This window comes from Paenibacillus sp. DMB20, assembly GCF_000987955.1.
Lineage (GTDB): Bacteria > Bacillota > Bacilli > Paenibacillales > Paenibacillaceae > Paenibacillus_AQ.
Genome location: NZ_LAZU01000029.1, coordinates 115,343 through 165,762 on the forward strand (window position 1 = coordinate 115,343; position 50,420 = coordinate 165,762).

Annotated in this window: 40 protein-coding genes, 5 pseudogenes and 1 riboswitch (1 of these 46 cut by a window edge); of the genes and pseudogenes, 32 read left to right on the top strand and 13 right to left on the bottom strand. The window is 48.8% G+C overall.

The features are described 5' to 3' along the window. The 5 genes and pseudogenes from XI25_RS14760 to XI25_RS14775 form a co-directional block, all read left to right on the top strand. Positions 1 to 429: the 3' portion of a Crp/Fnr family transcriptional regulator gene (locus tag XI25_RS14760; RefSeq protein WP_046679261.1), read on the top strand. 282 nt of this gene lie to the left of the window's left edge; only the last 429 of its 711 coding nucleotides appear in the window; its start codon lies beyond the left edge, outside the window; its stop codon occupies positions 427 to 429. A 197-nt stretch (positions 430 to 626) separates the two neighbouring features. Further along, positions 627 to 1,145, top strand: a complete 519-nt coding sequence (locus XI25_RS14765; RefSeq protein ID WP_046679262.1) for a VOC family protein — start codon at positions 627 to 629, stop codon at positions 1,143 to 1,145. A 333-nt stretch (positions 1,146 to 1,478) separates the two neighbouring features. Beyond that, positions 1,479 to 1,577, top strand: a riboswitch (cyclic di-GMP riboswitch). A gap of 258 nt (positions 1,578 to 1,835) precedes the next feature. Continuing rightward, positions 1,836 to 5,387: an S-layer homology domain-containing protein gene (locus tag XI25_RS14770; protein WP_160308921.1), complete on the top strand. Its 3,552-nt coding sequence runs from the start codon at positions 1,836 to 1,838 to the stop codon at positions 5,385 to 5,387. 369 nt (positions 5,388 to 5,756) lie between these two features. Beyond that, positions 5,757 to 6,002 (top strand): annotated as a pseudogene (locus tag XI25_RS34685) (MFS transporter); the annotation flags it as partial. A gap of 90 nt (positions 6,003 to 6,092) precedes the next feature. Next, a pseudogene (locus XI25_RS14775) lies at positions 6,093 to 7,012 on the top strand (SMI1/KNR4 family protein). 84 nt (positions 7,013 to 7,096) lie between these two features. Here XI25_RS14775 and XI25_RS14780 read toward each other — a convergent pair. Continuing rightward, positions 7,097 to 8,286 (bottom strand): annotated as a pseudogene (locus tag XI25_RS14780) (coenzyme F420-0:L-glutamate ligase). Between the two features lie 101 nt (positions 8,287 to 8,387). Here XI25_RS14780 and XI25_RS14785 point away from each other — a divergent pair. Beyond that, positions 8,388 to 9,275, top strand: a complete 888-nt coding sequence (locus XI25_RS14785) for a LysR family transcriptional regulator (RefSeq protein ID WP_442950394.1) — start codon at positions 8,388 to 8,390, stop codon at positions 9,273 to 9,275. 26 nt (positions 9,276 to 9,301) lie between these two features. Here the strand turns inward: XI25_RS14785 and XI25_RS14790 are convergent, their stop codons facing one another. Then, entirely contained in the window at positions 9,302 to 10,363 is a 1,062-nt protein-coding gene (locus XI25_RS14790) for an endonuclease/exonuclease/phosphatase family protein (protein ID WP_046679265.1), read from the bottom strand. Positions 10,364 to 10,711: 348 nt separating this feature from the next. Then, positions 10,712 to 11,674, bottom strand: coding sequence for a DMT family transporter (locus XI25_RS14795; protein ID WP_046679266.1), 963 nt, complete (start codon positions 11,672 to 11,674; stop codon positions 10,712 to 10,714). 158 nt (positions 11,675 to 11,832) lie between these two features. On the opposite strand from XI25_RS14795, the gene XI25_RS14800 reads away from it, so the two are divergent. The 3 genes from XI25_RS14800 to XI25_RS14810 all read left to right on the top strand — a co-directional run bounded on the left by XI25_RS14800 (position 11,833) and on the right by XI25_RS14810 (position 15,065). After that, complete coding sequence (locus XI25_RS14800) at positions 11,833 to 12,699, top strand: LysR family transcriptional regulator (RefSeq protein WP_046679267.1); 867 nt, start codon at positions 11,833 to 11,835, stop codon at positions 12,697 to 12,699. Between the two features lie 180 nt (positions 12,700 to 12,879). Beyond that, positions 12,880 to 14,166 carry a hypothetical protein gene (locus XI25_RS14805; RefSeq protein WP_235439894.1) on the top strand — a complete coding sequence of 429 codons (1,287 nt, stop codon included), beginning with the start codon at positions 12,880 to 12,882 and terminating at the stop codon, positions 14,164 to 14,166. 158 nt (positions 14,167 to 14,324) lie between these two features. Continuing rightward, positions 14,325 to 15,065 (top strand): Bax inhibitor-1/YccA family protein, encoded by a 741-nt coding sequence (locus XI25_RS14810; RefSeq protein ID WP_046679268.1) that lies wholly within the window; start codon positions 14,325 to 14,327, stop codon positions 15,063 to 15,065. Positions 15,066 to 15,516: 451 nt separating this feature from the next. Here XI25_RS14810 and XI25_RS14815 read toward each other — a convergent pair whose 3' ends face one another. Both XI25_RS14815 and XI25_RS14820 read right to left on the bottom strand, forming a co-directional pair. Next, the gene (locus tag XI25_RS14815; RefSeq protein ID WP_046679269.1) at positions 15,517 to 16,950 is read right to left on the bottom strand and encodes a DUF4179 domain-containing protein; all 1,434 of its coding nucleotides are present in this window, start codon (positions 16,948 to 16,950) and stop codon (positions 15,517 to 15,519) included. Between the two features lie 19 nt (positions 16,951 to 16,969). Continuing rightward, entirely contained in the window at positions 16,970 to 17,476 is a 507-nt protein-coding gene (locus XI25_RS14820) for an RNA polymerase sigma factor (RefSeq protein ID WP_082112373.1), read from the bottom strand. Between the two features lie 245 nt (positions 17,477 to 17,721). Here XI25_RS14820 and XI25_RS14825 point away from each other — a divergent pair, with 245 nt between their 5' ends. After that, positions 17,722 to 18,756 (top strand): M23 family metallopeptidase, encoded by a 1,035-nt coding sequence (locus XI25_RS14825; RefSeq protein ID WP_235439889.1) that lies wholly within the window; start codon positions 17,722 to 17,724, stop codon positions 18,754 to 18,756. Between the two features lie 396 nt (positions 18,757 to 19,152). Here the strand turns inward: XI25_RS14825 and XI25_RS14830 are convergent, their stop codons facing one another. The 3 genes from XI25_RS14830 to XI25_RS14840 form a co-directional block, all read right to left on the bottom strand. Continuing rightward, positions 19,153 to 19,872: a glycosyltransferase family 2 protein gene (locus tag XI25_RS14830; protein WP_046679270.1), complete on the bottom strand. Its 720-nt coding sequence runs from the start codon at positions 19,870 to 19,872 to the stop codon at positions 19,153 to 19,155. Further along, positions 19,869 to 20,606, bottom strand: a complete 738-nt coding sequence (locus XI25_RS14835) for a glycosyltransferase (RefSeq protein WP_046679271.1) — start codon at positions 20,604 to 20,606, stop codon at positions 19,869 to 19,871. Before XI25_RS14835 ends, XI25_RS14830 begins: the two co-directional genes overlap by 4 nt. Positions 20,607 to 20,684: 78 nt before the next feature. Next, complete coding sequence (locus XI25_RS14840; protein WP_235439890.1) at positions 20,685 to 21,590, bottom strand: LysR family transcriptional regulator; 906 nt, start codon at positions 21,588 to 21,590, stop codon at positions 20,685 to 20,687. Positions 21,591 to 21,739: 149 nt separating this feature from the next. On the opposite strand from XI25_RS14840, the gene XI25_RS14845 reads away from it, so the two are divergent. Genes XI25_RS14845 through XI25_RS14865 form a run of 5 tightly spaced genes read left to right on the top strand, consistent with a single transcriptional unit; the run spans position 21,740 to position 27,700 of the window. After that, entirely contained in the window at positions 21,740 to 22,732 is a 993-nt protein-coding gene (locus tag XI25_RS14845) for an ABC transporter ATP-binding protein (protein WP_046679273.1), read from the top strand. Next, entirely contained in the window at positions 22,722 to 23,798 is a 1,077-nt protein-coding gene (locus XI25_RS14850; RefSeq protein ID WP_082112374.1) for an ABC transporter substrate-binding protein, read from the top strand. Before XI25_RS14845 ends, XI25_RS14850 begins: the two co-directional genes overlap by 11 nt. 17 nt (positions 23,799 to 23,815) lie before the next feature. Beyond that, on the top strand, positions 23,816 to 25,480 hold the full coding sequence (locus XI25_RS14855; RefSeq protein WP_046679274.1) for an ABC transporter permease: 1,665 nt from the start codon (positions 23,816 to 23,818) through the stop codon (positions 25,478 to 25,480). 4 nt (positions 25,481 to 25,484) lie between these two features. Then, a complete protein-coding gene (locus XI25_RS14860; protein WP_046679275.1) occupies positions 25,485 to 26,789 on the top strand; it encodes an MBL fold metallo-hydrolase in 1,305 nt (434 codons plus the stop codon). Positions 26,790 to 26,824: 35 nt separating this feature from the next. Then, positions 26,825 to 27,700 (top strand): hypothetical protein, encoded by an 876-nt coding sequence (locus XI25_RS14865; protein WP_152669139.1) that lies wholly within the window; start codon positions 26,825 to 26,827, stop codon positions 27,698 to 27,700. A 91-nt stretch (positions 27,701 to 27,791) separates the two neighbouring features. Here XI25_RS14865 and XI25_RS14870 read toward each other — a convergent pair whose 3' ends face one another. Both XI25_RS14870 and XI25_RS14875 read right to left on the bottom strand, forming a co-directional pair. Continuing rightward, a complete protein-coding gene (locus XI25_RS14870) occupies positions 27,792 to 28,424 on the bottom strand; it encodes a sterol desaturase family protein (protein WP_046679276.1) in 633 nt (210 codons plus the stop codon). 23 nt (positions 28,425 to 28,447) lie between these two features. Then, positions 28,448 to 29,131 carry a GntR family transcriptional regulator gene (locus XI25_RS14875; protein ID WP_046679277.1) on the bottom strand — a complete coding sequence of 228 codons (684 nt, stop codon included), beginning with the start codon at positions 29,129 to 29,131 and terminating at the stop codon, positions 28,448 to 28,450. 616 nt (positions 29,132 to 29,747) lie between these two features. Here XI25_RS14875 and XI25_RS14880 point away from each other — a divergent pair. From XI25_RS14880 to XI25_RS14900, 5 genes and pseudogenes are all read left to right on the top strand, one after another. Beyond that, complete coding sequence (locus tag XI25_RS14880; RefSeq protein ID WP_046679278.1) at positions 29,748 to 31,220, top strand: pyridoxal phosphate-dependent decarboxylase family protein; 1,473 nt, start codon at positions 29,748 to 29,750, stop codon at positions 31,218 to 31,220. Positions 31,221 to 31,222: 2 nt separating this feature from the next. Then, positions 31,223 to 31,969 carry a VanZ family protein gene (locus tag XI25_RS14885; protein WP_052759613.1) on the top strand — a complete coding sequence of 249 codons (747 nt, stop codon included), beginning with the start codon at positions 31,223 to 31,225 and terminating at the stop codon, positions 31,967 to 31,969. 140 nt (positions 31,970 to 32,109) lie between these two features. Continuing rightward, on the top strand, positions 32,110 to 32,547 hold the full coding sequence (locus XI25_RS14890) for an Rrf2 family transcriptional regulator (RefSeq protein ID WP_046679279.1): 438 nt from the start codon (positions 32,110 to 32,112) through the stop codon (positions 32,545 to 32,547). A gap of 108 nt (positions 32,548 to 32,655) precedes the next feature. Then, positions 32,656 to 33,305: pseudogene (locus XI25_RS14895) on the top strand (DsbA family oxidoreductase). 173 nt (positions 33,306 to 33,478) lie between these two features. Next, positions 33,479 to 33,820: a zinc ribbon domain-containing protein YjdM gene (locus tag XI25_RS14900; RefSeq protein ID WP_046679280.1), complete on the top strand. Its 342-nt coding sequence runs from the start codon at positions 33,479 to 33,481 to the stop codon at positions 33,818 to 33,820. A 110-nt stretch (positions 33,821 to 33,930) separates the two neighbouring features. On the opposite strand, the gene XI25_RS14905 is transcribed toward XI25_RS14900, so the two are convergent. Further along, positions 33,931 to 34,596 (bottom strand): GNAT family N-acetyltransferase, encoded by a 666-nt coding sequence (locus XI25_RS14905; protein ID WP_046679281.1) that lies wholly within the window; start codon positions 34,594 to 34,596, stop codon positions 33,931 to 33,933. After that, entirely contained in the window at positions 34,593 to 35,159 is a 567-nt protein-coding gene (locus tag XI25_RS14910) for a hypothetical protein (protein ID WP_046679282.1), read from the bottom strand. The genes XI25_RS14905 and XI25_RS14910 overlap by 4 nt, the downstream gene beginning before the upstream one ends. Positions 35,160 to 35,344: 185 nt before the next feature. On the opposite strand from XI25_RS14910, the gene XI25_RS14915 reads away from it, so the two are divergent. From XI25_RS14915 to XI25_RS14945, 7 genes and pseudogenes are all read left to right on the top strand, one after another. Continuing rightward, on the top strand, positions 35,345 to 35,947 hold the full coding sequence (locus tag XI25_RS14915) for a TetR/AcrR family transcriptional regulator (protein WP_046679283.1): 603 nt from the start codon (positions 35,345 to 35,347) through the stop codon (positions 35,945 to 35,947). 138 nt (positions 35,948 to 36,085) lie between these two features. After that, positions 36,086 to 37,507, top strand: coding sequence for an alpha/beta hydrolase family protein (locus XI25_RS14920; RefSeq protein ID WP_235439891.1), 1,422 nt, complete (start codon positions 36,086 to 36,088; stop codon positions 37,505 to 37,507). Positions 37,508 to 37,570: 63 nt separating this feature from the next. After that, positions 37,571 to 37,954 carry a MerR family transcriptional regulator gene (locus tag XI25_RS14925; protein ID WP_046679284.1) on the top strand — a complete coding sequence of 128 codons (384 nt, stop codon included), beginning with the start codon at positions 37,571 to 37,573 and terminating at the stop codon, positions 37,952 to 37,954. 56 nt (positions 37,955 to 38,010) lie between these two features. Then, positions 38,011 to 38,244 (top strand): annotated as a pseudogene (locus XI25_RS14930) (diguanylate cyclase); the annotation flags it as partial. 376 nt (positions 38,245 to 38,620) lie between these two features. Continuing rightward, the gene (locus XI25_RS14935) at positions 38,621 to 39,970 is read left to right on the top strand and encodes a glycosyltransferase family 2 protein (RefSeq protein ID WP_046679286.1); all 1,350 of its coding nucleotides are present in this window, start codon (positions 38,621 to 38,623) and stop codon (positions 39,968 to 39,970) included. Positions 39,971 to 39,989: 19 nt separating this feature from the next. Continuing rightward, positions 39,990 to 41,090 carry an acyltransferase gene (locus XI25_RS14940; RefSeq protein ID WP_046679287.1) on the top strand — a complete coding sequence of 367 codons (1,101 nt, stop codon included), beginning with the start codon at positions 39,990 to 39,992 and terminating at the stop codon, positions 41,088 to 41,090. Between the two features lie 4 nt (positions 41,091 to 41,094). Further along, the gene (locus tag XI25_RS14945) at positions 41,095 to 42,231 is read left to right on the top strand and encodes a glycoside hydrolase family 18 protein (RefSeq protein ID WP_046679288.1); all 1,137 of its coding nucleotides are present in this window, start codon (positions 41,095 to 41,097) and stop codon (positions 42,229 to 42,231) included. Positions 42,232 to 42,338: 107 nt separating this feature from the next. Here XI25_RS14945 and XI25_RS14950 read toward each other — a convergent pair whose 3' ends face one another. Further along, positions 42,339 to 42,692, bottom strand: coding sequence for a hypothetical protein (locus tag XI25_RS14950; protein ID WP_046679289.1), 354 nt, complete (start codon positions 42,690 to 42,692; stop codon positions 42,339 to 42,341). Positions 42,693 to 43,019: 327 nt separating this feature from the next. Between XI25_RS14950 and XI25_RS14955 the strand changes: the two genes are divergently transcribed. From XI25_RS14955 to XI25_RS33380, 5 genes are all read left to right on the top strand, one after another. After that, on the top strand, positions 43,020 to 44,267 hold the full coding sequence (locus XI25_RS14955; protein WP_327204788.1) for an MFS transporter: 1,248 nt from the start codon (positions 43,020 to 43,022) through the stop codon (positions 44,265 to 44,267). A 170-nt stretch (positions 44,268 to 44,437) separates the two neighbouring features. Further along, positions 44,438 to 47,191, top strand: a complete 2,754-nt coding sequence (locus XI25_RS14960) for a DEAD/DEAH box helicase family protein (protein ID WP_046679290.1) — start codon at positions 44,438 to 44,440, stop codon at positions 47,189 to 47,191. Positions 47,192 to 47,284: 93 nt separating this feature from the next. Continuing rightward, on the top strand, positions 47,285 to 47,578 hold the full coding sequence (locus tag XI25_RS14965; RefSeq protein WP_046679291.1) for an alpha/beta-type small acid-soluble spore protein: 294 nt from the start codon (positions 47,285 to 47,287) through the stop codon (positions 47,576 to 47,578). Between the two features lie 385 nt (positions 47,579 to 47,963). Next, positions 47,964 to 49,754, top strand: a complete 1,791-nt coding sequence (locus tag XI25_RS14970; RefSeq protein ID WP_046679292.1) for a hypothetical protein — start codon at positions 47,964 to 47,966, stop codon at positions 49,752 to 49,754. 138 nt (positions 49,755 to 49,892) lie between these two features. Continuing rightward, positions 49,893 to 50,063: a hypothetical protein gene (locus tag XI25_RS33380; protein ID WP_160308922.1), complete on the top strand. Its 171-nt coding sequence runs from the start codon at positions 49,893 to 49,895 to the stop codon at positions 50,061 to 50,063. Positions 50,064 to 50,420: the final 357 nt, after the last annotated feature.

The window sequence follows — 50,420 nt, forward strand, 5'->3', positions numbered from 1 at the left end:
GTTACACTGGAGGATTCGATCATTTGCAAAATCGATTACGATCGATTGATGCAAATCATTCGTGAAAAACCGGACTTAGGCGTCAGGTATATCGAAATTCTTTCGGCTCGCTTGAGGGAAGTTGAGGAGTTGTTAGAGCATATGGCGTTCAGCAGCTTGAGACGGCGGTTATTGTTCCTTTTACAAAAGCTCTCCGACAAATTCGGCGTCGAATCCGACAAAACAGATGGGGCGAGAGGGGAAACCGGGTGGCGCAAGCTGGACGTAGAGCTCACGCATCAGGAATTAGCCACCATGACGGGAAGCATACGCGAGACCGTTACGGAAATGATGAACCGGTTTTCGGCTGAGGGAATACTGGAGAAAACAGGACATCGAAAACCGATATGGATACATAAGGAACGGTTGAATGCTGCTTTAAGGGAATAGTGGTGGATTTACCGCTACGAACAATGGGCGAAGGGATTATCTTCGTGAATTGTTCGGTACGTTTGAATAAACCGTATTTGCGAAGAAGCCGTTCGTTTGATCATGGCAATCCGGAAGAAACCACGATTCTCCTTTCATGATATGGTTACCTTTAAGCAGACACTGAATGAAAAATGAAGCTGGAGGAGGTAATGATGATGAGAACCAAAATTCAAAAAATCACGCCAAACCTGTGGTTCAATTCGCAAGCGGAAGAGGCGGCTAAGTTTTACACCTCGATATTTAAAAATTCCAAAATCGGAAGAACGATTTACTATGGAAAGGGAAGCCACGATGTCCACAGGGCACTGGAGGGGACCGCCATGACCGTGGAATTTCAACTGGACGGACAGGAATTCGTCGCTTTGAATGGCGGTCCGCAATTCAATTTTACCGAGGCAATTTCTTTTATTGTCCATTGTGACGATCAAGAGGAATTGGACTACTACTGGGAAAAGCTTTCCGAGGGTGGAGATGAAAGGGCCCAGGTGTGCGGATGGTTGAAAGACAAGTTCGGCGTATCGTGGCAAATTGTTCCCAGCACGTTGACGGATATGATAAGCGATCCCGATCCGAATAAATCGGAAAGAGTAATGAAAGCACTGCTCCAAACGAAGACGAAAATTGACTTGAAAGCGTTGCAGGAAGCATACGAGGGAAAAGCGTTAACTTCATAAGTAGAATACAGATCGACCAGAAGAACCACTCCGGCATTGAACTGTACCCTAGAGAGACCTTTTTAAAGTCTACTCTACAGGGGGACAGTTTAAGTAGGAGTGGTTTTTTTAAAATTTTATATTTGGTCAAACTACTCTACTACCAAATAGACTTATTCAGAAATTATTCAAATTTGCAGCATAAAATGTCATTGATGACGATTTGATTTCCAAAATCAAACAAATGCAGGCAGCTTTCAACAAAGTTGGGGCTGATCCGACCCTCTAAACGGGCGAGCGTTTCAGTGTCATCTCCAGTAGGTTATTCTTGCATCATTTATTACATACAAGCTCGTACGATAAAAGCAAACCCGTTGAAAGGCGGGGACGCAAAGCTAATAGGGGCTAAAGGATTTGCCAAAATGCAAATACTCATGCCAGCCAGCTGCCGAATACGACGGAAACCTCCGTCAATTAGCGAAGCCCGCTTATGAACGGAGGTTTTTTCGGTCCAACCGTAAGGAGGGGTGCATAAAGCGGAGTTTACCAAAATAAGGGGGCGAGGCGACATATGGCCAAGGAACCGTAAACGCAACGGAAAATCTCTGTTGGTTCCGGCCAAAGGCAGACCATAAAGGCCAGTTTTTATATTTTGCAATCGTATTTAGAATGGAGGAATGACTGGACATGCATACGCATGGCGGTAAGTTTTTGTGGAAAAAACAATCGATCCTGATGCTTGTTCTTATTTTAGCAGTGGAAGGCTTTCTCACTGTGTTTATGCCGCAGGCGGCGAAGGCATCTGCCTCTGCAGCCATAACGGCATCGGAAGGCGTGACGACTTTTGTCGTTGACGGAGGAGAAGCGGTCATTGATGCGGGTTTATCGCTTGATCAAGACGTACTGGCTCCCTATGTTGCTAACTTGAATGGGGCGACGATTGTTATTGAAGGTCTTAAATCCGGCGATAAGCTGAACTTCAACAATCAATCCGGAATTACAGGGAAATACGAGCCCAGCAATGGTGTTTTAAAATTAACCGGCTCGGCATCCGTTGAACAGTACCAAGCAGCGTTAAAAAGCGTCACGTTTTTGACGACATCCAGCGAGCCTTCTGACCGGGTGATCCGGTTCACGCTTGGCAGCGCGTTGGCTTTCGGAGAAAATGGTCATTTTTATGAATACATCACGACTAGCTCCAATATTACATGGAGTGCTGCCAAGGAAGCTGCAGCAAAGAAAACATACTTCGGACGCCAAGGCTATCTTGTAAACATTACAAGCGGGGCAGAAAACGCCTTTGTGAAGGAAAAAGCACTCGGTCTTGGTTGGATCGGCGCGATCGATATTGAGCGTTTGAAAGGAGAGCCTAAAAAAACAGGCGACTGGCGCTGGGTAACGGGACCGGAAGGACTGGAAGACGGTGGCAAAGGCTTGAAATTCTACCACGGTTACGCAAACAGCGCCGGGAAAGCCGTTGAAGGCACCTATAATAACTGGAAATCTGCAGAACCGAATAATTACTCTGGCGTAGAGTACGTAGCACATATTTTCCAAGATGGTACATGGAATGATTATGCCCCCGACAATTCAGTTAAAGGTTACATCGTTGAATACGGCGGCATGCCGGACGATGCAACTTTTGCGTTAAGCGCGACGAAGAACGTTTCCATCGTGAACAAAACCGATTTGAAAAATGCGGTGGAGGCAGCTAACCAATTGCAGGAGGCAGACTATTCTCCAATCAGCTGGAAAGAATTCGTTGCTGCGAAAACGAAAGCTGAGGAAGTGCTGAAAAATCCGAATGCCACCCAGAAAGAAGTCGATGAGGCTCTGAAACAACTGGAAGAGGCACGCAAGGGATTAACGGCAGACAAGACAGAGCTTCAAAACACGGTAAACGAGATTAAAAACAAAAATCTGGATCCTTCGGAATACACGCCGGAAAGCTGGGGAGCACTCGACGAGGCTCTGAAGGCAGCCGACGGGGTGCTGAATAATCCGAATGCCACGCAAAAAGAGATTGACCAAGCGAATGAGGCGTTGAAAAAAGCCTATGGGAATCTTGTCAAAAAAGAACCCATTCTTGATCAATTACGTGTTACCAAATCGGGAAGTAACGAGGAGATCGAACTATCTCCAACGTTTGACGGTAGAAAATATCTGAATTACACGGCTTCCGTAGGGGACGACGTTTACAGTGTTGCCGTTGCGCCTGAGCTGCTGAGTCCCGAAGGAACTGTCAAACTGAGATTTAACAAGAATGAAGTCCCAGATAAAACCGATTGGAATAACCTGCAGCTTCAACCAGGTCCTAATACCATTGAGGTGGAAGTAACTGTAGGAGGCAAAACCAATACCTACACCATTACGATTACAAAAACCGACAAAACGGCTCTGCAATCGAAAGTAGATGAGGTCGGAAAACTTAATCCAACCCATTATACGCCTGAAAGCTGGAACAAGCTCCAAGAGGCCTTGGATGCAGCCAAACAGGTGCTGAGTAATCCGAAAGCCACCCAAGAGGAAGTGAATAAAGCCCTTGAAGCATTGGAGAAAGCACGGAATGGATTGGTTTCAATCGATCCTGCAGGAAATAACAAGCTGATCTCCTTAACGCCTTCAAGCGGAGCATTGAGCCCGAGCTTCGACTCGAACGTAACATCGTATACGATGAACGTACCTAATAGCGTATATGACATCAAATTTGCCCCTGTGGCACTGAATCCGAAAGCCAAGATCGAAATCAGCGTCAACGGAGGAGCGTATGCTGAAGTAGCAAGCGGAACGTCCAGCTCCGCCCTGCCGCTGGGTGTCGGCAAGAATACGGTCAAGGTTAAAGTAACGGACCAAGACGGCAAAGTTAGAGAATACGTCGTTACGATCACACGAGAAGCCGCCGGAAACAATAATGGCGGAGGGACAACGTCGCCAGGTACCGGTTCTGGTTCTGGAACAGGCTCAGGAACCGGAACGGGTACGGGTTCGGTTCCAGGTTCCACGTCTTCGAATATTACAACGACGGTGAATGGCAAGGACTCTTCGTTCGCGACCGGTACTACCAAAACGGACGGAGACGGAAAGCATACGACGGTTCAAATCGACAAGGACAAGCTGTCCGGCATCCTGTCCCAAGGCGATGGACAGAAGCTTGCCATTAAAGTTCCAGTCGATGGGGAGACCAAGGTGCAAGGCTTGACGGCGGCGGATCTCAAGAAGCTGGCGCAAACCGGCTCGACGCTGGAAATCGAAGATCTGCTCGCGATCTATCCGGTTCCTGGCAAGCAGCTGGATTTGGGCGCGATTGCAAAACAAATGAACGATGCGAAGCTTGAAGATATTGCGGTGAGCATCAATATCAAACGTTCTCCGCAGGCGCTTGCGGATAGTGCCCGTAAACAGGCCGCGGCAAAAGGCTATGAGCTGCTCGTTCATCCGGTTGATCTGGACCTGACCTTCTCGCACGGCGGGAAGACGGTTCGTTCCGGTCTGCTGAATGATTACGCGGTGAAGTATATTGCATTACCGAAAGACGTTGATCCTAATAAGATTACGACGGGCGTAGTCGTGAACCCGGACGGCAGCGTGTTCCACGTTCCGACCGTCGTCACGAAGATCAACGACCGGTATTTTGCCAAAATCAACGATCTTCGCAGCCACGGAACTTACTCGGTCATCTGGAATCCGCAGGATTTCGACGACGTGAAGAATCACTGGGGCAAAGCGGACGTGAACAATATTGCGGCAAGGCTTGACCTGGAAGGAACAGGGAATAACACATTCTCGCCGAACCGTAATGTTACGCGTTCCGAATTCTCGGAGATTGTCGTACTGGGCATGGGCTTGATGCGTCAGGACGGACCGCAAAACCTGTTCCCTGACGTGCCGGCTTCCGCCTGGTATCGCAATGCCGTTGCGCTGGCGGATGAATATGATATCGTCCGAGGGTACACGGACGGCAACTTCTATGGCAACAAGCAGATCACAAAAGAACAAGGAATCGCGATGATCGCTCGCGCGTATAACCTGGTTGAGCCTAAAGCCGCGCTTAGTCAAGATCAGATTGCATCTTTGCTCTCGGAGTATAAAGATGCGGCCAACGTATCGGCTTGGGCGAAAGCGGATTTCGCACAGATGATCAAGGCAGGAGTTCTTCAAGGGAACGGCCCAGAGCTGCTAAGTCCGAAAGCAAGCATGACGCGTGCCGAAGTGACGGCTTTGATGGCCAGATTGCTGAAAACAACCAATCTGATCGACAAGTAAACAAGCAACTCGAACAACCATTGCCTTAATGTTGGCAATGGTTGTTTTTTCCTTAAAATATATGTTAAGTATCATTAAGCACCAGTTGATTCATTGACCTTATACAAAACCTTATGATATGCTAGCGAGCAATAAGTAACCGAAAAGGTGACCTAAAGCCAATGATCTACTAATCTATCCCCAAAAAGAAAAAATCGTTATTTAACGAATTTTCTGGATAGGATTAGTGTGGGCTTTTTGATAAAGATAAGATCGCTGCTTCTTTCATGGGAGCAGTGTGTCTTTTTTGTTGTTCGTATGTCTGCCTCCTATCCAGGAACTCATGGATAAGGAGGTTTTTTGCGTTTTTAAGCAATAAAGAAACACCTCCTAGTAACTTCCGGTATTTTCTTCGCTACGGCTATGCTTCGTCCATCACTGAATACACAGTTATCCAAGATGGCAGGGAATGAACAAGGATATGTAGCGGGCATGAATAATGCCTATATGAGTGTAGGAAATATCCTGGGTCCGACTTTAGCGGGATTCTTATTTGATGCTAATATGTTCGCTCCATTCATAGCAGGCGGTTGTATTCTGTTTGTTGCCTTTTTAATGACGCTAAAATTAAAATAAAATGCGAATTGCGGATCGGCTGCATGCTGGAGAAGGTTGTGCCGGGAATGGTATAATTTGAAAAAGGCGTTAGAGTGGGAGGCGGAAATGATGAGAGACGAGCTTTTGGCACGGCTGGAAACGTGGCATGAAGAGGATGAATTCGAAGAATCGTAGATTCAATTATGGAGATTCCCGCGGAGGACCGAGATCATGTACTGATCAGTCACTTGGGCAGAGCCTTTAATAACCTGGAACGTTACGAAGAGGCGATTGAACAGTTCTCGATCATTGCGGAAGAGGGAAAAGATGATCCGCTTTGGAATTATCGCATGGGACTGGCTCATTACTATCTGGATAAATACGACGAAGCCCGGATATATTTTGAAACCGCGGATCAATTGGACCCGGGAGACGAGGAAACGCTGGAGTTCCTGGAGTGGATTCGGAGCAAAACCGCTGAGAAACGTCCTGTTGAAGTGCCAGCCGAAGGGCCTGTTGTCGAGTTTGATACCGATTTTGATTTTACGAACTTCTGGGATGACAGCGAGCATGCAGCGGAAACTTACATATCCGATCCTCCTACCGATGACCTGATTGCTTCCGTGGAAGAAGAACTGGTATTTAAATTGCCGTCCTTCTATATCCAAACGATGAAGCGGCATAACGGGGGAATTCCTCATAACAGATGTTTTCCCATGAAGGAAGCCGCCTCGGACGGCAAAGACCATATCAAGATTTCAGGCATTCTGGGAATCGGGCGAACGAAGCCCAAATCACTGTGCGGGGAGACAGGCAGCCGGAATATGATCGAGAGCGGGGGTTATCCTGAAATCGGCGTCGTGATTTGCGATTGCCCTTCCGAAGACGAAGTGGTGATGCTGGATTACCGTTCATCCGGAAACGACGGCGAACCTGAGGTGGTTCATGTCGACAAAAACAGCAACTACAAGATTACACGGTTAGCTCCAAGCTTCGAGGCCTTTATTCGCGGACTGGTGAACGAGGAAAGATACGACGCCATGCCGTAACATAGGCTTGTCCTGCAGGTCATCAAAAGAGGGGACGTCCCAAAAGGTCCATTGACTTGGGACGTCCCCTTTGCGTTGATAAGTTTAGTTCGTATAATTATCAAAATATCCTTGGATAAAGATAATCGGCGTGCCTTTATCTCCGCTGCCGGACGTTAAATCGGACAGGGAACCGATAAGATCGGTCAATTTTCTGGGCGTAGTCCCTTGCGCTTCCATCGATCCCACCAGATCCCCGTCTTTATTGCTGATATATTGGGATATCGCTTGTTTAAGCTCTTCGCCTCTTAAATCGGCAAAGTTATTATCGGCAAGATACTTCAGCTTTACTTCATTGGGGGTGCCATCAAGTCCAGATGTGTAAGCCGGTGATACTACCGGATCCGCGAGTTCCCAGATTTTGCCCACGGGGTCTTTGAATGCTCCATCCCCATAGATCATCACTTCAATATGTTTGCCCGTTTTTTCTTTAAGCATATGCTGGATGTTATCGACTATAGGTTGGCAATTGCGCGGGAACAGTTTAACGCTATCTTCCGTTGATTTATTGGAACCTAACAGACCGTAGGTTTCATTGCATCCGCTGCCGTCAATCGATTCGGACAAAATGTCATCCAGCTGTAAACTTTCTCGCCGCCGTTTGCTTTCAATATTTTCTTGGTTCTGAATCTCGTATGAATATCGCAAGTCAGAACATTTTTGGTGTACTCGAGAACGGTCTTGGGATTATTCGAGAAAATGACTTCGCATTCTACGCCGTATTCCTCGATTAACGATTTGTAATAATCGATATAATCAATGCCGGTAAAGGTATGTTTCTTGTATCCAAAATGTTCGCGGAATTGTCCTTCGGTTAGTGCATCGGTCCAAGGATTAACGCCTTTTTCATCAAGCATGTCCAAATCCACCAAGTGATTTCCGACTTCATCGGATGGATAGCTGAGCATTAACACGATTTTTTTGGCCCCTTTGGCAATGCCGCGCAGACAAACCGCAAAACGGTTACGGCTTAAGATCGGGAAAATGACGCCGATCGTCTCTTCTCCAAATTTGGAACGAATATCTTTAGCAATATGATCGATCGTAGCATAGTTGCCTTGAGCGCGAGCAACGATGGACTCGGTTACGGTAACGATATCTCGGTCATTGATGCGAAAGCCTTCGACTTCCGCAGCTTTTAGCACGCTATCCACTACGATTTCTTCTATATTGTCCCCTCGGTTTACGATGGGGCAACGGAGACCCCGAACGACGGTTCCAACCACTCTTTCCAAACGAATCGCTCCTTATAACATTTATACTTGTACTATACATCAATCTGATGATATAAACGAAATTAATATATCGAATAATGGATATAAGAGGTGCTTATACGTTGAACAGGTTGGATTTATATCAAACGTTTTGTATGGTAGCAAAAAATAAAAGCATTTCCAAGGCGGCAAAAGACCTCTACATGACACAACCGGCCGTTAGTCAAGCGATCATGCAATTGGAAAAAGAATTGGACACCCGGCTTTTCACTAGAACGCCTAAAGGAGTATCTCTAACCAACGAAGGCAGTCTTTTATTTGAATATGCCAATTCGGCGATGAATTTAATTCGCGTTGGCGAAGAAAGGATTTCGGAGCTTAAGAATTTAACGACAGGCGAGCTGAGGATAGGCGTTGGCGACACGATTTCCAGGTATTTTTTGCCCCCGTATCTGGAGGCTTTTCATAACCGTTATCCCAACATTAAGTTCAAGATTGTGAATGGCACGACGCTTGAGATTTGCGCCCTGATCAAATCAGGAGAGGTTGATATCGGAATATGTAATTTTCCGCTTGAAGATGCTGCATTAGAACTAAGGCCATGTGCTGATATTCAAGATATTTTCGTTTGCGGAGAGAAGTTCAAGAATATTTTATCCGGACCTGTCAGCCTTGATCAGGTGGCAAAACAGCCATTAATCTTTCTTGAGTCAAAGTCCAATTCCAGAAAATATGTAGAGGATTACATGTTGTCTAAAGGAATAAAGATATCGCCGGATTTTGAATTGGGATCACACCATTTATTACTGGAGTTTGCCAAAATAAATTTAGGAGTAGCTTGCGTGACGAAGGAGTTCTCCCAAGAGTACTTAAACAAAGGATTACTGCATGAAGTACAGCTCATTCGGGAAATACCCAAGAGAAGCATAGGCGTATGTTTTTTAAAAAGCGTATCTTTATCTCCGGCATCGGCAAAATTTGTGGAGATCATAGAAAATAAACGATCATGAGCGTTTTACAAAAATCCAATGCCGGCTTACTTCAGAATAAATTTCCCTGTAACAGGGTTATGATCACTGTTCTTGAAGTTCAGATCGTGTCCGGTAACATCAACGATTTCTACATTCGGAGATACGAGAAACCCGTCGATCACAGCGAGAAAATTGACCCCTTCTTGATACGCTGCGTCCAGCGTTCGGACTGAAGGAATGTTCGGGTCTACAGCCCACCGGAAATCTTCCGGGCCGAAGGTATCGGGGAATGGTTGCAGCCACTGCGGCCATTCTTGCTTAGAGGGAAACTTATTGTGATCGGTTCCAGGCAGGGAATGATTCCAATCTCCGCCTAGAATAAGGTAGTTGCCTTTCTCCGCTTCTTGATCGATGTAGTCCTCAAGAAAGTCAAGTTGTTGTTTGCGGATGGTACCGCCCTTATCGAACGCTGACAAATGCAGGTTGACCACCACGAGTTCTTTGCCGTTATCTACCGGAAACCTGCTCTCTATAAATGCACGATCCAGCTCAAATTGCTGGACAGGCCAACTTTCTTTGCCAGGCAGGTCGAAGCGGGTATGAGATGAGCTATGGAACGTGGACAATGTGAGTAAACCGCTTTGCACCGCACCCATCGGATGAGCCAACGGCACGGGCACCCAAGGAACCTTGTAATTATAAGCAAACGTGTCGCTATATCCTTGCAGGCGGTGGCTTATTTTTTGGACTTGATTAATATGGTTGCTGCGTGTGGAGTGAACATCTACTTCCTGAAGGATATACAGATCGGAGTGGGTGTCGCTCAGAAAGTCGGCCATGGCGTTCAGGTTGGCCTCCGTTTGTCCCTTGCTTCTTGACCGGGACATCGTTCCACCGTCCATGAAGAAATCCTGTCCCTGGTCGAGGCCGGCGTAACCGATATTAAACGTGGTGACGGTGAACGGCTCGCCATGCTTCATCATAAGACTGTTATTATTGCTTGCAAGAAGTTCTACTTTAGCTGGGGGTTTATAATCAGTTGTTGTAATATAGATTAGAAAAATGGCAAGCGCAGCAATTGCGGTCAGCATAATCGAGGCAAGCCATTTTAACGTTTTTTTGATCATGGGGTTGTTGTTTTACCTCCCGGTTTAGGAATAGTTTTTTGTGCTTTTCCATATAAGCGTTAAGTTTCCCTATTATAGTATAGTTAGTTGGTGCAATCAGCAAGACAAAATATATTGCGGCGAGAATCGTTTAAGGCAACGGCCCGGAGCTGCTGAGCCGGAAAAACAAACATGACACGCGCCGAAGTCGCGGCCTTTGCTGGCCAGGAACCCCCTTGATATGGAGTATGTTGAAAAAGTCGCGTATATACGGAAAAAGGTACGGTTACTCACAAAAAATGAGGAGACCGTACCTTTTTTTGTATATGAAATAGGTGAGTCCAATGATTCAACAACCGCAAACGCTAGCTATTGCTCTTGGACAGAAGCATAGGCTCTGCCGTGGTTAACGCGAGTGGCTTTCCTCTGGTAAGCATTGTTGCGTATGAGGGCAAAGATAATGAGCAGCGTTCCGTAAAATTCATAATTGCTGATTTGGTAGCCTTGAAGAGCCATGATAACGAATGTGGTAATGGGAACAAAATTAATAAATAAGATGCCGTTAAGCGGCGATAACCATTTAATTCCCTGATTCCAGCAGAGCAAGGCCGCTAGCCCCGGCAATAAAATCATGAAGGACATTTCATATTTTATCGAGAGGATCGTGTGCCATGCAGGAACGGGAAGCAAATGAAAGACGGAGGCAAGCGTGACGATGACGAAGGATACGGCGCTTCCCAGCAGGCAGGTAAGCGTTGAATAGCGGAGGACCGACCAATCCTTGAATCGGCTTCCGCCCATCGAATACACCACCCATCCCACAACTCCCGCGAAAATCAAAAATAAAGGAACAAGATGTTGTCCAGCCATTCTGAAAAAGGCGAATTTGCCGTTAGTGATAACTAGTAAAGCACCGATAAACGCGATAGCTACGCTCGTAAGCGTATATTTATTCGGAGCTTTTTTTGTCGTGATCCACAAAACCATAATGGAGATCATCGGCATAAGCACTTCCATAATGGAGGCGGCAACGGTACCCGGTTCTCCCATGAGCTGTTGTCCGAGGAAGATGCACATATTATAGATCGTAAATGCCATCGTTCCGAAAAACAATAAAGTCTTGCCCCTTCCCTCCAAGCGGAATGACGCTCTCCCCTCTTTCACCCACAGCAACGCGCTGAGGATGACGGCAACCACGAAATAACGGATAAACGAAAAATAGAATGGATCGATTTGCTGTAATGCGATATGCGCAACGGGAAACATAGCTCCCCAGGACATACTTGCGATCAGGCACAGCATGGACCCGATGACGATTTGTTTTTTTAGCATGTAGTATCTCTCCCTCAAGATGCTGCCATCATTGTTGTCTGTATATAACATCATAGGAGGGGGAGAATCTATAGTAAAATGATTGAAAATCAAGTTTTCTATCATTTATAATGATGCCTGGCAAGAGAGAGGTAGATGTATCGAGAGGAGATGTTGGATTGGAGTTTAATGATTTGAAAATTTTTCAGACCGTCGCTAAATATGGAAGCGTCAGTAAAGCCGCTCTGGAACTCAATTACGTTCAATCCAATGTTACGGCCAGAATCAAGCTGCTTGAGAAAGAGCTTCGGACGCCATTGTTCTATCGGCATAAACGAGGGATGACCTTAAACCCGGAAGGAAAGCGGTTGTTGGAACAATCGAGGGAGATCTTGTCGGGAATAGAGAAAATGAAACGCACATTCCTGGATACATCCAACCCCTCCGGCGTCCTGGAAATTGGCATTGTGGAGACCGTGATGGCTCTTCCGGATATTTTAGCTTCTTATTATAGTAAATACCCCAATGTTGAATTATCCTTAAAAGCCGGAGTTACCGATCTTTTGGTCCAGCAGGTAATTGATATGAAGCTGGATGGAGCCTTTGTTACTGGGCCTATCAAGCATCCATTGATCGAACAGGTTGAGGTTATTCAAGAAAAGCTGGTACTTGTAACCAAAGGTAAAACCTTTTCCATAGAGGAAATGACAAAAAAGCCGTTATTGCTATACAAAAAAGGCTGCGGGTATCGCGAACGATTGGAAAGCTGGATGAAGGCGGAGGGGATTGTCCCTAAACAGATCATGGAGTTTGGAACGTTCGGGACGATTATAGGCAGCGTAGCTGCAGGAATAGGAATCACGATTATCCCGGAATCCTCCATTGCCGATATGGTTGCCAATGGCACGGTTTTTTGCCACGGCCTACCTGAACCTTATCATGAAATCACGACTATTTTTATTCGGCGAAAAGATTCATATGTAACGAGTACATTACAATGCTTTATGGATGAAATTGTTGCTCGAACCAGACTGGAACCTGAATGATCGTGTATGTAATTCATACCGCTTCAGTACCCAGAGAATATTTGCACGAACAAGAAAATGCACATGATTAGAAAACCCAAATGGATTTCATTCAATAGTCCTATTGCCGCAAACCATCTGAGTTGTTAATCTTGACGTAATCATTTTCCATTTTACGGGAGGAGTGGTTTACGCTTGTTCGTGCTTAGGAAAAATAAACTAGCCTTTACGGTCATAAGCTTTGTTATGCTGGCAGCAGCGCTGCTGTTCTTCACATCGTCCGTTGAGGGCGCAAGCAGCAAGAACGAGGGGAACTCCTCTTCGCTCAGAGGGTTTTATGCCAAATGGGAGCTGGATGTTTCGGGGCTGAAAGGCTGTTCATCCTTGTGCTGGGATTATTATTATTTTGTCAATGACAAACAGGTGGCAACGAAGTTCCCCGACGGCGGAATCGACGCGCTCAATTGCAGCAAAGATAAATGTTTGACTTATAAGATCAAAGGCAACCGGCTGGTGCTAAGTAACGGCAAATCGTATCCGTTCAAGGTGAAATCCGCTACGGAGCTGGAAATTGACGGGGATAAGTATACAAAATATAAGCCGTCCAGCGGATTGAAGCTGGAAGGCAAGTACGAGTCCAGCAGCTATACGTCCACCCCGCTCGGGGGAGGCTTGGCATCGTCCATGACGTATGTTTTCCGCAAGGACGGCACTTTTTTTGACAGCAAATTTACGGGCTATACCACCGACGGTTCAGATAGCGGCGATAATTCCGGCGTTTCGACGGTCACTCAATCGGAGAAGCAAACATCGGGAACCTACACCATCGTCAATTACACGCTACGGCTTAAGTATAAGGATGGAACCATAAAGAAGGTTTTGTTTTTCCTGCCCGAACAGCCAAGCCTGAAAATGCTGCGCATCGGTGCCCGCGATTACCTGCTTCAAAAGGCGGATGGAACGAATGACGGCTCCGGTTCAAAGCCGGCCGAACCCTATCAGGATAAACTAACAACCGATAAAATAGCGAAAAAGCAAGTGCTCGCCACCTCGCGGATCGAAAAGAGCCGACAGATGGAGAATATTCAGATTACATTGAAGGGCTACCAATGGGCGAAGCTGACGATCGATCCGAAGTACAAGGATTTGTTCGTAGGTTTTGGCGATAAAGGCATCGTAGCGTTGACGGCCAAATACCGGATCGATAACGAGTCGGAACAGTCGGTAAACGTGAACAGCCTGAAGGTGACGCTTGAACTGCCTGATTCCGATCTCGGTATATTGGAAGCAAGCCCGCTGGCGCCTAAGGTGAAGGATGAGCTAAAGCCGGGTGAAGGCGTGGAGCGGATGTCGGTCATTCTGCTGTCTATGGATTACTTTGACGGCAATAAAGATTTCGAGCTTGCATTTGGTCCGCTTAACAATCTGGAAGGCAAGGATGTGTTCCAGGGCAATTGGCTCGGATTTAATATTTGGAAAGATCTATAATAACTTGCTTCTTGCTGGGTTACAAGCCGGCAAGAAGCTTTTTTTTCGATGGCTTGAGCGCTTATTTTGATTAATCATACTGAAATGACATTTTTGTATATCCTAAAATATCCCAACATATGCTAGAATGAAAATAAAAAGTTGGGGAGGCAATGAATTTGATAGGTCGCAGCGGAAATCCGACGCTCAACGAAAAAACGTTTGAGCGGAGCGGACATTACAACGGCCAGGAGACCATGACCATCGGCGGAACGGTGAACAAATCGTTCATGCTGCTGGCGCTGCTTATAGGGGCGGCGGTTGTATCTTGGGCTATGTTTTTCAATGGGTACGATATATTCCCATACATGATCGGCGGCGCGATCGGCGGCTTGGTTCTGGTGCTGATCATCAGCTTTAAGCCAACGACGGCACCGTATTTGGCACCGATCTACGCGATTGCGGAAGGTTTATTCGTAGGGGCTTTATCGGCTAATTACGAATCATTATATTATGGCATTACCCTGCAGGCGGCTTTGCTGACGATGTGCGTGTTCTTGGCTATGCTGCTCGCGTACAAGACGGGCCTGATCAAAGCAAGCGAAGGCTTCAAGAAAGGCATCTTCGCAGCTACGCTGGGAATCGCGCTTGTATATGTGCTTAGTTTCGTGCTCGGTTTGTTCGGTGTGACGGTGCCGTATTTGCACGACAGCACTCCGATCGGAATCGGGATTTCGATTGTTATCGTGATTATTGCCGCCTTGAACTTCGTGCTGGACTTTAACTTCATCGAAGAAGGGGCCGCACAGGGCGCTCCGAAATATATGGAGTGGTACGGCTCTTTCGGTTTGCTGGTTACCCTCGTATGGCTGTACATCGAGATTATCCGTCTGCTGGCCAAGCTGGCGAACCGGGACTAAGTTAAATTCGTACACTTATAAAAAAGCTGTCGAGTTTGAAGTGGCCCCCAAAAGTTAGACAAGGTTATTTCATCAGGCAGCTTTCTCAAAATGAGTTCGGTATTGTAGTATTGTACCGAACTCATTTTTGTTTTTACCAAGAAGAAGCTGGGACGCTTCAGTCCGCGGAGATAGCTGTACGAGTCCATCACCGGATATTTACGCCTCGGTTCCGAGACGACTTGTGCTTTGTCCTGTTTGAGAAGGTGGTTTTCGATTGCTCATGTTTCTGCCTTGTACTAACATTTAAAAGCCCCATCCAATAATCACTTCATGAAGTGATTGGGATGGGGCTTTTCTGTTATGCCAAGTGGATGAAAAGCCCTTGTCACCCTCCTGGCTGAACCCTTTGTTTATCCGCGCGTCCTAACCTCTACAGTTATTTGTCTATCTACATCTAACCGGACGACACCTATTGTTTCGCAATTAACTCGACGCTCTGCGTATCCATCACCGGAATCCAGTATTGTTCCAACTTGATGGTAAGGGGCTGCGGATAATCTAGCGCCTCTTTGCCGAAATTATAAGTTTTTTCGTCTCTGAAAGTATCCTTTGATCTAGTTAATCCGCCATGACTCAAGTTTTCCGACGGTAACCTTTTATGTGTTTCTCCGTTGGCATCCGTGAAGCTGTCATCCAGCGACATGTCGAAGCTTTCCACGGCCTGAACTTTTTCAAGCTTGCGTTCCAGAAGAATCTCTCCTTCCCCCGCTTTTTCACCAGGCTCAGGCGTAATGATACGCAGAAGATCATCCGGCGCTTCAATAATCTCTTTTTTCTTCAAATCAACCACAATCTTTAATTGATCCTTGTTCACGGCGGAAATGCCAAATGCCTTTAAAGAAGCTGTATCCGGCCGCTTAAGCCGGCTGTGCCTGTAAACCAGCGTTGTTTTGGATTTATCCTTTAAAATCTCGGTCGGATAATAGATTTTTTCGCTTTGATCCCCGCTTTTACCGACTAGAACCGGATTGATCAAATTAAAAATCTGCTTCTCATTGGCCGGATCGTATTCCAGATCCACATAGGTTTGGAGCGGTGTATAAAGCAATTGGCGCACCTTGATGTTTTGTCCTGCTATGGTTAATGTTTGGTCCGGGTAATAAGCGCGCTCCTTGTCTTTCAGCATATTGGTGTCGAGATCAAAATTAACGTCAACCTCCTCTAGATACTTGTTGGCCGCTCTTCCCCATATTTTAATGCTGAGCTTCGCGTCCTTTTTGTATTGGGCGGTCGGTGTTAGATTCGTCGAGTACACAAAGTAGCCCGTGTCCCCCGGCGGAATTTCATTGCCGTTATCGAGATCGAGTGCAGCTATCGACTGTGCCCTTTGAGACGGCGGCTTTACACCTCCGAGTTCAAGCGAGCTCACAACAGGATCGGCACCTTTGTTCGTATGGTTTTGCACGCTATACAAGATATATGCGTTACGTCCATCCGCAACAGCGCCCACCACATCGATGCGATAACCGTTTTTCTCTACGCCCAGATTGACGGGTTTCACAAGACCTTGCTCCAGTGCTGCCGCAAACCCCTGGTCTCTAGCAGCGGCTTGGCGGAACAATTCAATATCGGCAACGCTCTTGGGACTGGCCGTTTGTACCAATGTTTCATTCCCGGCCATTTTCGGAAATCCCGTAAAAGAAAATATAATGAACACCGCGGCTGCTGCAGCCGCTATCGCTGCTGCCCCATATGAATAGATACGCCTCATTTCGCGTTTCCTCCCTTTTGTAATTCCTGCCCTTACAGCATTTGCAAGCTTCATATCCCGAATCTCTTCGGCCTGTTTTTTGACAGCATCGGAATCCGTCATCAGAACGCGTTCTTCTTTGTCCAACATCATTCGCGCGCCTCCTTTAACTCTACATAAAATTACGAAGCTGCTTCAGGCCTTCCCGCAGCCATGTTTTAATCGTTCCTTCCGGTCTTTTCAGTACCTTGGCGATTTCCGCCGTCGTCATGTCCTGGTAATATTTCAGCATGACAACATGCCTATATTTCTTTTTCATCCGCTCCATCGCCCGTTCAAGGTCGATCCGATCACTGCTTTTCATCTCCTGTACCGCTTCTTCTTTTATCTTTTCCGAAGGGTGCACGCGTTTTTTGCGCCGGAGCTCGTCCATGCAGCAGTTGATGGTAATCCGGATCAGCCAAGACGTAAAAGCCTGCTCGTTTTTCAGCTTTTTGCGTTTCATCCAGGCTCTGCAGGATGCTTCCTGTACAGCCTCCAATGCGTCCGTCTCGTTTCGCAGATAACTGAAGGCAATTGAATATAATCTGCGCTGTTCAGCCGACAAGTACCTGAAAAATGTTTCTTCGTCCATCTGATATGTATCGGCAAGATGAATATCCTTCATCGTCTGATCCATCACCCCGCCCCCTTTCTTGATGCCATCACACTTAGATCCATGTGTTTCAATAGCTATTTTCATAATGTAAGACGTGGCTCACCGTAAAATAGATTGAAATTTTTTTATAGGAATTTATTTTCTCGAATAGTTCAAGCGCAAAATTAAGCTTCTGATAAGGTGAAGATTAGAGGCTGTTAAGGTCCGTTGCTTAGACTAAAAACAGAACATATAAAAGAGAATCATGCAGGAGGGGATGGAAACGAATGGAATTCAATACGATGATGAAAACGGGCATTTTGTGCGCACTCGTCTTCGGAGTGGTAACCGGGTTCAATGGTGTTAAAGAAAACAACACCAATGAAAATGCACTTTTACAGAAAGTAAGTGGTACTGGGAAGCACCCCGCCACTACTTCCAGCACACCTAGCCAGCCAGAGAAACGAATTACAGCCGAACGGTTCGGTCAAGTCTTCCTTGAAGGGAAATTCGGGCAGATCTACAAACAAATGAGCGAAAGCTTCCGAAATAAAGTATCGGAGGATGAATTGAAAGCAATAGGCACCAAGTTCAATCAAGGCGTGAAGTCTTATGCGAAGCAGTCCGAAATACCTTCAGGCAAAGGGATAACACGTTATATATGGGTGGACGATCAGAATAAAGTAGGGATCATTAATTTAATGGATAAAAAGGGGACCATCACTGGCCTCCAGATCATCCCGCTGCAACCGCATCCGGAAACAGATGAAAAACTAACGAAAACCGCGTTTCAGTATCCTTTTCGAGGAGAATGGTACGTAGGCTGGGGTGGGACGAATGAATTGGTTAATTACCACTATGCCTTCGAGAGCCAGCGCTACGCTTATGATTTGCTTATCGAAAAAAATGGCCGAACCTATAAAGGTGCCCCTGAGAAAAACGAGAGTTATTATGCGTTCGGCCAAGAAGTTCTTGCGCCCGCCGCGGGTAAAGTAGTCCGCGTCGTTAACGATATTCCCGACAACGAGCCTGTCGGACAAATGAATGCCAAACAACCGGAAGGCAATTATGTTGTGATCGATCACGGCAATAAGGAATACGGGGTACTTCTTCATTTCCGCAAAGGGTCGATCCGAGTCAAGGTTGGCGATCAAGTAAAGCAGGGTGATGTGCTTGGCGAATGCGGCAACTCCGGGAATTCAAGCGAAGCTCACATTCATTTTCAAGTATCGGATGGTCCCGAATTAGACAAGGCTAAATCGCTGCGCATTCGGTTCGCTGACGGCCGCAATCCGGTTCAAAGCGAACGCATCAAGCCTTAAATAGTGCCAAGGCAATTGCACCAAGTCACAACCATCTAGGTTTTAGGGAAATGGAGAATCAGCGCGGCCGTAAAGAGGAATCGGAAGAAAGCCGGAGGTATTATTGCCTGAACACTTAGCCAAGCAGCGTAGTAAATGCAGCCAATAAACCCATTGGAATGACAAGACCGAATTCACCGCTCAGAAACAGAATTTGACATATAGCAATCAGAAGGTTGAATAAGCCCAAATATACCGACAAAAACCATAGATACTAATGACGTAAATCTCCCGGATATGCTGGAAGCATTTCATGTTGTCTCAGGAGGCAGCACAAAGGGCCTCAGTCATGACGACTCAGGCCCTTTTTTTCTATCCGTTTTTGTTGCTTAGCAAGCCAAATCCAAATCAAACCTCTTACCCCCGGCTCACAAATCTTTTGATATTATCGGCTCTCACTACTTTAACTCCCCTTGCCAGCAGATTATGATCGCTTACGATCCAGGTATGATCCTTCGAATTTTTTCTCCGGATGGCGGCAAAGTAACGCGGATTGCCCGCATAAATCTTAAAGCCTTTGGCCAGGCTGTCGGAGCAAAATTTTACGCATTCGCCCCGAGTTTGATTGGGGAAGCGGACCTTGCTGAATACGCGCTTTTTTACGAGCAGGGTTGCTCCTTGGACCATGGAAACATATTGATCGGCCTTTTGGTAATAACGGTGCACGAGCTTTTTTTTACCGCTCAGGTACATATAGTGGGCTCGTTTGCCTACGATATCGGCCTTTGTCTTTGACATGAGCCGCATGCTGTCGGCTAAATAGCCGGGAGCATAATAATCGTCGTCATCGAACTTTGCGATATAGTTGTATTTGGATAACCGAACCCCATGATTAAGGCAGCGGCCAAGCGATACATGATCCGGTAAGCTGAATATTCTTACGTTTTTATATCGCTTGGCCGCCTGTATATACTCCCTCTTCTTCAGACTGTTATTGTTTAAGATGACGATCAACTCTTTATTCGCATAATTTTGTCTGCCGTAATTGTGAAAAAGGGTCTCCATACAGTACCGCCGCTTGGTGCATGTAATGATGGATACGGCATTTTGGCCACGGGAGATATCCGGTGTTTTCATGATTGAACACCCTTTGGCTTTCCTTGTACGAATTTCTTGTAATCCTTTACGTTCGGGATGATTTTATGGTGCGCCAGCAGTTCTTGATCGCTGATGATCCAGGTATGGCCGGATGAATTTTTTCTGCGTACGGCGGCAAAATGGTATTTACCCCCGGAATAAACTTTGTACCCCTTCCGCTTGCTCCGTATGCAAAACAGATCATCCTCCCCAACGTTCTTATCTGGAAATTTAACTTTGTTGAACACGCTCCGTTTAAAGATGAGCGTGGCGCCGGGAAGTTTGGTAACGGGCCGATTTTCATCTTGCGGAAACCGGAGGATGAGCGTTTTTGACCCGCGTAAATACATGTAATGGGCACGCTTGCCCAAGACGTCGGCATGGGTTCTCTGAAAAACCTGCAAGCTGTCTTTCAAATAATGGGGAGCGTAATAGTCATCATCGTCAAACTTGGCGATGTAGCTGTATTTTGTTTTCTTGATGGCATAATTCAAGCAAGCGCCGAGAGAGTAATGTGCCGGGATCCGAAAAACTTGCACGTTGCGAAGCTTTTTGGCTAAGCGTTGATAGGGTGCCAGAGGTATTTTATTGTCATTGACGATAATGATGAGTTCCTTTTTTGCATGGTTTTGCCTTCTGTAATTGCCAATCAGATGATTTAAATAACCTTTCCGATTCGTGCAGGTGATAATGGAAACTCCCTGCTGTTTAGCGTTTCCTGGGCCGGCTTCCATTACTTCACTCCCTTTACCCGTAAATTCTATCTTTCTCGCTCTATAATATGAAAATGACAGGTAAGAGGAACGGCATATCTACCGATCCAATGAAATACAAGAGTTTCCTTGGAGAGTATCCAGAAATGCTTTCATCTGTGAGGACAGCCAACGGTCCCGGTGATAGCAGGCATACACGGATCGTCGGGGGAACGAGCCGGGCAATGGAAGCAAGGCGAGCAATCCCCGTTCCACTTCATCCGCGACCGACATGCGGGAAATGAAAGAGATGCCTTCGCCCAGCATGACGGCCCGCTTAATGGCCTCGAGCGAATCCAGCTCCATTCCGATCCGGAGCCGAAGGCCGTAATTTGCCGCCCATTGTTCCGTCATCTGGCGAGTCGTGGATTCGGTGCCGTGATATATAAAACGTTCCGAGGCAATCGCTTGCGGGTCGATGGCGGGCTGACCCGCCAGAGGGTGGTTAGCCGGCAGGGCGATCCCGAGTTCATCGTCGCACACGGCGATTTGGTGGAGCATAGGGTCCTCAAAGGGCTGCGAGGAGATGAAGCCGATATCGATACTGTGGTCGAGCAGCATACTTCGAATCGCAGGCGCCGGTTTGATGAACATGCGGAACGTGATGCCGGGATACGTCTCGGAGAAGCGGTTCATCAGGTCGGGCAGGATGTACGTGCCGGGCACGTAGCTGGCACCGATCGTCAACGTTCCCTTTCTCATGGTCCGGTATTCCTCTACGACACGGTGCGCTTCCTGGGTGAGCGCTTGAATTTTCGACGCATAGTGAAGCAGCGCGGTCCCCGCATCGGTCAACAGCACCTTCCCCGTCCGCATTTCAAAAAGCTGTACCCCAAACTCTTTCTCCAGGCTTTTCATATGAAACGTGACCGTAGGCTGACTGACGCCCATGGCATCCGCAACCGCCGTCACCTTCTTGTACTTGGCGATCAGCACGATGACTTCCAGTTTCACTAAATTCATCATCCACTCCTCCTCATCCTCATTATAGATAAAATCTATGACATCTAATAGATGATAATAAAATATATTACACAAGCCTTACAATAGCCTAATCGTACGTTGATATATATGGACTATTCTAGGAACAGGTAGATCGATAGAAAGGGAAAGCCATGAATATAACACTTAAGCAACTGTCCAAATCGTTCGCCGGAACCACGGCGCTGCACCCGCTTGATCTGCATATCCGTTCGGGAGAGTTTACGACGCTTCTCGGCCCGTCGGGCTGCGGCAAGACGACATTGCTGCGGCTGATCGCAGGCTTGGAAACGCCGGATCAAGGAGAAATTCTGCTGGGTGAAGAGTGCGTCTACTCTTCAAAGCGGCGGACCTTCAAGCCCGTTCATAAGCGGGGGCTCGGCATGGTGTTTCAGGATTTTGCTTTATGGCCTCATATGACGGTATTTGAGAATGTGGCTTTCGGGCTTCGGGCCATGAAAGCAACGGGGGAGCTGCGGGAGCGCGTGCTGGAGGCGATTCGTGCGGTACGGCTTCAAGGCCTGGAAGACCGTTATCCGGGTCAGCTGTCCGGCGGACAGCAGCAGCGCGTCGCCTTTGCCCGGGCCATCGCGATCCGCCCCCGCGTCATTCTGTTCGACGAGCCGCTCAGCGCGCTTGATGCCATGCTGCGGGACGAAATGCGCGAAGAACTGACCAGCCTCGTCCGCTCCATCGGGCTGACAGCCGTCTACGTCACGCATGATCAGACGGAAGCAATGGCCATGTCGGATCAGATTGTCGTGATGCAGCAGGGTCGCGTGATGCAAAAAGGGGCGCCTGAGGATATCTATCATCGTCCGGCGGTTCCTTATGTCGCCCGATTCGTGGGCAAGTCGAATTGGCTTCAGTCCGATCGCGCCATGGTTCGTCCCGAACATGTCCAATGGGCTGGGGCTCCGGACAGTCTGACTTGGAATGCGGTCATCCGCGGCGTCAGTTATGTCGGGGAGCGGTATGAACTGCAACTGGAGCTTGAAGATGGCTCGGTGTGGACGGCTTATCATTCGGCACGGATAAGGATTGGGGAGCGCGTGGCCGTCTACGGTTCCCCGAAGTTTGTGCATTCTTTCCACAATGACAAGGAGGAAGAAAACGATGAAATTTAAGAACATGAACGTTCGCTTAGCGGGTTTTGCCGCGGCCTGGATGCTGGTAATGGGGCTGTTGACCGCTTGCGGAGGCGGAACCCAAGGCGGTGCCCAAGCTGAAGGAAATCCGGCGGAGCCGGTTAAGGAGCAGGCGGAATCGAAAGAAGCGAAGGCGAGCGGCAAGGTTGTCGTTTATACGGCGGGTCCCGCAGGGCTTGCGGATAACATCCTCGCGGGTTTCGAAGCGAAAACCGGCCTCAAGGTGGAGCAGTTCCAGGGAACGACCGGCAAGGTGCTGGCCCGGTTGGAAGCGGAGAAAGGCAATCCGGTTGCCGATGTCGTCGTGCTGGCTTCCTGGCCGTCCGGCATGTCGATGAAGAACGACGGTTGGACGCAAAGCTATCCTGACGCCGAGAATGCCGATAAGCTCCAGGAGTCCTGGGTCGACAAGGACCGTCACATGTTCGGTTACAGCGCATCCGCGCTCGGCATTACCTATAACACCGATTTAGTGAAAACGCCGCCGAAGGATTGGGCGGATTTCAGCAAACCGGAGTGGAAGGGTACGGTGAATATCCCCGACCCGTCATTATCCGGATCCGCGCTTGATTTCATTTCCGGTTACCTGAACGAGCAGGGCGAGGGAGGCTGGACGCTGTTTGAAGCGCTGAAGGCCAACGACATCGCTATGGCGGGGGCAAACCAAGAGGCGCTTGATCCCGTGGTGACCGGAGCCAAGAGCGCGGTCATGGCCGGCGTGGATTATATGGCCTATAGCGCGAAAGCGAAGGGCGAGCCGGTGGACATCGTGTACCCGGAGAGCGGTACCGTGATCAATCCGCGTCCGGCGATGATTTTGAAGGATTCGCCGAATGTGGTGAATGCCCGGCTCTTTATAGACTACTTGCTGTCTGACGAAGCACAAGGTCTTGTAGCGGACGCGTATCTGCTCCCGGGCCGTACCGACATCCCGGCGAAGGATCGGGCTCAAGTAGCGGACATTAAGCTGCTGAAGTACGACTGGAGCTGGATGATGGAGCAGGGAGAAGACATTACCAACAAGTTTTTAGGCATCTTTAAATAACGGACGTGATCACTCGAATGCAACGATTCGCAAACCGCTTGTACCATCAGAAGGGAGTGGCCTTGGCAGTTGTTCTTCTCTTGGCGACCATCGTCCTCCCTCTTCTCCTGGTTTTGCTCAACAGTTTTTTTCCTGACGATCATTTCGACATATGGGCGCCGCTGAACGTGATCTTTGACACCGACTTGCGCGGTGTGTTGTTTAATTCGCTTTGGCTGGGTTTTTGGGTGGTGGCGGGTGCCACGGCACTTGCCTTTCCCATGGCCTTCCTGTCGGCAAAGACAAGTTTCGGACAGAAAAAATGGCTCGACATTATCCTCATCATCCCGTTCATGACGCCGCCGTATATCGGTTCGATGGGCTGGATTTTGTTCATGGAAAAGCGCGGGTTTCTGGAGCAGATGGTTCCGGGCGCGCAGGCGGTGACGCCTTATTTCTTCAGCTTGTTCGGGATGGTCGCTATCATGAGCCTGCACCTGTTTCCGTTTCTTTATCTGATTCTGCGCAATGCATTGATACGGATCGGCGCGGGGTACGAGGAAGCCGGGGCGGTCCATGGAGCGCCGTTTCTCTACCGTCTGCGCCGGATTGTTCTTCCGCTGCTGCTCGGCAGCTATGCGATGGGGGCGCTGCTCGTCTTCGTGAAGACGATCGCGGAATTCGGAACGCCGGCCACCTTCGGACGGAAGATAGGATACTACGTGCTGACGACTGAAATTCATCGGTATACCTCAAGTTGGCCCATCGATTTCGGCAAGGCAATGGCGCTTTCGTCCGTGTTGCTGACGACTTGCCTAGTGTTCTGGTACATGCAGAGCGTACTGACGCGAAGATTCCGGTATCAGACCTTGGGGGGAAAAGGAAGTCGTATGGCGCCACTACCTTGGTCCAGGTGGCGGATCGCTCTGGCGTGGGGATACGTCGCCGTGCTGCTCGGCCTCTCCATCGGGGTCCCCTATTTCTCCATTATCGTGGCATCCCTGCAGAAGCTGAGAGGCGCAGGTTTGTCGTGGGGCAATTTCACACTGGCGCATTACCAAACGCTGCTCGGCTTTGGCTCGGCGGGCTTGGAAGCGCTGCTGAACAGTCTCGGGCTCGCACTCGTGTCCGCGACGATCGCGGTATTGTTGGGGACGTTTCTGGCGCTGAAAATCGGAAACGCGGCTACAAGGCCTCAGCGTCTCGTCGATCTGTTCAGCCTGCTTCCCAATACGGTTCCGGGCATCGTCACGGTCGTCGGACTGATCCTGCTCTGGAATGCGCCGTGGATGCCGATACCGCTGTACAACACGTACGGCATGGTGGTCTTGACTTATGTCGTTTTCTTTCTTCCTTACAGCGTGCAGTACATCAAATCGAGCCTCAGCCAGATCGACCGATCGCTGCTGCAGGCGGGGCGGGTATTTGGGGCAGGATCCTGGTACGGCTTTCGAAGGATTTTGCTGCCGCTGCTTGTGCCGGGCATTTTGGCGGGATGGATGATGACCTTCACGATATCCATTCGCGAATTGGTCGCGTCGCTCATGATCCTGCCGCCATCGATGCAGGTATCGGCCACATATATATTTTCCCAGTTTGAGCAAGGGGACGTATCGCTGGGCATGGCGATGGCGGTCGTGTCCGTCGGTCTGACGACAATTGTCCTGGCCATCATGAATTATATCAACGCAGACAGGAAGTGATGGGATGTTAACAGCCGCTGTATGGGGTGGCGCAGGCGAGCATGGCCGTTCCTGTTACCGCATCGGGTGCGGCGGCGTGTCGGTATTATTGGATTGCGGCGTAAAGAAGACCGGCAGCGGGGAGTACCCGCTCTTCGAACCGTCCAAGATTTCAAGCTTATCCGCCGTGTTTTTATCCCATGCACACGAAGACCACTCCATGGCCATCCCCCTGCTGTACCGAATGGGGTACGAGGGTGAAGTATGGACGACCCGGGCTACATGGAATCAGCTTCCGGCGTACGATGAAGCCTGGGAAAGGCAGGTGCGGAGCAAAGGCGGCGCCTTGCCGTACGATACTGCTGACAGGAAGCGGGTACGTTATCGCTTCCTGGAGGATGCGGCAAGGGCCGGCACCTGGTTTGAAGCGGCACCCGGCATCCGCGTCTGCTGGGGACCGAGCGGCCATCTGGTTGGATCGGTGTGGCTATTGCTTGAAATCGGTGGAAAGCGGGTGTTTTACTCGGGAGACTATTGCGATGAATCCAGTCTGCTCCGGGCTAATTTACCGGGCGGAGCCGATCTGGAAGGCATTGCGCTCGCGATCGTGGATGCGGCCTACGGATCCAGACCTGAGGTGCAAGAGCAAGAGCTTCAGCGATTGCTCGGCACGATCTCGAAAGTGTCGGCGCGGGGAGGACATGTGCTGCTGCCTGTCCCTGTATACGGCCGCGGGCAAGAGCTGCTGCCGATCATTGCGGCATCCCTTCCCGGGATTCCGATCATTTGCGAAGAGAAGCTGCGGTATGGCTTTCATGAACTTGCAGCCTTCCAGGATTGGTTAAAGCCTGGCGCACTGGAACGAATACAGCAAGCCATCCAAAGCGTGGCCGCTTTCGTTTCGGGTGCCGAAGGCGCTCAGGCCGCGCTCGCCGGCCCGCCTTCGATCATCTTCGCGTCCGACGGTTTGCTCCAAACGGCGATTGCCCGGCAATGCTACCGGGCTTTGTCTGAGGACCCGCGCCATGCGATACTGTTCACCGGGCACCTCTACGAGGGCAGCTTCGGCGTCGAGGTTTGGCGAAAGCATAATGCCATGGACGGAACGGGCGCTGCAATGACGCTTGGATGCGAGGTCCAGCGGTTTCGTTACAAGGTACATCAAGGATTGCCGGACGTAAAGCGTATGCTGGAGCGGATTCGCCCGTTTCAGACCCTGCTGGTTCACGCGGATAAAAGGGAGACGGATATGCTTGCGGCACGCTTGGCTGAGGAGGGCTTCACCGGGCTGCATTCCCTCGTTCCGGGGGAACGGCTGCTCGTTATATAGGGGAAGCGAAAATCATGTAAGGGAGAGGATAACGAATGATTGGAAAACGGTTTACCCGAAAGTGGCTGGCCCTGATGCTCGTCATGGTTCTTCCCGCCACGATGCTTGCGCCTGCATCCATGCAAGGCGCCGCTTTAGAGCCGATGACGCCGGATTATGAGCTTAAGGTGTTTTTGGATCCAGCGGTGGTGCTTGACGGGGACAAAAAGCTTAAATCCGATGTCATGTCCTATTTCAACATGTCGACCTCCCCGGAGAAAATGGCCGTTCAATTCATGGATACGGAGAATCTGGAACTGAATCAGGCGGGTTGGTCGGTACGCATCCGCAAGAAAGAAGACTACAGTGACGAAAAGTTTGAGCTTGTATACAAGAAGCGTTATCCGATCGTGAACGGAGACATCGACGGAGCGCTGATGCTGGCCGCTTCGGAAGGATTTGAGGCCGACGATACGAACTATGAAGCGCAGGTGGATTGGGGCTATCAGAAACAGACGCTGAGCATCAGCCGGAAGAAGACCATCAAGAAATCCGGGTACGATGGGATGGAACTGCCGACGCCCAAAGATTCAAGGAACTGGACGATCGCCGAAGCGCCGGGCAAATTCGATGATTGGCTTGGAAAAGGCTGGGGAACAACCCGGTTGGCGGAGGTACACAAGCCGAAAGGTCCGGTAGAGGCGAAACGGCATGTCGGCACCTGGAACGGAAGTGAGACTTATGTAGAGGTGTGGCAGCTGCTTAATAGCAATGGAACGGGATTTGACTACATTGTGGAGGCTTCGTTCAAGCTGGATTCCTATGACGAGGCTGCCGCGAAAAAAGCGGATTTTGAGGCCGATATGGCCGCTGCGGGATGGTTCCTGCCCGTGGATCAGTTGAAGACGCAGCTTATTTTGGAACGATACTAAAACGCTAGGGTGCAATCCCCTTGTCCTGCTCTCACGGACAAGGGGATTGACGTCATTCGCTGGTGTGCGGCGCCTCCATAGCTCAATAAGCTTAAAGTTCAAGCTCTTGTTTGCCGCGTTTTTCCAGATCCCGGGCGGTTTGGCTTTGTTCAACGTCCTTCTGGTCCTTGAACGTTCCCAGGGCCCAATCGTATACGGGGTTGGTGACGCCGTACCAGTAATTTTCATTTTTGAAATGATGCCATAAATGAACCCTTTTCATCCAGCGTCCCCATGGGGAAATCGGTTTGATGGGGCGATGGGCGATATAATGCTTCCACTCATAAAACAATAAAAATATCATGATCCCCGCCATGAAAGCATTCGTGATCGCGAGACTCGAAGTCAGGAGGTAGGCTATGGTCCCTGCGATGGCCATGTTCGGCAGCGAGTACCATAAAGGCAGAAATAATAAATGCAAATCATTGGGGCTTGAATGATGATCATAATGTAAGCGCTTAATTAAATTCAGGAAAAAGGGATTCTTCGGCGTTTTAATATGAAACAGAAACCGATGGGTAAGATACTCAACGATGGAATAGGCGACCATTCCGATGACGAATGCCATCCAGATACCGATAGACGTCAGGCGGGGGATCATGAATCCAAAACTTATCAAGAAGAGAACACTCATCACAAAAATGTCAGGGAAGAAGAAAAACTCTCTAACATATTTAGCTTTCATTCATAAACGCCTCCAACCTTTATTTATTCACGTCTGTTTTTCCACAGGGACAAGCTTTTTTCCATCGTTTTTTTGGCAATTTTCTCGGCTTCAACGGCGTCCCCCTGCAAGGCAACAGCTAAAAGCTCGTTGTAATACGCCATGGATAACCTTCGATGCTCTTCCTTGGAAAAATATCTTCGTGCCATCGGGATGTAAAAGGAGTTGAAGCTGTTCAGGATCAGCAGATACACCGGATTGGGAGAGAGGGAAGCCAAGTTTCGTTGCAACTCCCAGTCAAATGCCGCATAACCGTCCGCCTCGTCCGCAAGATGTTCCAAATGGGCGAGAAGGGCAACCGTTTTGGGCTGATGATGTTTAACGGCATCGCGAATATAAGACGGGGTTAGTGAGATCCTTAACTCCAATAAATACGTTATGAACTCATCCGTGACGGCTTCATGGTTGTGAACGATATTCACCAGCGTGGTCAGATTTCCTCTGCGCCAATAATCGTTAACTATCGCAGGATGGCCCTGCCGGCACGTCACCCAGCCATCCCGCTCCAATCGTTGCAGCGCCTCCCGAACGGTCGGACGTCCCACCTCAAATGCTTTTGCAAGGTCCCGTTCCGAGAGCAGGGTGCTCCCTACAGGATATTCGCCTGCCAGTATGGCGTTAACGATTTGTTTTTCAACCAAGTCGGACGATCGTTCTTTTCCTTTCACAATCCGCCCCCTCCCTTATCATGAAATAGCTTAAAAATAACACGGTAGGATAAGTTGATATCTGTGGTAATACCACCATCATACAACATCCCATTTTATGGATTCAATTGAAATTTCATGATGATCGCGTATTCCTGTATCCAAAAAAGACAATAGCGCAATTATGTTGATCTCTGAAGGCCAATTCGTTTTATTTTCACAAATGAATAGAGCGCGAATCATGGAATTTAGAGCCCAGTGACAGAGGATAAAAGCGAGTTTGAACTGAACATATCTATAATGAAAGATCACACTTTAATTCTAATTTTTTATAAAAAGGGGTCCCGCCAACATTTTAACGAAAATATACGCTAAGCCAATATTCGATAAAATAAAGCCGATAATCTCCACCCTAAGGGACTATCGGCTTATAGACGCTTGCTCACGTTTCAAATTTTATGGTGGATTATTCATTTCGGCTGCCGTCGCTGGCGTGCGCCGCCCAAACCGCCCGAGTGGAAAAGGATTGTTTCGAAATATTGCGGTTTCATTCGAAAATGCGTACACCCGAGTTCTGCGAGTGTATAATCTGAATCAGCAATGGAATTTCACAAGATGAAGGGGGGACACTTTCCACATGATGAAGCATAACTCAAATCTTAATCTTGATACGGATGAACGCATGGACATTGGAACCTATCTGTTGGAACAAATCAATGACTATATGACGCACATACGTGGGGTTCGTGTCTCACCTGAACTCAGCGTGGATGCGGTTGCAGAATACGCATGTAGATTATCTTTTGAGCATCCCGTCAGCGCGCGCGAGGCGATTTATCATATCCTGGAGGGATTAAGGCAATACCAGGTGCATACGCCACACCCGCGATATTTCGGCCTGTATAATCCGCGGCCCAACTTCATGGGAATTATGGCGGACACGATTACTGCAGCATTCAATCCGCAGCTTGCAGCCTGGAGCCATGCGCCTGTAGCGGTCGAAATAGAGAACTATGTATTGACAGAGATAGCTTCAAAATTCGGTTATTCAACAGAGGCAGCAGATGGAACATTTACAACGGGGGGAGCGGAAGCAAATCTGACGGCCGTACTGACCGCACTAGTTCATTGTTTTCCATCTTATTCCAAAGAGGGGCTGAGGTCGCTCCCCACGCATCCTGTCATGTATGCCTCTGCTGAGAGCCACCATTCCCTGGTAAAGGCAGCGCGTTCCTGCGGACTGGGTACAGATTCCCTTCGTATTATTACGACGGGCTCTGAAATGCATATAGATGTTCATGCGCTTCAACATCAAATTCAAGTGGATCGCGCTGCTGGATACACTCCTTTTCTCATCATTGCGACGGGTGGAACGACCGGCGCCGGAGCGATTGATCCCATTAACGAAATGGCAAATCTGGCTGAACGTGAGCAACTGTGGCTGCATGTGGATGCTGCGTACGGTGGAGCCTCCGTGTTTGCACCAGAACTGCGGGATCTACTTCGTGGTATTGACCGAGCTGACTCCATTACCTTCGACGCGCATAAGTGGATGTCTGTCCCGATGGGAGCGGGAATTTATATCACACGGCATAAGGACATCTTACATAAAACATTCAGCATCACGGCAGATTATATGCCGAAAGAAGGGGCTGATCTGGATGTTATTGATCCGTTCACCCATTCAATTCAATGGTCGCGAAGGTTTATCGGTTTGAAAGTATATTTATCGCTTGTGACGGCTGGTTGGGAAGGCTATCGCAGCATAGTGCAGCACCAAACAGAGATGGGCAATCGGTTGCGCCGGGAGCTTGCTTGCTCTAACTGGAAGGTTGTCAATGATACCGTATTGCCTGTCGTATGCTTTACGGATTCCAATATTCAATCAAAGATCCAATCGAATTTCGCATCATTTATATGTCAAGAGATCTTATGTTCAGGGCAGGCATGGATTTCAGTGTACGAAATAAACAAGGCTCCAGTGCTGCGGGCTTGTATCACGAACTACGATACAACAGAGGAAGATATTATGGTATTGATGCAGTTGCTGAATGGAGCAAGAGCAAAATATTTGGAAGAGACATCCGAACGGTCTGAGCTGAATCTATAGCCTTGCGGTACTTCTTCAAAAAGAAAGGAAAATGGCTGTATGCGGCCCTGATCGGATTCGGGGTTTCGCTGTTTTTTGAGTTGACGCAACGAACCGCCCTTTACGGGATATATGAATGCCCGTACCGCATTTTTGACGTGGATGATCTCATGACGAACACGCTGGGAACCGTGCTTGGATTTTTCTTCGCGCCTGTTTTCCTGATCCTGATCCCTTCCCGGGAAACGCTTGTGGAGCAGAAGCAAATGTACAGCAATCAAAAAAGTGCGGCTTATGGGGCGCAGCTTTTCGAGGTTGTACTAAATATCATTCTGGCAAGCATCGTGACCAATTTCGTGCTGGGGGTTACCAAGCAGTCAGGGGTTCTCGCCCAGGAAATCGGTTTTGCGGCTGTACTGTTTGTGCTGATGGTGGTCGTCCCTGCGTTATGGAATGGATATACGGTCGCTTCCAAGGTGCTTCATATCCGTTTGGTACCTGAAAAGGAAAACGGGAAGGGAAGTTTTACCCGGCGGTTTTTCAGTATCTACATGCCGTTCCTGGTGTCTGCCTTGGCCAAGGTTTTTTCGCTTTATAAAGGGGAGGATCTTCTGGTTCTGATGTTCGTGATCGGGATATCCTTCCTCGCGGGGCTCACATGGCTGTTTGTCATAGGTCATGTTGCCATCCGATGGATCAAAAAAGACGAAGTTCTTTACTTTAACCGGTATGGTCAAATCCGTGCAATAAGGGATATTGGAAATAAGTAAAGTACGTATAAAGGGCTTGGCGTAAGTCCCCCTGTCGGTTAGATCACGGGGGGATTTGCGGGTTTTGGCATTTTTGTATCCCGGCAGGTTGACTTTCGTTTTGGTTGTAACTATAATTATTACATCGGCAGGTGAGAACATTGAAAATAAGTAGCCGCTTTACCATTGCTGTTCATATTTTGTCTCTCATCAATAGCAATCCGGCAACGGTCTGCACCTCGGAGTTCATGGCGGGGAGCGTAAATACGAACCCGGTCGTGATTCGGCAAATATTATCTTATTTAAAGAAAGCCGGGCTGGTTCAGGTCCGCCGTGGAGCAGGCGGTGCTTCTCTTATGAAGGATTTGCGCGATATTACGCTCCTGGATGTGTATCGTTCCGTGAATGTCGTTGAAGAAGATAACTTGTTCCATATTCATGAGCAGCCCAATCCCGAATGCCCGATCGGCGCGAACATACAAAATGTATTGGAGCTTATTTTGGTTCAAGCCCAAGAAGCCATGGAAGGCGTTCTGGAAAGTGTCACCATGGAGCAATTGGTTACATTGCTATCGAACAGAATAAACGCGTCACAATGAGTAATGAATCTATGTGCAGCTCCCTATGCAGAGATGTACATATTTTTTTGTCCATGTTGTAACTAAGTAAATTACAACTAACTAAAATCAAATGGAAAGGTGAGAATCATGACCGTAAAAATCAAAGCTTTTTCGGACTTTATATGTCCATTTTGTTTTTTGGAAAAAGGCCCTTTGGATGAAATCGCGAAGGAACAAGACGTGGAAATCGAGTGGATGCCGTTCGAATTGCGTCCAAGCCCTTATCCCAAAATCGATCCATGGAAAGAGCCCGACAAGTTAAGCTCTTGGGATTCGTTTATCCTGCCCGTCGCCCAACAGTTGGGGATCGACATGCGTTTGCCGCGCGTATCTCCGCATCCGTATACGGAAATGGCCTTTGAAGGATATCAATTCGCGAAGGAACGCGGGAAAGGGAACGAGTTCCATCATCGCGTATTTACGGCGTTTTTCCAGGAGGAACAGAATATCGGGGAAGTTGATGTGCTGACCAAGCTGGCCGGCGAGGTTGGGCTCTCCGAGGATGACTTCAGGGAAGCCCTGGCATCGCGAACATACCGGGACGAGCATCAGGAGGCTCTTAAATCTGCTTATGAAGCGCAAATTACCGCCGTTCCGACCCTGATCATCGGCGATGTAGTGATTCAGGCTTAGCCGGAAAAGAAAGATTGGCGCAAGCGATCGAGAAGACATTGCAAAAAAACAATCGTGCAGATGCCCTTGACGGCATGCAGTGTACATTGGATGGATCTTGTTAAGCAAAGCGGACGGATCGCCGTGCTTATAAGACTTTCCTGCCGTTTGAAGACGTCGTGAGATTTTATTAAGGCGCCGATCATACCGACCAGGCCCCCAATGATTTGTTTATATGCTTAGGTTATGGCAGAATGGTAGACATATCAGCAAATCACAATGAATGGGGAAAATCACAATGTCCAATCTGCCGAATTGTCCAAAATGCAATTCAGAATACACATACGAAGACGGGAATCTTTTGATCTGTCCGGAATGTGCCCATGAGTGGAGTTTGGAACCGGAAACCGAAACGGGCGAGGACGCCAAAATCGTGAAAGACGCCAATGGGAATATCCTGAACGACGGCGATTCCGTAACCATCATCAAAGACCTGAAAGTCAAAGGAAGCTCGTCGGTGCTGAAGATCGGCACGAAAGTGAAAAATATCCGCCTGGTCGACGGCGATCATGATATTGATTGCAAGATCGACGGTTTCGGAGCGATGAAACTGAAGTCGGAATTCGTCAAAAAAATTTAGCCTTACTTAAAAAGCGCCCTTTCAAGGGCGCTTTTTTGGCGAATGAGCAAGGGGGATCCGCCGAGCCCCTTAAAGAAAGCAGTGCCATCGGGACAGCGCGTAACTTGCCGTTACAGGACGGAAGCGGAGTCACCGGGGCTTGCTTCATTTTTTTGATAGAACATGCAGTACACGGGGATATTGCCGATTTGCGTTTCCATGGTTAAAGAAAATCCGAATCTCCGATACAAGTTCACGTTTGCTTCGTTTTCCGTATCCAGCGCGATTCCGTGCGATCCGTTGTCCGCTTCTACGGTATCAAGTAGGTGCCTCAACAGGGCTTTGCCGATTCCCTTGCCTTGAGCTTTCGGCTCGACTCCAATCATTACGAGGTAGTGATGCGACCTTGAGGGAGCGAAGGAGCGGGTGACTCGCATATAGGAATTAAGAAGGCTCAACGTTTTTCGGGACAATTGAAAGAATAAAGGAATCAACCTCAGGATTAGCCCAAAACCCTTCACTTTATGAATCATGCTTGCCTGCGGTTTCTCTACAATGTAAACGCCAAGCAAGTTTTCCTTTTCAAAATATCCCCACACCTCTTCATTCAGCAGCAAGCTTTTATCAAACATAAAGGCAAGAAACGCGATCACGTGGTCTTGCGCTCTATCGTCGAGCTCCGAATCGCCGAATACATGCAAAAACAAGGGATCCCGGGCAAAGGCCCTGCTCATGAGCGCCACGAATAATGGTTTGTCCGCCTTTGTCAGCTTGGCGATGCTAACCGAAGGCCTCATCCTTCCCCGCCCGTGTTTGTGGCTTTTCCATAATGATCAACGGCGAAGCTAAGCAATACTTTGACCATAAACAAAGTACAAATGATCAGCATGTACGGCTGAATTTCAGGCAATAAGGGCATACAGCCAAGCCCAACGGACAGGAGCAAGCCTGCAGCAAAGAGTTGCGATTGTTTGCCGATCAGAGCGTTCACGACAAAAGCTCCCGTGATCGTATAAACCCATACCGCGATCGAATGCCGGATATCGGCTTGCAGCAACAACGCAACAATCACGACATGAACGTGTATCGCAATGAATACAAGGCGGTTGGTTTTTCGGGCGGCATAAAAATTGCTGGTCGAAGCCGTAAAATTAGCTATGCATCCGGAGAATATATCGAACATGAGCAACAAGGCCAGAGCGCTTCGCCATACCGGCAAGCCGGCCGTCATTTCAGGGAATGTGAAATACAACGCGGCGGTGAGCAGGCCTCCAAAAAGCAGGATCGCCAAAATGGACCCGACTCGCTGCGTTTCACCGAAAACATCATGCAAAAACGAAGGAATCCGTACTTGTTTCATATCAAGCCCCCCAATATAAATTAGTGATGCCGTTACATCCATGTTGATCCATGAAGTTTTGTAGTATATATACTGTTTCGCTCTAAAATGATTATAATTTCGAGAAAATTACATTGCAATAGTTTTGTATTCAGTTTATTGAAATACTCTAAAACTTGAGGTACACTTCAAGTGAGGTGAAGAAGATGAACGGATATGAACGACGGAAACAGAAAAAAATTGAGCAGATCTACAACGTCTCCGTACAGTTATTTTTCAAATACGGATTCCAGAAAGTCAGCGTGAACGAGGTCGCCCATCTGGCGAACGTTTCCCCTGCCACGATTTATAACTACTTTGGAACCAAGGAGCAGCTCTATGCCGATACGATTACCTATTGGATGGACAAGCAGTTGGGGGAGTACGAGGACATTCTTGATTCTGACCTTTCCTTTCCCGAGAAAACGAAGAACATCATGCTGCTGGAGGCCAAGAATTTAAAAAGCATCTCGGAGGAGTTTACGAAGGCTTTATCCTCGGAGCTGGGCGGATTGTCGCAAATGATGGAGGGTTATGCCGAAGAGAAGGTGAAGCCGTTTTTCATGAGGTTTGTCGCCCTTGGGAAGCAGGAGGGATATATTCAAAAAGATCAGACCGAAGAAGCGGTCATGCTGTATTTCAACATGTTCAAGAATGAGATTGGACGCTACTGGGATAGGGCGGGGGAAGAACGCATCCATAGGGATGTGGGTTCATTAATGGAGCTATTCTTCTATGGTTTAGTCGGGAAAGGGCAGGAGCAAAAATAAGACGAAATCCATGGATTTCGAATCAGCCGATGAAGGCCTTGACCTTGCAGTATACTTCAACGTTTATGCTTTATCCATAATCAAATTTTCGGTTCTTTCTGACAAAAGAGCCGGGGATGATATGGGAGGTCATGTTTAATGAGAGGGTTGGAGGTCATTGTCATCTTGGCCGTTCTGGCAGCCGCGGGGGGAATCCTTTTCGGAAAAAGAGACCGCCGGCTTGATGCAACGTTATTGCTGTCCTTAGCGCTGGCTGTGCTGCTGCATGGAGTGGTAGATCATTATCGCATACAGATGGTTCCGGCTTACGCTGTGGCCGTGGTGCTGATCATTATATTCATCCGCAGGGTGGTTAAGCCTCAAGGCCATTCTCGGTCCAGTTCCCTATGGAAAAAGATTCTGTTGTCCGTTATCGTGTTGGCCGTTAGCGGCGTTTCTGTCTATTTAAGTCTGCTGCTGCCCGTCTTTGACATGCCGGAGCCGACCGGCAGTTACGCGATTGGAACCATTTCCCGGCAGCTCACGGATGAATCCCGCGATGAAACCTTAAGCGCTGATCCGGCCGACAAGCGGGAGCTCATGGTCAATGTCTGGTATCCGGTCGATCAGGACAAAGCCGAAGGGAAGAAGAGGGAGCATTATCCCTCAGAGCTTGGCGATGCCATCAGTCTGGTGTTTGGCGTACCCAAACAGCTGTTCAGTCACGTAACCGCGATTCCTACGCATGTTGTCGCCGAGGCGGAAATGTCTGCGGCTGAAACCAATTATCCGGTAGTGCTGTTCTCGCCCGGGGTCCGATCAACCCGGTTTCAGAGTTTGACCGCCATCGAGGAATTGGTCAGCCACGGATATGTTGTCGTAGGGATCGACCATCCTTACACATCGGCAAAAGTTACATTCCCGGACGGCCGCTCTATTTTCTATGAACCGGCTCCTGAGTTTCCGACATCGGCGGAACTTTATGAGAGCAACATAAAAGGTGTAGGAATTCGCGCAGCGGATGCCCGGTTCGTGCTCGATACCCTTACGGAATGGAACGCGAAGGATCCGAACGGTCTGTTCCAGGGCAAGCTGGATCTGAATCGGATCGGCATATTCGGTCATTCCTACGGCGGGGCAACGACTGCGGAGGCCATGGCGCAGGACAAGCGGTTCAAAGCGGGCGTGAGCCTGGAAGGCGGATTCTGGGGAAGCGTGGCCCATACCGGCTTGCAGCAGCCGTTTATGTATATCATGTCGGGCGGCACCGCTAAGAGCTTTGATCCATCGGCAACGAAGAAAGACAAGGTATTCTATGAAGAATTTGCCCCCGATTTAAAATCGGTAATGACGAAAAGCACCAAGGATACGTACTATTTGACCGTTGACCATTTCTTTCACCAGAGCTTTACGGAAATCGCGCTGCTGTCTCCGTCGATTTTTGCCAAAGACATCGACCCGGTGCATAATATCGATATTACCCGTTCGTATGTAAGAGCCTTTTTCGATCAATATTTAAAAAGGCAGTCGTCAGCCGCTTCTGGATGGATCGTCACCCGACTATCCCGAAGTGAAGTTTGACGAAGCATATACGAAAAGAAGAATGACATCCCAATAAACGCGGAAACAGGAAGGGGAACAGGCATGGAAGGAATGACGCGCGGCGAACTGGCCAAGCGAACCGGATTAAGCACGGCGGCCATCCGCTACTATGAGGATTGCGGCATCCTTCCGGTTCCCGACCGAACGGCGAAGGGCTACCGCATATACTCGGAAGATTATCTGGTGAAGATCAAGTTTATCAAAGATGCCAAATCCTTGGGCTATTCGCTAAAGGAAATCGGAGAAACGCTGCATATGCTCAGCCAAGAGATGGATCCGGAGGCCTTAAAGGGGTTGGTGCACCATAAAATCCTTGAGATCGAGGAGCGGATTAAATCCCTGCGCGCCATACAAAGGAACCTCGTCGGCTTGCTCCAGACCCCGGAAGAGGACATCCACAACTATTTGGAATCGTTTCGCATATAGAAGAATAGGAAGTGAAAAAAGGACCTGCGAGGGAGTAAAATCCCGGCGAAGAGTTCGTCCTGATCCTGCCCGGCGCAGATAAGGCTGAATCCGAGGCCATCGCTGAAAAATTGCGGCTTGCCGTCGCCGGATCGACCTGGAAAACGGGCAGCCTGACCGTGAGTATCGGGGTTGCAACGTCTGTGCCGGGCGACTCGGAAGCCGCAATGCTGGAAAAAGCCGATCAGGCCCTATATGCGTCTAAACAGAACGGAAGAAACCGCGTTACGCACACTGCGGATTTAAACTGAAGCGGAAACATAATGATGTAACAAAATCTCCTCTAATCAAGTTAGAGGGGATTTTTTTTGCCGAAAAATTCCCCTGACACGGATCACGAGGAATAGCTCGTCCTTACATTCAAGAAAATTCTCCCTTGATCATATAAATTTATCCCTAATAAATGCTTTTAAAGGTAAAATAAACCAAATAAGAGACTTTACTTGAAAAATATCCATGTATTCGTTTTCTTGCTGGATTGGGCGGTTTTACTTTTATTTAACGGCTGGGATAGTTTTAAGAGGAGGAGTTTATGGGGAAAGGAGGACGGAAGGCGGAAGATAGGGAACGCACACCGACCCGTTTTCAAAGAAGGAAGGATAGATAGAGAAAAAAGGAGTGAGTGCCATGCAATACTTTTTTTATGGAATCGCGGGTGTGTTTCTTGTGTTTCAGGCGCTGTATACGATTATTCCGCTGCTGTGCAGCAAAGTGAAAAAGCTGAATCATGATCTTGACGAAAAATCGATATCGGTGCTCGTTCCTGCCTATAACGAGGAGCTTACGATTAAGAACTGCATTGACGCCATGGCGGGTTTGCATTACGGGAATCACGAGATCTTGATCATCAACGACGGTTCCAAGGACGGTACCTTCTCCGCGTTGGACGAGCTGCTGGATTTAAAACCGGACTATAGGAGACCGGACCATAAGCTTGCCTATAAATCGATAACGGGTTTTTACCGCTCCACCCGTTATCCAAACATATTCGTCATCGATAAGCTGAACGGCGGAAAAGCGGACTCCCTGAATGCGGGCATCGATTGCGCCGCGTCCGAGATCATGATTACGCTGGATGCGGACAGCATGCTGGAAGCCGACTCGCTCAAGTTCGTAAATCAATATTTTCATGATCAGCAGATTATCGCGCTTGGCGGTACGGTCAAAATCGTGCAGGGGGCAGAGAAGAAAAACGGAGCGATCGTGGAGAAATTTCAGGGAAAAGGGCTAATTAAAAGCCAAATCATCAATTACACGCACGGCTTCTATGTCCGGAAATTAACGCAATCCTTTTTTAATTCGATCGTTGTCATTTCAGGCGCATTCGGGGCTTTTTACAAAGACATTTTGGTTCAGGTGAACGGTTTCCGCAGCACGGTAGGCGAGGATATCGATATCACGTTAAAGATCCATGAGTACATCAAGGCCAACCGGTTGAACAAAAAGCTGGTGTATGCGCCTGAAGCGGTATGCTACACCGAATGCCCGGAGAATCTGCCGAACTTTTACAAGCAGCGGATCCGGTGGCAAAAGGCATTCGTCGACTGCATCCTGATCTATTGGTCCAGGCTGTCTCACAAGTTCACTCCGGGAGTAAGTCTGTTTTTTGCGATCGACGGGTTCATGCTGGGGACCTTCTCCGCGTTCACTACTTTATTTTATGTGGGGCAGGTGCTGCTGACCGGCGGAAATGTGCTGCATGCCATCATCTTCCTGCTGATCAGCATATTGGTCAATGCGGCGCAGATCATCATTTCTTTATACTTGTGCAAAAAATACGGCAGCAACTATTCCCTCGCCGACTATTTCAGAATGTTCTTTTTCAGCCAGATGGAACTGCTGACCTATCGCAATCTGCTGCTTTACATCAATATTGTCGGAACGTTCAAGTACTTTGACAATGATGAGGGCTGGGGATTCGTCGAACGTAAAGGCGTCGCGGCCATCAGCCAGAATATCCCGGCCGGATCGAATTAAGCGGATGGAGGAGGTTCCTATGAACAGCGTAATTCCAAGCAAAAGAATCCTGTACGTGGACATTTTGAGAATTCTGTCGATCATCGCGGTCATTATCCTGCATTACACGGCAGAAGTGCTAACCAATACGAACGATTTCAACTCCGCCTCATGGTGGATCAGCAATGGATTCAATTCGGTATCCCGGTTCGCGGTTCCGGTATTCTTCATGATCAGCGGGGCGATGATTCTCCGAACGGAGATTCGCTCCTACCGCGACTTTTTCAAGAAGAGGGTCGTGCCGCTGCTCATCCCCCTTGTAAGCTGGTCCATCATTTACGGCTTGTACAATCAATACTATATTCTTAAGAGCAAGATGAACCTCTACGAATTTGCAGTCGACTTCGTCTATCGCCTGGTTATCGACAGAAACTATGTGCATTTATGGTTCCTGTATGCCATTATCGCGGTGTATATGACGGTTCCGCTGATCAGCAAATTTATTAAGAATTGCAGCGAGAGGGATCTGAGGTATTATTTGCTCTTATGGTTTATCGTCAGCATAGCCTATCGTTTCGTCTCCGATGCCGTATTCCGCGTTACGGACCAGTACATCAACATTCCGATCATGAACATTCCCTTTTTTATGGGGTATCTCGGCTACTTCATTCTGGGGTATTACCTCTTTCATTACGAACTGCCGCTGAAAGCGAAGAATATAATATATAACCTGGGGGTCATCTCCTTCTTCCTGACGCCGGTGGCTACTTATTTTGTATCGCTCCGCGACGGCGTGCTGGACGAGATGTTCTATGGCAACTATTCGATCACCACCTTTTTCATGGCTTGCGGCATGTTTGTTTTTTTCAAAGAGAAAGAGGAGGCGATAGGGGAAAGAGCGAATCATAAAATCCAAAAATTGATCAGTTCGATCTCCAAAGCCAGCTTCAGCATTTATCTGATCCATTTGATGGTTGAAATGATGCTTTCGGGCGGAACGGAAGTGGATGCAACGTTTCTGGATGCGGCCATCAGTCTTGTTTTGAACATTGCGGTCATATTCGGCATCAGTTACGTCACCGTCAAGTTGTTGAATTTGAGTAAATCGATAACATATATCCTATTCGGCGGGCGGGGTTAGAGGAATGAGAATAAGCATATATACGAAAATGTTTATCGTCGTTTTGCTCACCGGCATGGGGCTTTACTTGTATCAAGCATCCGGCGCGGAAGACCGAAAAATCACGGCTGTTTACGTGGAGGCGTGGAAGGACTATAGAGAGGTGAAGCTGTCCGGCAAGAATGTGGACATCGCTTTTATCGCTTTTGCGAAAATCGACGGCACGAATATTTATTTTCACGAAGACGGCGCCACCAATGACCAGATCAAAGAAAATGTCAAAAAGCTGAAGGAGCATAACCCCGAGACCAAGATGGTGCTTGCGATAGGGGGATATGGCGCCGACGGCTTCTCGGATGCATCGCTGGACGGCAATCGGTATCTGTTTACGGAGAGCATCGTGAACATGGTCAAAGAGCTGGACCTGGACGGCGTCGACATCGATTGGGAATATCCCGCGTTTCATGCCTGGAATACGCAGAAGTCGCGTCCCGAGGATACGCAGAATTTTACAAGCCTGATGAAGGAATTAAGGGAGAAGCTGTACCGGCTGCCGCATAAAAATAAGAAAAAGTACCTGCTCACCTTCGCTTCGGGCACCCAGGATTGGTATTTTAAAAACGTCGAAGTCAAAAAGGTCGAAAAATACGTCGATTACATCAATGTCATGAGTTATGACTTAACCGGCCGATGGTCGGACACGACCGGCTTCAACTCCAATTTATACATTGATAGCCGGCATAAATCCAAGCACAGCGTTGACCGAATCATCACGATGTACCTGGACCACGATGTGGACAGCAGGAAGCTGCTGCTCGGCATCCCGGCTTATTCCTATGGCTGGAAAAACGTGAAGGGCGGTACGGACGGCGCCTTTGCTTCCGGGAAGCCGATCGACATCGACAAGGTGGATCTGAGCTATAAAATGATCGAGAAATCGTATCTGAACAAAAACGGCTATAAGCGATATTATGACGACAGTGCCAAAGCCGCTTACCTGTACAATGGAAACACGTTTATTAGCTATGAAGATAAAGAAGCGCTTAAGGAAAAGGTGAAATACATCGAAGACAAGGATTTGGCGGGGGCGATGGTTTGGCAATACTCGCAGGACGCGGAGGATGGAATCATTCAATTTCTGGCGAACAACCTGAATCAATGAAGAAGGATGACCAAACAAGAAACTTCTTGTTTGGTCATTTTTACATGGTTTTGAGGTATAGGGGCTAGACCATGCTGCGATTATAGGAATGAACTTGGGACATCTCCTTATTGCTGGTAGAATGCGTGCACGTGAAAATCGCGTTGATTCTCATCTGCCACCCAAATCATCAATCTTCGGTTTGAGGAGAAGCGATTTTCTTTTGCCATGCAGCTGAATTCAATGAATGCCCGAATTGCTTCGTAGGTCAGCAAATTTATTTTTTGGACGAATAAATTGATGTGAAGCATAGCCGAACTTTGCAGAATAAGTTGACGCATTTCTTTGCGCAGTTTGGGGTAGAGCGTCAAAGAATCGGCCTGGATTGCACTTAACAGAATATAGTCGACGGCCAAAGGCTCCCCGCAGAAGTAAATAGGTATATCATTAAACGGCTGTATAGAAATATTAAGATATTTCATGTCTACTTCACCTTTTTTTCTTAAAATATGGGAAAGTATAATTATCTTGAAGTCTATATCCTTATTTTGCAAGAAAAAATATTTTATTGTAAGGTTTTTTTTGCGTCGGATATAAAGTATGTTTAACGGGCTCTATGGCGGTGTTATAATAGATTCAATTATTTTCGGAGGTGTTTAGGATGAGAGTAAGCTCAATGTTTTGTATTTATCAATCGTCCCAATTAGGTGAAAACAATCGGTGGATGACACGCGCGTAGTTCTCGCGCGAAAAATGCCGGGGCAGGTGGCGTGTTGATCCGCCGTGATAAGAGAGGCGGACCCGGTTAAATGATGAATGTAAAAGCGTCACAGGTTTATATTTTTATGGGATTTTGGACTTCTTTGGCGAATGCCATGATGTTTACGACTTACGCAATCTATGAAGTTATTGCTTTGGGATTGAACCCGCTCCAACTGCTGCTGGTAGGCATGGTCTTGGAAGCGGCCGTATTGCTTTTTGAAGGGATTACCGGCGTTGTTGCCGACTATTACAGCCGCAGACGGTCTGTTATTATGGGAATGTTCGTCTTGGGCGTCGGATTTGCCCTGGCCGGAAGTGCGATTTGGCTGGGGGACAAGGGGCTCGCGATGTCTTCTTTTGCCTGGCTTTTGCTGTCGCAGATGGTCTCCGGTATCGGCTACACTTTCATCAGCGGCGCGGACACGGCCTGGATCGTGGATGAGGTAGGGGAGAAAAACGCAGGAAAGTTATTTTTGAGAGCCAGACGGATCGGGCTTTTCGGAACGCTGCTGGGGATAGCGATAAGCGTGTTCTTATCGAGCCAGGGGGCGAATCTGCCGTATTTGGCGGGAGGCCTCATGTATCTTTTGCTGGGCGTGTACCTTCTCTTCTATATGAAAGAGACGAAATTTGTTCGACCAGAGCGGAGAAGCGGGGCATTCTCCCATTGGAAAAGCATGAAAGAGACTTGGCTGTCCGGCTCCCGAGTGATCCGGCGTCATCCCCTGCTGCTCATGATGCTGATCGTAACGGTCTTCAGCGGAGCTGCTTCGGAAGGCTATGACCGGTTATGGCAGGCCCATATGATCACCGAAATTGGTTTTCCGGCAGATATCCCGTTTTCGGCAGCTATATGGGTTGGGCTCATTGCCGTCCTGTCTACCCTGCTGAGTCTTCCGGTCATGTGGATCGCGGAGAAGCGCATTGACATGAGCAGGGAACGGATTGTGTTCAAGGGCATGTTGATACTGACTCTGGTGCGAATCACCGCGATTATGGTATTGGCGCTGTCGTCCGGGTTTGCCTGGGCGCTTGCCGCAGTCCTGCTTTATGATATGGTACGGATGCTGAGCGCCCCGTTTTATGACACCTGGCTCAACTTGAACATCGAAAGCAAATCGCGGGCGACCGTACTGTCGATGATGAGCCAAAGCGACGCGCTTGGGCAAACGGCGGGAGGGCCGTTCGTGGGGTGGATCGGCAGCCGTTTCTCGCTGCGCGCGTCCCTTGTGGCCGCTGCGGTGCTGTTAACGCCCATTTTGGCTGTGTACAGCCGCATGCAGCGCAAAGAATAAAGGATTCAAGAACCAGCCTTCGCGAAGGCTGGTTTTTTGCATGGCAGCATTTAACGAATCATTTCTATAGGATTCATGAAGACAGGTGAAGCAGGGCTGGTGTTTTGCTGTATGGTACTATGGAAGAGAATGAAATTCTAGCTGCCTATCATGCGGGGAGACGTCGTCATATGAAACAATTTCCTTCAAATATTTCGTTTCGCTATCCGTGGCGATCCTATCAAAAAAGAATATTGGATGAGCTGGACCACCATCTAAAAAACCGCCATCTCCATCTTGTGGCGCCTCCCGGCTCGGGAAAAACCGTGCTTGGCCTGGAAGTGATGCTGCGGGTGAACGGTCCAACGTTTATCGTGGCGCCGACGCTGACGATTAAAAACCAGTGGGCGGACCGCTTCAGGGATCTGTTTCTGCAAACCGGGGAGTTGCCGGAGTGGGTGTCCACCAACCTGAAGAAGCCGGCCTTCGTGACCATCACGACCTATCAGGCATTGCACAGCTTGTATAAAGCGGACGATGGAACAGGGGCAGATGATGGGACGGAGGAGGGCGTGGCAGAAGGCCTTCACTCACGTGAATCCGGGGAAGGGCAAGTTTCCGGGTCCGGGACGGAGAGGGAGGAAAGCCCCGAGGCGGAAGAGATCCGGGACACGGGAGAAGCCGGGAGCATCATGGAGGCTTTAAACCGTCTCTCCTTTACCACGCTTATACTGGATGAGGCACACCACCTCCGTTCCTCCTGGTGGAAAAGCACGCTCCATTTTCGTTCCGGATTACGGCAGCCGACCGTTATTGCGCTTACCGCTACGCCGCCGTATGATGTTCAGCAGACCGAATGGCAGCGCTATATTGAGCTGTGCGGGCCGATTGACGCGGAGATCAGCGTCCCTGAGCTGGTGCGGGAATCGGAGCTATGTCCCCATCAGGACTACGTTTACCTGTCCGTTCCGGAGAAGGAGGAATATGAGCCGCTGCATAAATTTCGGACAAGCGTCCGGGAGCTGAGACAGGAGCTGCTGCAGCATGCCGTACTGCGTGAAAGCGTGGAGTCCCATCCGTGGATCGCGGAGACGGAGAAGCACATGGAAGAAATTCTGTCTACGCCTTCATGCTACTCCAGCATGGTGATTTATTTGAAGGCGATCGGTCATCCCGAATGGGAGCGGTCCGCTTCGGTGCTCGGCGTTGAAGGGGAGACGGTGCCGGCTTTGAGCGACGAGTGGCTGGAAGAGCTGTTAACCTGGCTTCTGTACAAGGAGGAGCGCATGGATACCGGAAGGGAGGAATTTGCCGAGCTTCGCCGGAGGCTCAAGGGCATGGGAGCGGTGGAAAAAAGGAAGGTTTATCTCCGCTCCACTCCCGAGTTTGATAAGATGTTTGTTCAAAGCGTCTCCAAGCTGCGCAGCATTCAAAATATCGTATCTTTTGAGCAAAGCGTCCTGAAGGAGAATTTGAGAATGGTCATTTTGACCGACTATATCCGGAAAGAGGCGTTTCCGAAAAAGAACGGCGACGGCAAGCTGCCAAGCCGTCTCGGGGTCGTTCCGATCTTCGAAATCTTGCGGCTCCGGTCGGACGGGGATCTGGCGCTTGGAATCCTGACCGGTTCGCTCGTCGTTCTTCCCGTCTCGGCGATGCCGCTGGTAAGGGTTGAGGCTGAGAAAGCGGGCGTCCCCCTGGACTGCAAACCGCTTCCTCATGACGACCGTTACGTGACGGCCGAGCTAAAGGATTCCGACCGTTCCGCGCTGGTAGCCGTCATTACGAAGGTATTCTCCCAAGGAGGGATAAAGGTCCTTGTGGGAACCGCAGCGCTGCTGGGCGAAGGCTGGGATGCGCCCTGCATCAATTCCTTGATCATGGCATCTTACGTAGGATCCTTTATGTTGTCCAACCAGATGAGGGGCAGGGCTATCCGAACCGAAAAAGGAAATGCCGATAAAACGGCCGCCATATGGCATTTGGCCTGTTTGGATACAGCTCAAGAGGAAGGGGGACGCGACCTCGATTCCTTGGGCAGACGGTTCCGCTCTCTAGTTGGACTGGCGGTCCATCGGGAAACGATTGAAACCGGAATCGGGAGAATGGACACGCTCATGGATAAATATACGGCCGAAGCCATTGAAGCCAAAAACCAGGAAACTTTTGACCGGGCCCGCAACCGGCATTTGCTGCATGAACGCTGGAAGAAAGCCGTTGTATTGCACGATCATATGACAGAGGAGCTTGTCGCCGACGGGCGGCAGGTGCCGCGTCCATATTATTTTGCCCATACGATCAAAGGCTTGCTGATATGGGGGGGCATCGTCTTTTCGACCTTACTTCTGGATACCTTGCTTACACCGGAAGTGCTGTTCGGCGACTGTCCGTTTTGGATGAAACTGCTGTTGGCTATGCTTGTCGGGATCATTCCGGCCGGGCGTCCCGTCTTCAAAGGGATCTCGATGTACGTGAAGCATCAATCCCTGGAATCGAGCATTCGGGAGGTCGGCCAGGTGGTATATGAGACTTTGTACCATATGAAGCTGCTTGAACCCGAACCGAATAAGCATCGGATTCAGGCGGAGGATAACGGGGGCACTGTCGTTTGCTGGATGGAAGGGGGAACGACGCAGGAGAAGACGCTTTTTTTAAATTCCCTTCAGCAGGTGCTTGAACCCGTAAAGAACCCCCGATACCTGCTCTATCGCGAATCCCGGTCCGGGCTGCTGACCCGAAAGGATTTCCATGCGCTGCCGGAGCCCATCGACCGCAAGAAAGAGGATGCCGAGCGTTTCGCTGCCTTATGGCGCAAAAAGATCGGTCCCGCCGAGCTTGTCTACACCCGGACGACGGAAGGGAGAAAAATCCTGCTGACGGCCAGACTGAAAGCCATGTCGGCCCGTTTTTCCGATAAGTCCGAACGGATCAGCGCATGGAGATAATAGGGGGAAACCTCCGCGAACTAAACTTATTCCATGGGGATGATTAGGACGGCTTCCGGGAATGTTAGGTGTAAACATGTTGGGAGTGATCTTATGGCAAGAAGAAGAAACCGAAAATACGCGGTGCCGGAGATTGCGCAAGAGATGCGGGCGTTCAAGGCCGAAGTCATGAAGAATGAGGGTTACGACATCGATCCGAACCGTCCGGACGATGTGAAATACGAGGTTGCCAAGGATCTCGGAATCCCGCTGCAGCCGGACGGAAACGGCAGATTAACGACGGAATCGGCGGGTCAGATCGGCGGAAAAATCGGCGGGTCGATGGTTCGCGAGATGATTCGTCTTGCCCAGCAGAAGCTTGCTGAGCCGGAGGATGGCGCGAATTAAGGTTTTTCTGAAGAAATCATACTTGCGAATCAGCTGAAATCGAAAGATGTCTTCGTTGAACTTTTTTTTCAAAAGAACGCCGTATAGGACCCGGATTCCGCAGGTGATCGGTTCAGGTCAAACCTCGCCGAGTCAAGCCCGGAAACCGCAACTTTCTACCTGATTAGTTGGCCCTAAAACCTTCCATAATTTATCTTTCTCGCGAAAAAAGGATAAAACACCCAAAGATAGCATAGTTCCTTATATACAGATCCTAAATTCAAATCATGAAGCGAGCCCGTCCTTTAAGGATATGGGCTCATCTTTTTGTCAGGGATCAATGCTATAATAACCCCGTTTACTACATGAGGACAGGCTTTGGTCCGCATAGAAACGGAGGGGAATTATGACTGTGAAAAGATACCAAAAGCTTACCGGCCTGTTGTTGATGGCTGCAACGCTTTTGGTCGGTTTTCAATCTCCGGCTAATGGAGAGACGGCTGGAGAAAAAGCAACTTGGGTATGGCAGACGGAACTGATCGAGGACGGTGGAGAACGGCTTCTAAACTTCGCTCATGACGAAGGCATGAATCTGATCTATTTGCAAATTAATCGTGATCTCCCTAAAGAAACATATGAACGATTCATCCGGAATGCGCATGGGAAACAGATCGCTGTTCATGCCCTGGGGGGAGACCCCGGATGGGCGCTGCCGGAGCATCGGGACCGCATGCTCGGTCTTGCAGATTGGGTTATGGACTATAACGCCGGCGTTCCAGCCGAGGGCCGTTTCGACGGAATCCATCTCGACATAGAGCCATATGTGCTTCCCCAGTGGGAAACCGAACAGGACAAGGTTATTTCCTCCTGGGAGAGCAATTTGAAGGAATTCCTGGGCAAAACAAGCGGAACAGGTCTGGAGCTCGGGATCGACATCCCTTTCTGGTTTGATCATATCACCTTAGCGAATGGAGGCAGCTTGAATGAATGGCTGATCAGCGTTTTTGATCATGTGACGGTGCTCGCTTACCGTAACGTAGCCGATTCAGAGCACGGCATTATCCATCTCTCGCAAAATGAGCTGGAACTCGCCGACAAGCTCGGAAAAAAAGTCTTGATTGCCGTCAATACCAAGGAGATGCCCGGAGAGGCCCACACCACCTTTTACGGGCAGGGAAAAGAGCGGATGAATCAGACGCTTGAGCAATTGTCCGGTTCGCTGAGCTCGCATCCTTCCTTTGCGGGACTTGCCGTGCATGATTTCCGCAACTGGGAGAACATGCCGGTCAATAGTGGGGGAGACGGTACTCCGCCTGCCGGAGAAACACCGGGCCCTGTTCCAGAACCGGAGCCGGGAACCGATGGACCCGTACCTGATGCGGCTCCCGTTACAAGGGATCCTGTCGTAAGGGGTACTTATATTTGGGAAGCGAATGAACTCATTCAGAACAGCCGGGAGATTCTGGAGTTCGCCAAGGAGAAGAAGCTGAATTGGCTTTATGTCAGGCTGGACCTGCAGCAGCCGTTCAGCGCATACATGTCGTTTGTTAAACAGGCTTCCGCAGCCGGAATCGAAGTGCATGCCATGGGAGGACACCCGATCTGGGCGCTTCAGGAGAACCGGGGAAAAATGATGAAGCTGGTCAACTACGTGAAGGACTATAACCGGTCTGTGCAGGGGGATGAGCGTTTCCACGGCATACATTTGGACATTGAGCCTTATGTGCTGCCGGAATGGAAGGCGGATTCGCAGCGGGTCATCTCCGAGTGGACCGCCAATCTGGATGCGTTTGTCAGTGAGCTGAAAAAGGATTCCAAACTGCAGGCAAGCATGGATATGGCGGTATGGCTGGATAAATACACGGTTCCCGGACAAGACCTCTCCCTCAGCAAATGGATGATTCAGCGCATGGATCACGTATCGCTCATGGCTTTCCGGGATAAAGCCGACGGATCCAACGGCATTGCTCACGTAGCCAAGGAAGAGATCGCGTTTGCGGATGAATTGGGCAAGCCGCTCTTGTTTTCGGTTGAAATGAAAGAAAGCCATGAGGGCAGCCATATTACCTTTTATGAGGAAGGATCGGCTTACATGGAGGAGGAGCTTGCGAAACTGCCGGTTTTGTTGAAGGATTCTCCCTCGTTTACCGGTAGTCTGGTCCATGCCTATGAGTATTGGAAGAACGCTAAACCATAACTTGAATTATAATGTCCCTGCTTGCTCTAATGGAGCAAGGGGGCTTTTTTTCGCTAATGGTGTTGACGGAAAGGGGTTTAGAACTGGAGCCGTACGGGTACAGGAAAAACGAGAGAAACTATCGGCGGGAAAGGAGCGATGTTTCATGGAAACACAGGCGCTTATCCGGAAGGCATGACACCGAATCTCAGGGAACGCAATCCTGCCGATCGGGCACAATCGATCCACGAAATCAGGAACGTCCCCGTGCCGGGCACCGACCCGGTGTATGGAAACGAAGGGCTCTTGTTTTATAAATGGGTGAAGTAAGGATCGCAGGGCACTAAACATCTGCAGGCGTACTCAAAAAAAGCTGATGTCACCGAATTGGCGACATCAGCTTTTTTAAGAGATAAGAAAGTATAAACATCAGAGGTTTGCCATCTTTATCTCGCAAGAAAAACTTCCGCTAAATGCGGTCTGTCTTCTGAGAAAGTACGTTCGATAGACGTTTTTCTTAAGAGATAAGAAAGTATAAACTCCAAAGGTTTGCCTCCTTTATCTCGCAAGAAAAACTTCCGCTAAATGCGGTCTGTCTTCTGAGAAAGTACGTCGATAGACGTTTTTTCTTATGATGCATGAATCCCTGGCCATGAGGCCAAAGTAATTTCCGTAATTAGAACGTGA

Bases quoted from the DNA above. Each gene is read 5' to 3' on its own strand.
- XI25_RS14765 (WP_046679262.1), top strand. From the start codon at position 627: ATGAGAACCAAAATTCAAAAAATCACGCCAAACCTGTGGTTCAATTCG.
- XI25_RS14790 (WP_046679265.1), bottom strand. From the start codon at position 10,363: ATGATCAAAAAAACGTTAAAATGGCTTGCCTCGATTATGCTGACCGCA.
- XI25_RS14795 (WP_046679266.1), bottom strand. From the start codon at position 11,674: ATGCTAAAAAAACAAATCGTCATCGGGTCCATGCTGTGCCTGATCGCA.
- XI25_RS14815 (WP_046679269.1), bottom strand. From the start codon at position 16,950: ATGATGTTGGACAAAGAAGAACGCGTTCTGATGACGGATTCCGATGCT.
- XI25_RS14820 (WP_082112373.1), bottom strand. From the start codon at position 17,476: ATGGATCAGACGATGAAGGATATTCATCTTGCCGATACATATCAGATG.
- XI25_RS14825 (WP_235439889.1), top strand. From the start codon at position 17,722: ATGGAATTCAATACGATGATGAAAACGGGCATTTTGTGCGCACTCGTC.
- XI25_RS14830 (WP_046679270.1), bottom strand. From the start codon at position 19,872: ATGAAAACACCGGATATCTCCCGTGGCCAAAATGCCGTATCCATCATT.
- XI25_RS14835 (WP_046679271.1), bottom strand. From the start codon at position 20,606: ATGGAAGCCGGCCCAGGAAACGCTAAACAGCAGGGAGTTTCCATTATC.
- XI25_RS14840 (WP_235439890.1), bottom strand. From the start codon at position 21,590: ATGATGAATTTAGTGAAACTGGAAGTCATCGTGCTGATCGCCAAGTAC.
- XI25_RS14845 (WP_046679273.1), top strand. From the start codon at position 21,740: ATGAATATAACACTTAAGCAACTGTCCAAATCGTTCGCCGGAACCACG.
- XI25_RS14850 (WP_082112374.1), top strand. From the start codon at position 22,722: ATGAAATTTAAGAACATGAACGTTCGCTTAGCGGGTTTTGCCGCGGCC.
- XI25_RS14855 (WP_046679274.1), top strand. From the start codon at position 23,816: ATGCAACGATTCGCAAACCGCTTGTACCATCAGAAGGGAGTGGCCTTG.
- XI25_RS14860 (WP_046679275.1), top strand. From the start codon at position 25,485: ATGTTAACAGCCGCTGTATGGGGTGGCGCAGGCGAGCATGGCCGTTCC.
- XI25_RS14865 (WP_152669139.1), top strand. From the start codon at position 26,825: ATGATTGGAAAACGGTTTACCCGAAAGTGGCTGGCCCTGATGCTCGTC.
- XI25_RS14870 (WP_046679276.1), bottom strand. From the start codon at position 28,424: ATGAAAGCTAAATATGTTAGAGAGTTTTTCTTCTTCCCTGACATTTTT.
- XI25_RS14880 (WP_046679278.1), top strand. From the start codon at position 29,748: ATGATGAAGCATAACTCAAATCTTAATCTTGATACGGATGAACGCATG.
- XI25_RS14900 (WP_046679280.1), top strand. From the start codon at position 33,479: ATGTCCAATCTGCCGAATTGTCCAAAATGCAATTCAGAATACACATAC.
- XI25_RS14905 (WP_046679281.1), bottom strand. From the start codon at position 34,596: ATGAGGCCTTCGGTTAGCATCGCCAAGCTGACAAAGGCGGACAAACCA.
- XI25_RS14910 (WP_046679282.1), bottom strand. From the start codon at position 35,159: ATGAAACAAGTACGGATTCCTTCGTTTTTGCATGATGTTTTCGGTGAA.
- XI25_RS14915 (WP_046679283.1), top strand. From the start codon at position 35,345: ATGAACGGATATGAACGACGGAAACAGAAAAAAATTGAGCAGATCTAC.
- XI25_RS14920 (WP_235439891.1), top strand. From the start codon at position 36,086: ATGAGAGGGTTGGAGGTCATTGTCATCTTGGCCGTTCTGGCAGCCGCG.
- XI25_RS14925 (WP_046679284.1), top strand. From the start codon at position 37,571: ATGGAAGGAATGACGCGCGGCGAACTGGCCAAGCGAACCGGATTAAGC.
- XI25_RS14935 (WP_046679286.1), top strand. From the start codon at position 38,621: ATGCAATACTTTTTTTATGGAATCGCGGGTGTGTTTCTTGTGTTTCAG.
- XI25_RS14940 (WP_046679287.1), top strand. From the start codon at position 39,990: ATGAACAGCGTAATTCCAAGCAAAAGAATCCTGTACGTGGACATTTTG.
- XI25_RS14945 (WP_046679288.1), top strand. From the start codon at position 41,095: ATGAGAATAAGCATATATACGAAAATGTTTATCGTCGTTTTGCTCACC.
- XI25_RS14950 (WP_046679289.1), bottom strand. From the start codon at position 42,692: ATGAAATATCTTAATATTTCTATACAGCCGTTTAATGATATACCTATT.
- XI25_RS14955 (WP_327204788.1), top strand. From the start codon at position 43,020: ATGATGAATGTAAAAGCGTCACAGGTTTATATTTTTATGGGATTTTGG.
- XI25_RS14960 (WP_046679290.1), top strand. From the start codon at position 44,438: ATGAAACAATTTCCTTCAAATATTTCGTTTCGCTATCCGTGGCGATCC.
- XI25_RS14965 (WP_046679291.1), top strand. From the start codon at position 47,285: ATGGCAAGAAGAAGAAACCGAAAATACGCGGTGCCGGAGATTGCGCAA.
- XI25_RS14970 (WP_046679292.1), top strand. From the start codon at position 47,964: ATGACTGTGAAAAGATACCAAAAGCTTACCGGCCTGTTGTTGATGGCT.
- XI25_RS33380 (WP_160308922.1), top strand. From the start codon at position 49,893: ATGTTTCATGGAAACACAGGCGCTTATCCGGAAGGCATGACACCGAAT.